Origin of the sequence: Escherichia sp. MOD1-EC7003, assembly GCF_002965065.1 — a bacterium.
Classification (GTDB): domain Bacteria; phylum Pseudomonadota; class Gammaproteobacteria; order Enterobacterales; family Enterobacteriaceae; genus Escherichia.
Genome location: NZ_PTRE01000013.1, coordinates 1 through 57208, shown reverse-complemented (window position 1 = coordinate 57208; position 57208 = coordinate 1). Strand labels below are relative to the sequence as shown.

59 protein-coding genes and 5 pseudogenes are annotated in these 57208 nt (G+C 50.0%); 37 read left to right on the top strand and 27 right to left on the bottom strand.

Going from position 1 to position 57208, the window contains the following annotated elements; all coding sequences use genetic code 11:
- Positions 1–147 precede the first annotated feature (147 nt).
- Entirely contained in the window at positions 148–978 is an 831-nt protein-coding gene (locus A7090_RS02000; RefSeq protein WP_105272823.1) for a hypothetical protein, read from the top strand.
- 80 nt (positions 979–1058) lie between these two features.
- Here A7090_RS02000 and A7090_RS01995 read toward each other — a convergent pair whose 3' ends face one another.
- From A7090_RS01995 to ftsY, 5 genes are all read right to left on the bottom strand, one after another.
- A complete protein-coding gene (locus A7090_RS01995) occupies positions 1059–1553 on the bottom strand; it encodes a hypothetical protein (protein WP_105272822.1) in 495 nt (164 codons plus the stop codon).
- Between the two features lie 193 nt (positions 1554–1746).
- Positions 1747–2601, bottom strand: a complete 855-nt coding sequence (gene rpoH, locus A7090_RS01990) for an RNA polymerase sigma factor RpoH (RefSeq protein ID WP_105272821.1) — start codon at positions 2599–2601, stop codon at positions 1747–1749.
- Between the two features lie 244 nt (positions 2602–2845).
- Positions 2846–3904, bottom strand: coding sequence for a permease-like cell division protein FtsX (gene ftsX / locus A7090_RS01985; RefSeq protein WP_105272820.1), 1059 nt, complete (start codon positions 3902–3904; stop codon positions 2846–2848).
- Positions 3897–4565, bottom strand: coding sequence for a cell division ATP-binding protein FtsE (gene ftsE, locus A7090_RS01980; protein WP_000617723.1), 669 nt, complete (start codon positions 4563–4565; stop codon positions 3897–3899). The genes ftsX and ftsE overlap by 8 nt, the downstream gene beginning before the upstream one ends.
- Positions 4566–4567: 2 nt before the next feature.
- Complete coding sequence (ftsY, locus tag A7090_RS01975; protein ID WP_105272819.1) at positions 4568–6028, bottom strand: signal recognition particle-docking protein FtsY; 1461 nt, start codon at positions 6026–6028, stop codon at positions 4568–4570.
- A gap of 149 nt (positions 6029–6177) precedes the next feature.
- On the opposite strand from ftsY, the gene rsmD reads away from it, so the two are divergent.
- Positions 6178–6774 (top strand): 16S rRNA (guanine(966)-N(2))-methyltransferase, encoded by a 597-nt coding sequence (gene rsmD, locus A7090_RS01970; protein WP_105272818.1) that lies wholly within the window; start codon positions 6178–6180, stop codon positions 6772–6774.
- A complete protein-coding gene (locus tag A7090_RS01965; RefSeq protein ID WP_105272817.1) occupies positions 6764–7033 on the top strand; it encodes a DUF1145 family protein in 270 nt (89 codons plus the stop codon). Before rsmD ends, A7090_RS01965 begins: the two co-directional genes overlap by 11 nt.
- Positions 7034–7035: 2 nt before the next feature.
- Here A7090_RS01965 and A7090_RS01960 read toward each other — a convergent pair whose 3' ends face one another.
- Entirely contained in the window at positions 7036–7395 is a 360-nt protein-coding gene (locus A7090_RS01960; RefSeq protein ID WP_105272816.1) for a DUF2500 domain-containing protein, read from the bottom strand.
- Positions 7396–7535: 140 nt separating this feature from the next.
- On the opposite strand from A7090_RS01960, the gene A7090_RS01955 reads away from it, so the two are divergent.
- The 3 genes from A7090_RS01955 to A7090_RS01945 all read left to right on the top strand — a co-directional run bounded on the left by A7090_RS01955 (position 7536) and on the right by A7090_RS01945 (position 11043).
- Positions 7536–8162 (top strand): lysoplasmalogenase, encoded by a 627-nt coding sequence (locus A7090_RS01955; RefSeq protein WP_105272815.1) that lies wholly within the window; start codon positions 7536–7538, stop codon positions 8160–8162.
- Positions 8163–8235: 73 nt separating this feature from the next.
- A complete protein-coding gene (gene zntA / locus A7090_RS01950; protein WP_105272814.1) occupies positions 8236–10437 on the top strand; it encodes a Zn(II)/Cd(II)/Pb(II) translocating P-type ATPase ZntA in 2202 nt (733 codons plus the stop codon).
- A 111-nt stretch (positions 10438–10548) separates the two neighbouring features.
- Positions 10549–11043 carry a DUF2004 domain-containing protein gene (locus A7090_RS01945; protein WP_240246162.1) on the top strand — a complete coding sequence of 165 codons (495 nt, stop codon included), beginning with the start codon at positions 10549–10551 and terminating at the stop codon, positions 11041–11043.
- A 68-nt stretch (positions 11044–11111) separates the two neighbouring features.
- Here the strand turns inward: A7090_RS01945 and A7090_RS01940 are convergent, their stop codons facing one another.
- Together A7090_RS01940 and tusA are read right to left on the bottom strand one after the other, a co-directional pair.
- A complete protein-coding gene (locus A7090_RS01940; protein ID WP_105272812.1) occupies positions 11112–11420 on the bottom strand; it encodes a hypothetical protein in 309 nt (102 codons plus the stop codon).
- A 146-nt stretch (positions 11421–11566) separates the two neighbouring features.
- A complete protein-coding gene (gene tusA, locus A7090_RS01935; RefSeq protein ID WP_000130621.1) occupies positions 11567–11812 on the bottom strand; it encodes a sulfurtransferase TusA in 246 nt (81 codons plus the stop codon).
- Positions 11813–12032: 220 nt separating this feature from the next.
- Between tusA and A7090_RS01930 the strand changes: the two genes are divergently transcribed.
- Positions 12033–12698 (top strand): 7-cyano-7-deazaguanine/7-aminomethyl-7-deazaguanine transporter, encoded by a 666-nt coding sequence (locus A7090_RS01930; protein WP_105272811.1) that lies wholly within the window; start codon positions 12033–12035, stop codon positions 12696–12698.
- Between the two features lie 72 nt (positions 12699–12770).
- Complete coding sequence (gene dcrB / locus A7090_RS01925) at positions 12771–13328, top strand: phage sensitivity protein DcrB (protein WP_105272810.1); 558 nt, start codon at positions 12771–12773, stop codon at positions 13326–13328.
- A gap of 3 nt (positions 13329–13331) precedes the next feature.
- Here the strand turns inward: dcrB and A7090_RS01920 are convergent.
- Positions 13332–14446: pseudogene (locus A7090_RS01920) on the bottom strand (MFS transporter).
- Between the two features lie 130 nt (positions 14447–14576).
- On the opposite strand from A7090_RS01920, the gene A7090_RS01915 reads away from it, so the two are divergent.
- The 15 genes from A7090_RS01915 (at position 14577) to A7090_RS01845 (ending at position 27611) form a co-directional block, all read left to right on the top strand.
- Positions 14577–15626 (top strand): AI-2E family transporter, encoded by a 1050-nt coding sequence (locus tag A7090_RS01915; protein ID WP_105272809.1) that lies wholly within the window; start codon positions 14577–14579, stop codon positions 15624–15626.
- Between the two features lie 54 nt (positions 15627–15680).
- Positions 15681–16268, top strand: a complete 588-nt coding sequence (gene acpT / locus A7090_RS01910) for a 4'-phosphopantetheinyl transferase AcpT (RefSeq protein ID WP_105272808.1) — start codon at positions 15681–15683, stop codon at positions 16266–16268.
- Between the two features lie 222 nt (positions 16269–16490).
- Positions 16491–18065, top strand: coding sequence for a nickel ABC transporter substrate-binding protein (gene nikA / locus A7090_RS01905; RefSeq protein ID WP_105272807.1), 1575 nt, complete (start codon positions 16491–16493; stop codon positions 18063–18065).
- Positions 18065–19009, top strand: coding sequence for a nickel ABC transporter permease subunit NikB (nikB, locus tag A7090_RS01900; protein ID WP_105272806.1), 945 nt, complete (start codon positions 18065–18067; stop codon positions 19007–19009). The genes nikA and nikB overlap by 1 nt, the downstream gene beginning before the upstream one ends.
- Positions 19006–19839, top strand: a complete 834-nt coding sequence (gene nikC / locus A7090_RS01895) for a nickel ABC transporter permease subunit NikC (protein ID WP_105272805.1) — start codon at positions 19006–19008, stop codon at positions 19837–19839. Before nikB ends, nikC begins: the two co-directional genes overlap by 4 nt.
- Complete coding sequence (gene nikD / locus A7090_RS01890) at positions 19839–20603, top strand: nickel import ATP-binding protein NikD (RefSeq protein ID WP_105272804.1); 765 nt, start codon at positions 19839–19841, stop codon at positions 20601–20603. The genes nikC and nikD overlap by 1 nt, the downstream gene beginning before the upstream one ends.
- Positions 20600–21406 (top strand): nickel import ATP-binding protein NikE, encoded by an 807-nt coding sequence (gene nikE / locus A7090_RS01885; protein WP_105272803.1) that lies wholly within the window; start codon positions 20600–20602, stop codon positions 21404–21406. The genes nikD and nikE overlap by 4 nt, the downstream gene beginning before the upstream one ends.
- Positions 21407–21410: 4 nt before the next feature.
- Positions 21411–21812: a nickel-responsive transcriptional regulator NikR gene (gene nikR / locus A7090_RS01880; RefSeq protein WP_001190055.1), complete on the top strand. Its 402-nt coding sequence runs from the start codon at positions 21411–21413 to the stop codon at positions 21810–21812.
- 198 nt (positions 21813–22010) lie between these two features.
- Positions 22011–22757: a GntR family transcriptional regulator gene (locus tag A7090_RS01875; RefSeq protein ID WP_105272802.1), complete on the top strand. Its 747-nt coding sequence runs from the start codon at positions 22011–22013 to the stop codon at positions 22755–22757.
- A 24-nt stretch (positions 22758–22781) separates the two neighbouring features.
- On the top strand, positions 22782–23255 hold the full coding sequence (locus tag A7090_RS01870) for a PTS sugar transporter subunit IIA (RefSeq protein WP_105272801.1): 474 nt from the start codon (positions 22782–22784) through the stop codon (positions 23253–23255).
- Positions 23252–23533 (top strand): PTS sugar transporter subunit IIB, encoded by a 282-nt coding sequence (locus tag A7090_RS01865; protein WP_105272800.1) that lies wholly within the window; start codon positions 23252–23254, stop codon positions 23531–23533. Before A7090_RS01870 ends, A7090_RS01865 begins: the two co-directional genes overlap by 4 nt.
- A gap of 76 nt (positions 23534–23609) precedes the next feature.
- On the top strand, positions 23610–24968 hold the full coding sequence (locus A7090_RS01860; RefSeq protein WP_105272799.1) for a PTS galactitol transporter subunit IIC: 1359 nt from the start codon (positions 23610–23612) through the stop codon (positions 24966–24968).
- On the top strand, positions 24961–26469 hold the full coding sequence (locus A7090_RS01855; protein WP_105272798.1) for an FGGY-family carbohydrate kinase: 1509 nt from the start codon (positions 24961–24963) through the stop codon (positions 26467–26469). Before A7090_RS01860 ends, A7090_RS01855 begins: the two co-directional genes overlap by 8 nt.
- Positions 26459–26728: an HPr family phosphocarrier protein gene (locus tag A7090_RS01850; protein ID WP_105272797.1), complete on the top strand. Its 270-nt coding sequence runs from the start codon at positions 26459–26461 to the stop codon at positions 26726–26728. The genes A7090_RS01855 and A7090_RS01850 overlap by 11 nt, the downstream gene beginning before the upstream one ends.
- A gap of 31 nt (positions 26729–26759) precedes the next feature.
- Complete coding sequence (locus A7090_RS01845; protein WP_105272796.1) at positions 26760–27611, top strand: class II aldolase; 852 nt, start codon at positions 26760–26762, stop codon at positions 27609–27611.
- 76 nt (positions 27612–27687) lie between these two features.
- On the opposite strand, the pseudogene A7090_RS25670 reads toward A7090_RS01845, so the two are convergent.
- Positions 27688–27837, bottom strand: a pseudogene (locus A7090_RS25670) (DUF4049 domain-containing protein); the annotation flags it as partial.
- 298 nt (positions 27838–28135) lie between these two features.
- On the opposite strand from A7090_RS25670, the gene A7090_RS01840 reads away from it, so the two are divergent.
- Positions 28136–29188 (top strand): DUF2776 domain-containing protein, encoded by a 1053-nt coding sequence (locus tag A7090_RS01840; RefSeq protein ID WP_105272795.1) that lies wholly within the window; start codon positions 28136–28138, stop codon positions 29186–29188.
- Between the two features lie 98 nt (positions 29189–29286).
- On the opposite strand, the gene A7090_RS01835 is transcribed toward A7090_RS01840, so the two are convergent.
- Positions 29287–30480, bottom strand: a complete 1194-nt coding sequence (locus tag A7090_RS01835; protein ID WP_105272835.1) for an NAD(P)/FAD-dependent oxidoreductase — start codon at positions 30478–30480, stop codon at positions 29287–29289.
- Positions 30481–30711: 231 nt separating this feature from the next.
- Between A7090_RS01835 and pitA the strand changes: the two genes are divergently transcribed.
- Positions 30712–32211: an inorganic phosphate transporter PitA gene (pitA, locus tag A7090_RS01830; RefSeq protein ID WP_105272794.1), complete on the top strand. Its 1500-nt coding sequence runs from the start codon at positions 30712–30714 to the stop codon at positions 32209–32211.
- 244 nt (positions 32212–32455) lie between these two features.
- Here pitA and uspB read toward each other — a convergent pair whose 3' ends face one another.
- Entirely contained in the window at positions 32456–32791 is a 336-nt protein-coding gene (gene uspB, locus A7090_RS01825; RefSeq protein ID WP_000626187.1) for a universal stress protein UspB, read from the bottom strand.
- 390 nt (positions 32792–33181) lie between these two features.
- Between uspB and uspA the strand changes: the two genes are divergently transcribed.
- Complete coding sequence (gene uspA, locus A7090_RS01820) at positions 33182–33616, top strand: universal stress protein UspA (RefSeq protein WP_000323571.1); 435 nt, start codon at positions 33182–33184, stop codon at positions 33614–33616.
- A 99-nt stretch (positions 33617–33715) separates the two neighbouring features.
- On the opposite strand, the gene A7090_RS26405 is transcribed toward uspA, so the two are convergent.
- The gene (locus tag A7090_RS26405) at positions 33716–33769 is read right to left on the bottom strand and encodes a hypothetical protein (protein ID WP_240246168.1); all 54 of its coding nucleotides are present in this window, start codon (positions 33767–33769) and stop codon (positions 33716–33718) included.
- A 165-nt stretch (positions 33770–33934) separates the two neighbouring features.
- Between A7090_RS26405 and tppB the strand changes: the two are divergent.
- Positions 33935–34205, top strand: a pseudogene (gene tppB, locus A7090_RS01810) (dipeptide/tripeptide permease); the annotation flags it as partial.
- A gap of 81 nt (positions 34206–34286) precedes the next feature.
- Here the strand turns inward: tppB and A7090_RS01805 are convergent.
- The 4 genes and pseudogenes from A7090_RS01805 to A7090_RS01790 form a co-directional block, all read right to left on the bottom strand.
- A complete protein-coding gene (locus A7090_RS01805) occupies positions 34287–35369 on the bottom strand; it encodes an extracellular solute-binding protein (RefSeq protein WP_105272792.1) in 1083 nt (360 codons plus the stop codon).
- A gap of 18 nt (positions 35370–35387) precedes the next feature.
- On the bottom strand, positions 35388–36224 hold the full coding sequence (locus A7090_RS01800; RefSeq protein WP_105272791.1) for an ABC transporter permease: 837 nt from the start codon (positions 36222–36224) through the stop codon (positions 35388–35390).
- Positions 36221–37073: pseudogene (locus tag A7090_RS01795) on the bottom strand (ABC transporter permease). Before A7090_RS01795 ends, A7090_RS01800 begins: the two are co-directional and overlap by 4 nt.
- Positions 37070–38137, bottom strand: a complete 1068-nt coding sequence (locus A7090_RS01790) for an ABC transporter ATP-binding protein (RefSeq protein WP_105272790.1) — start codon at positions 38135–38137, stop codon at positions 37070–37072. Before A7090_RS01790 ends, A7090_RS01795 begins: the two are co-directional and overlap by 4 nt.
- 215 nt (positions 38138–38352) lie before the next feature.
- On the opposite strand from A7090_RS01790, the gene A7090_RS01785 reads away from it, so the two are divergent.
- Positions 38353–39183, top strand: a complete 831-nt coding sequence (locus tag A7090_RS01785; protein ID WP_105272789.1) for a glycerophosphodiester phosphodiesterase — start codon at positions 38353–38355, stop codon at positions 39181–39183.
- A 14-nt stretch (positions 39184–39197) separates the two neighbouring features.
- Positions 39198–40310, top strand: coding sequence for an ROK family transcriptional regulator (locus A7090_RS01780; RefSeq protein WP_105272788.1), 1113 nt, complete (start codon positions 39198–39200; stop codon positions 40308–40310).
- 157 nt (positions 40311–40467) lie between these two features.
- Here A7090_RS01780 and rsmJ read toward each other — a convergent pair whose 3' ends face one another.
- Both rsmJ and prlC read right to left on the bottom strand, forming a co-directional pair.
- The gene (rsmJ, locus tag A7090_RS01775) at positions 40468–41220 is read right to left on the bottom strand and encodes a 16S rRNA (guanine(1516)-N(2))-methyltransferase RsmJ (RefSeq protein WP_105272787.1); all 753 of its coding nucleotides are present in this window, start codon (positions 41218–41220) and stop codon (positions 40468–40470) included.
- 7 nt (positions 41221–41227) lie between these two features.
- Positions 41228–43270, bottom strand: a complete 2043-nt coding sequence (prlC, locus tag A7090_RS01770; RefSeq protein ID WP_105272786.1) for an oligopeptidase A — start codon at positions 43268–43270, stop codon at positions 41228–41230.
- A 202-nt stretch (positions 43271–43472) separates the two neighbouring features.
- Between prlC and rlmJ the strand changes: the two genes are divergently transcribed.
- Complete coding sequence (gene rlmJ / locus A7090_RS01765) at positions 43473–44315, top strand: 23S rRNA (adenine(2030)-N(6))-methyltransferase (RefSeq protein ID WP_105272785.1); 843 nt, start codon at positions 43473–43475, stop codon at positions 44313–44315.
- Positions 44316–44386: 71 nt separating this feature from the next.
- A complete protein-coding gene (gene gorA, locus A7090_RS01760) occupies positions 44387–45739 on the top strand; it encodes a glutathione-disulfide reductase (RefSeq protein WP_105272784.1) in 1353 nt (450 codons plus the stop codon).
- A gap of 53 nt (positions 45740–45792) precedes the next feature.
- On the opposite strand, the gene dinQ is transcribed toward gorA, so the two are convergent.
- Positions 45793–45933: a damage-inducible type I toxin DinQ gene (gene dinQ, locus A7090_RS27215; protein WP_446718719.1), complete on the bottom strand. Its 141-nt coding sequence runs from the start codon at positions 45931–45933 to the stop codon at positions 45793–45795.
- 376 nt (positions 45934–46309) lie between these two features.
- On the opposite strand from dinQ, the gene slp reads away from it, so the two are divergent.
- Both slp and A7090_RS01740 read left to right on the top strand, forming a co-directional pair.
- Positions 46310–46876, top strand: a complete 567-nt coding sequence (slp, locus tag A7090_RS01750) for an outer membrane lipoprotein Slp (protein ID WP_105272783.1) — start codon at positions 46310–46312, stop codon at positions 46874–46876.
- A 155-nt stretch (positions 46877–47031) separates the two neighbouring features.
- Positions 47032–47562: a helix-turn-helix transcriptional regulator gene (locus A7090_RS01740; RefSeq protein WP_105272781.1), complete on the top strand. Its 531-nt coding sequence runs from the start codon at positions 47032–47034 to the stop codon at positions 47560–47562.
- A gap of 56 nt (positions 47563–47618) precedes the next feature.
- On the opposite strand, the gene chuS is transcribed toward A7090_RS01740, so the two are convergent.
- The 5 genes from chuS to hdeA form a co-directional block, all read right to left on the bottom strand.
- On the bottom strand, positions 47619–48647 hold the full coding sequence (gene chuS, locus A7090_RS01735; protein ID WP_105272780.1) for a hematinate-forming heme oxygenase ChuS: 1029 nt from the start codon (positions 48645–48647) through the stop codon (positions 47619–47621).
- A gap of 48 nt (positions 48648–48695) precedes the next feature.
- The gene (gene chuA / locus A7090_RS01730) at positions 48696–50678 is read right to left on the bottom strand and encodes a TonB-dependent heme/hemoglobin receptor ChuA/ShuA (protein WP_105272779.1); all 1983 of its coding nucleotides are present in this window, start codon (positions 50676–50678) and stop codon (positions 48696–48698) included.
- Between the two features lie 648 nt (positions 50679–51326).
- Positions 51327–51974 (bottom strand): MgtC/SapB family protein, encoded by a 648-nt coding sequence (locus A7090_RS01720; protein ID WP_105272832.1) that lies wholly within the window; start codon positions 51972–51974, stop codon positions 51327–51329.
- Between the two features lie 63 nt (positions 51975–52037).
- The gene (hdeB, locus tag A7090_RS01715; protein WP_105272831.1) at positions 52038–52364 is read right to left on the bottom strand and encodes an acid-activated periplasmic chaperone HdeB; all 327 of its coding nucleotides are present in this window, start codon (positions 52362–52364) and stop codon (positions 52038–52040) included.
- Between the two features lie 115 nt (positions 52365–52479).
- Complete coding sequence (gene hdeA, locus A7090_RS01710; RefSeq protein ID WP_105272778.1) at positions 52480–52812, bottom strand: acid-activated periplasmic chaperone HdeA; 333 nt, start codon at positions 52810–52812, stop codon at positions 52480–52482.
- Between the two features lie 254 nt (positions 52813–53066).
- Between hdeA and hdeD the strand changes: the two genes are divergently transcribed.
- Positions 53067–53639 (top strand): acid-resistance protein HdeD, encoded by a 573-nt coding sequence (hdeD, locus tag A7090_RS01705; RefSeq protein ID WP_000965672.1) that lies wholly within the window; start codon positions 53067–53069, stop codon positions 53637–53639.
- Between the two features lie 181 nt (positions 53640–53820).
- On the opposite strand, the gene A7090_RS25935 is transcribed toward hdeD, so the two are convergent.
- Complete coding sequence (locus tag A7090_RS25935) at positions 53821–53967, bottom strand: hypothetical protein (protein ID WP_157941436.1); 147 nt, start codon at positions 53965–53967, stop codon at positions 53821–53823.
- 459 nt (positions 53968–54426) lie between these two features.
- Between A7090_RS25935 and gadE the strand changes: the two genes are divergently transcribed.
- Positions 54427–54954 carry an acid resistance transcriptional activator GadE gene (gadE, locus tag A7090_RS01700; protein ID WP_105272777.1) on the top strand — a complete coding sequence of 176 codons (528 nt, stop codon included), beginning with the start codon at positions 54427–54429 and terminating at the stop codon, positions 54952–54954.
- Here the strand turns inward: gadE and A7090_RS01695 are convergent, their stop codons facing one another.
- A complete protein-coding gene (locus A7090_RS01695) occupies positions 54955–55233 on the bottom strand; it encodes a hypothetical protein (RefSeq protein ID WP_105272776.1) in 279 nt (92 codons plus the stop codon).
- 107 nt (positions 55234–55340) lie between these two features.
- Between A7090_RS01695 and mdtE the strand changes: the two genes are divergently transcribed.
- Complete coding sequence (gene mdtE, locus A7090_RS01690; protein ID WP_342365286.1) at positions 55341–56450, top strand: multidrug transporter subunit MdtE; 1110 nt, start codon at positions 55341–55343, stop codon at positions 56448–56450.
- A 24-nt stretch (positions 56451–56474) separates the two neighbouring features.
- Positions 56475–57158 (top strand): annotated as a pseudogene (locus A7090_RS01685) (efflux RND transporter permease subunit); the annotation flags it as partial.
- Positions 57159–57208 lie beyond the last annotated feature (50 nt).

Genomic DNA, 57208 nt, shown 5'->3' with positions numbered 1-57208 from the left:
AGCCTTCAACATTAAAGAATTCGAAATACTGGCAAATAGTCTATTTTAATTTCAGCATGCGCCTAAATAAGAACCTCATTAAGCTATTCAACAAAAAAATTCTCGTGTACAATTTTTAAAATTCCCAACCCACGAGGATAATATTAAATGGAATTATCAGATAACCTAAAAAAAGCTATAACTCTGCTTTATAGTTCCGGTAATTATAGTGACAAGGATTATGAGCAGAGATATATAAAGGCTATCAAGATACTTAAGAAGGAATCTCAAAATGGGGATGCTAATGCAATATATTTTCTGTCACGCACATATTTCGGAGAACAATATATTCCCAATGTCAGCGTAGGTAAAAAGTATGAGAATAGTGAACTTGGTTATCAACTTCTCCGGCAGAGTTTTGATCAGCGGAGTCCATTTGCCATTGTTAATGGCGCATTGCGCGTTTCAGGCGGAATATCCGATAAGGTAATAAGCAATCTCATTACTGAAGAGCCGATGGCATTTTCTCAGGCCATAGCACAAATAGAAAAGTGGGCAGACAATGGAAATTATTTTGCTAACTATATTTTAGCAAGTTTTTTCTACTGGGGTGATAATCAATTACTTGGCGATACAAAGCATCGGGATGATTTAGCATTAAAATATTATTCAAAGGCTCAAAAAAATGGGATGATCGTTGACAATTTCTCTTATAACATATTAGATATTGTTGTGAATCTCGAGGATGAAAAAGAACTAACTCGATGGTATAAAATTATCGCGAATTCAGGTTACCCAGATAAAACAATTGTAAGCATGTTGGACATAGCGAATAATCCGTGGGCACATGCGATGGTTTATCTCTATGGTTTTGGCAGGGATATTGATGTCAGCAAAGCATATAAAATATGTAAGCGACACAAAATTAGATTGCTACTAAAAAATTTCAGTAAGACAGGATTTTTTTCTTCTCCAATTTACAATTATCCCCAAACATGATTAACGCAATAACAGAAGATTCCCCCTGGATTCGCGCCCAGGGGTTATCGCATGCGCTTCAAACGTGATGACAGTTTCGCTTATTGAACAAAATGCATCACTATTCCCGCAATCACAAAAGCAAAAAGAGCGGCAAAAATCATAACGGGTAGCTTGCTCGTACTCTGCTTTTGTACCGGAGCCTTCCCTGAATGCATGCGGCAAAGTGCAGCCAGCACATAGACCGTGACATATTCAAGGTAAATCTGTTCTTGGTTGCGACTGTCGACAAGCAGTAATCCAACTTCTGCTGTGGAAGCAATATTTAGCAGCGCATCGCCTGCCGCTTCCCGAAAGGGAACTAATGAGCTTTGCAACGCAGGGGGCTCGCCAATATAAGCCAGAAAAAACGGTGTATCTATCGATTCGGCGGTTGATTTAATCAGACCGAGTTTGCCTGCCTCTAACTCCTCGACTTCCACCCAGAAACTGGCCGCATCCATCGCCTTCCAGAATTCAAATAAGCGTTTTTCTTTTTCCTCATCAGTCTCAGCATGTGCAGGGAATCGCCATTTTTCAATTAATCCATGCGCCACATCATCTCATCCGTAATAGTTACCAGATGGGAAGGGTATCAAACCAAGGCCTGGCAGAGAAGGCAAAGACCTGATTTTAGGAAAAACGAACACAAGTAATGTTCGTCGTATTGCGAAAGACGGGAATACATAAAACAAAAACCCCCGGACTCAAATCCAGGGGTTATCTGTGACAACTTAACGCGTTGCGCGATTACGCTTCAATGGCAGCGCGCAGTTTTTTCATCGCGTTCTTTTCCAGCTGGCGTACACGCTCAGCGGAAACGCCGTAACGATCGGCCAGTTCCTGCAACGTCGACTTGTTGTCTTCGTCCAGCCAGCGCGCGCGGATGATATCCTGGCTACGCTCGTCCAGACCCTGCATCGCGTCGGTCAGGCGGTTTGCTGCCTGCTCTTCCCAGTTATCATCTTCGATACCGTCGGCAAAGTTAGATGATTTATCCTGCAGATAGAGCACCGGAGCCATCGGCTGGCTGTCGGAATCGTCGTCGGAAGACAGGTCAAAGGTCATGTCCTGCGCCGCCATACGCGATTCCATCTCACGTACGTCTTTGCTGGTTACGCCCAGTTCACGGGCCACCATTTCGACCTCATCCTGATTAAACCAGCCCAGACGCTGCTTGGTTTTACGCAGGTTGAAGAACAGTTTGCGCTGCGCTTTGGTGGTCGCAACTTTGACGATACGCCAGTTACGCAGAACGTATTCGTGGATCTCTGCTTTGATCCAGTGAACGGCGAAGGAGACCAGGCGCACCCCCACTTCCGGGTTAAAACGGCGCACGGCTTTCATCAGGCCGATGTTACCTTCCTGAATCAAATCCGCCTGTGGCAGGCCATAGCCCGCATAATTACGAGCAATATGAACAACAAACCGCAGATGAGACAGGATCAGCGTTTTAGCTGATTCCAGGCAGCCATGGTAATGCAGCTTTTCAGCCAGCGCCCGCTCCTCGTCAGCCGATAACATCGGCCACGCGTTAGCGGCCCGGATGTAGGAATCCAGGTTACCAACTGGGGCTAAAGCTAAACTTTGCATTTTGTCAGTCATTCAAATCCTCTCAATCGATATCTTCTGGCGCTTCAGTGGTAGCAACAATTGTGCCAGAGCTTAAGAGCAACGAGGTTATCATTCACTGTTTTATCAGACCGTGATTTTATCCACAAGTTCAATGCAAGCTTGTGAATAAATTACGCACAAAATGTGACATGGAGATGAAATACCGGGAAGAGACAACGGGGTCTCTTTCCCTGCTACGGAACCCATTGCAGGGAAAGAGTATAACACGCTTTTATTATTCAGGCGTAAAATGGCGTAAATGTTGTACCGTGGCAAGCCACGCTGCCACCCAGCCAATCATCGAGCATACCAGCAGCAACAGCAGGCATTCATCGAACGATAAGCCATTGATATCAAACTTCGTTCCGAAAACCTGTGCTACTTCCGCAACCGCCGATGACAAGCGCAGTACCAGAATTTCTGACAAAATTAATGACAGCAATGCGCCAGAAAATCCCAACAGAGCGCCACCGTACAGGAACGGGCGCAGGATGAAACCATCTGTCGCACCAATCAGTTTCTGCACATTAATGGAATCACGGCGAGCAAAGATGCTCAGACGCACACTGTTGCCGATGACGAGGAACACTGCCGCCACCATCAACACGCCGATCATCGCCGAAACGCGCCCGACCAGCCCGGTCAACGCCGCCAGACGGGCAAACCAACTGTCATCCATCCGCACTTCATCAATGCCGTTAATCTGCGTGATTCGATCACGCAGCGTATTCAGCGATTCAGTCCCCTGAAAATCGAGTTTCGGGATCACCACCGCCACTGCCGGAAGCGGGTTTTCCTCCAGCATATCCAGCGCACCGCCAAAACCAGACCAGTTACGGAACTCGCCCAGTGCGTCTTCACGAGAAAGATAATTCACTTTCTCAACACCCTGCTCGGCCTGCAACTGCGCCACCACGCCTGCAGCGGCATCATCATCCAGCGTTTTTTGCAAGTAAACAGTGATTTGCGGTGACGGATAATACTGCGTCGCCGCCTGGTTAACGTTTTTGTACACCATATAACAGACGCTGGGCAGCGTCAGGGAGATGGCGATAACCATCACCGTTAAAAACGTGGCGAACGGTTTGCTTTTCAGATCCTGCAATGCGCCGTGGAAGGCATAGCGCACCTGTTCGTTGAAAACGTTGGTTTTGCGATTTACCGGTTTTGGCGAGGATTTCGCGCGTCTCGGCGCGTTACGACCGCCGTCGCCAGAGCTGCCGACCGATTTACGGAAGCGATCCAGACGACCGCCAAACTGCCGAATATGATTGATTGCATCGCGCTTATTCATGGCCCACGCCTCCATGCAAGTGACCATCGCTCAGGGTGAGCATGCGATAGGAACGCCGCGAAATCAGGTTGATGTCGTGCGTTGCCATCAATACCGTTACCCCAACGCGGTTAAACTCTTCAAACAGACGTAAAATCCCTTCCGACAGCGCGTCGTCCAGGTTACCAGTCGGTTCGTCTGCCAGCAGTACCGCAGGCTTGTTCACCACCGCGCGGGCAATGCCAACGCGCTGCTGTTCACCGCCGGAAAGCTGAATAGGGAAGTTCTTCGCTTTGTCCAGTAGCCCGACTTTATCCAGCGCCGCAGATACCCGGCGACGAATATCGTCACCGCTGGCACCGGCGATAATCAGCGGGATCGCCACGTTATCGTAGACAGTACGGTCCATCAGTAGATGGTGATCCTGGAAAATCATGCCAATCTGGCGGCGCAGAAACGGAACTTCACGGTTTTTCAGACGCGTGATGTCATGGCCGCTAAACCAGATTTTCCCGGCGCTGGGCCGCTCAATCCCACAGATCAGCTTCAGGAGGGTACTTTTCCCTGCGCCGGAATGACCGGTCAGAAATGCCATCTCACCAGGCTGCATATGGAACGTAACGCCCTGCAGCGCCTGTCTCCCACCGAGATAAGCCTTGCTGACATGTTCAAAGCGAATCATTGTTAATCCTCTCGGGCAAAAAGTGCCTCTATAAAGTCGTCTGCCTTAAACGGGCGCAAATCCTCAATACGTTCGCCGACACCAATGTAGCGGATAGGAATACCAAACTGGTCAGCCACCGAGAAAATTACCCCGCCTTTCGCCGTGCCGTCCAGTTTCGTTAGCGTGATGCCGGTTAAGCCAACGGCTTCATGGAACAGTTTGGCCTGGCTTACCGCATTCTGCCCGGTGCTGGCATCGATGGTCAGCATAACTTCATGCGGCGCTTCAACGTCGAGTTTCTTCATCACGCGGACGATTTTCTTCAACTCTTCCATCAGGTGCGATTTGTTCTGCAGGCGTCCGGCGGTATCGGCAATCAGGACGTCGATGTTGCGCGCTTTAGCTGCCTGAATGGCGTCGAAGATAACAGAGGCTGAATCCGCACCGGTATGCTGGGCAATCACCGGAATATTATTACGCTGCCCCCAGACCTGAAGCTGTTCAACCGCTGCCGCACGGAAAGTATCGCCCGCCGCCAGCATCACCGATTTACCCTGCTGCTCAAACTGACGCGCCAGCTTACCAATCGTCGTGGTTTTACCCACACCGTTGACACCCACCATCAGGATCACAAACGGCGTTTTACCTTCAACGTTCAGCGGCTCATCGACTTTCGCCAGAATTTCACCCATCTCTTCTTTCAACAGGCCATAGAGCGCCTCGGCATCACGAAGCTGCTTGCGGGTCGCGCCTTCTGTCAGGTTATTGATGATTTTACGCGTGGTTTCCACGCCCACATCGGCGATCAACAACTGTTCTTCCAGCTCCTCAAACAGATCATCGTCGATTTTTTTACCGCGGAACAGGCTGATAAATCCGGAACCGAGGTTTTCTTTAGTTTTTAACAGGCTGCGTTTCAGGCGTGCGAAGAAACCTTCTTTGGTCGGCTTTTCCTGCTCCTGAGCGATTTCTTCCACCGGCGGCTCTTCTTCTGCCGCCAGCGCCTGTGCTTCCAGCTCTTCGTCGGTGATTTCTTCTTTAGCCGCTTCGACAATCTCTACGGTTTCCGCTTCGGCCTGCCACTCTTCTGGCGAAACCTCTTCAGCGTTGACGTCTTCCGGCAACGGCAGCGCTTCACGCTCAATAGCCACTGGCTCCGGCGTAACTTCAGATTCAACGACTGATTCCGGCTCAGTAATGACTTCCGGTTCAGTAACAGCTTCAGGCTGCGCTTTTTCACTTTCAGCAACCTGTTCAGTGACTTCTACAACGTCGGCAGCAAAAGTTTCCACCTCGGCTTCAGTATGCGCCTGCGGTTGCTCTTCAACGACTTGTTCAGAAGCCTTCGCAGACTCTTGCGCCTGAACGATTTCTTCTACAACCGGTTGTTCGTTCTGGACTTCTGTCTCTTTTTCCGGGGGCTGCTCTTTTTGACCAAAGCCCAGCCAGGAAAAAAAGCCACGTTTTTTTTCTTTCGCCATTTGCGACTACACTCCTCGCTGTTGCTTCATGGCACAGCGTTAACGCTATGTACATAGCAGCTAAAAAAATGATGAAATAGTCTATCACTTAACTTAATTCACATCACCGCCTGCAAGTATGTGTTATCTGGCAGATTGAGCAATTTATCATGAAAAAACCGAATCATTCCGGCAGCGGCCAAATCCGCATTATTGGCGGGCAGTGGCGAGGCCGTAAACTCCCGGTTCCTGATAGCCCAGGTTTGCGCCCCACCACCGACCGCGTACGTGAAACGTTGTTTAACTGGCTGGCGCCGGTCATTGTTGACGCCCAATGTCTGGATTGCTTCGCCGGGAGCGGCGCGCTGGGCCTGGAAGCGTTATCGCGCTACGCTGCGGGAGCCACGTTGATTGAGATGGATCGCGCGGTTTCTCAGCAGTTAATTAAGAATCTGGCGACGCTAAAAGCAGGCAATGCACACGTGGTGAACAGTAATGCGATGTCATTCCTTGCGCAAAAAGGCACACCGCATAATATCGTGTTTGTCGATCCACCGTTCCGTCGTGGCTTGTTAGAAGAGACGATTAATTTACTGGAAGATAACGGCTGGCTGGCTGACGAAGCCCTGATTTATGTCGAAAGCGAAGTCGAAAATGGTCTGCCCACCGTTCCGGCAAACTGGTCATTACATCGGGAAAAAGTGGCGGGTCAGGTGGCTTATCGGCTGTATCAACGCGAAACACAAGGAGAAAGTGATGCTGATTAATATTGGTCGTTTGTTAATGCTCTGTGTTTGGGGATTTTTAATCCTCAACCTGGTACACCCCTTCCCACGCCCGCTGAATATTTTCGTTAACGTGGCGCTGATTTTTACCGTGCTGATGCATGGTATGCAGCTGGCGCTATTGAAATCCACTTTGCCGAAAGATGGCCCGCAGATGACCACCGCCGAAAAGGTGCGGATTTTCCTTTTCGGCGTGTTTGAACTGCTGACCTGGCAGAAGAAATTTAAAGTAAAAAAATAACCTTATTGTTCGCCAACAAAGCTGACAAAGCGCGTTCCTTTATAGCTCAGCGTACCTTTATCGCCCACTGTCAGGGCGTGGTACTGTTGGGCCTCGAGGCGAAACGTCTGCTCCATTCCTCCGCTTTGCGGTTTGAAGCTTGCCTCATAGCGAATACTGGTGCCTGCCGGAGTCATTTCCTGCTGGCGCGAACGGCGATCGTTAATCGGTTTTTCCCGCTTGTTGCTCACCACCACCCGCTTTTGCTGGAGTGGCGCCATATCATTATCAGCTTTTTCCCGTCGCTGCTGCATAAAACGAAACGATGCAGCGACGATGATTAAGCCAATGATAACAATAAAGAAAAGAGGCGGTTTGCTCATCTTTATCCCTCATCGGAAAATGCGGAAATAAGCATACCCTGCCAGTTATGGTGTTGTCATCCGTCCCCCCCCGCCACTAAACTGGAAGCAAGACCGTAGGCATTCCGCCTACGAAAAAATAACGAATTCAAGGAACTAAGATGCTTTGGTCGTTTATCGCAGTCTGTCTTTCCGCATGGTTATCTGTGGATGCATCGTATCGTGGGCCAACCTGGCAACGCTGGGTGTTTAAACCGTTAACCCTTCTTCTCCTGCTGTTACTGGCCTGGCAAGCGCCGATGTTCGACGCCATCAGCTATCTGGTGCTGGCGGGGCTGTGCGCCTCACTGCTGGGCGATGCGCTAACGCTGTTGCCACGTCAACGTCTGATGTACGCCATCGGCGCGTTTTTCCTCTCGCACCTGCTATACACCATCTATTTCGCCAGCCAGATGACACTCTCATTCTTCTGGCCTCTGCCGCTGGTATTGCTGGCTCTGGGCGCGCTGTTACTGGCGATTATCTGGACGCGTCTGGAAGAGTATCGCTGGCCTATCTGCACGTTTATCGGCATGACGCTGGTGATGGTGTGGCTGGCAGGTGAACTGTGGTTCTTCCGTCCAACCGCTCCGGCGCTTTCTGCATTTGTCGGCGCTTCGTTGCTGTTTATCAGTAACTTTGTCTGGCTGGGTAGCCACTATCGCCGACGCTTCCGTGCGGACAACGCGATTGCCGCCGCTTGTTATTTTGCCGGTCACTTCCTCATCGTCCGCTCGCTGTATCTCTGATAAAACTTGACTCTGGAGTCGACTCCAGAGTGTATCCTTCGGTTAATGAGAAAAAACCTAACCGGAGGATGCCATGTCGACTCCTGACAATCACGGCAAGAAAGCCCCTCAATTTGCCGCATTCAAACCGCTAACCACGGTACAAAACGCCAACGACTGTTGCTGCGACGGCGCATGTTCCAGCACGCCCCCCCTTTCTGAAAACGTCTCCGGCACCCGCTATAGCTGGAAAGTCAGCGGCATGGACTGCGCCGCCTGTGCGCGCAAGGTAGAAAATGCCGTGCGCCAGCTTGCAGGCGTGAATCAGGTGCAGGTGTTGTTCGCCACTGAGAAGCTGGTGGTTGATGCCGACAATGACATCCGTACCCAGGTTGAATCTGCGGTGCAAAAAGCGGGTTATTCCCTGCGCGATGAACAGGCCGCCGAAGAGCCGCAAGCATCACGCCTGAAAGAGAATCTGCCGCTGATTACGCTAATCGTGATGATGGCAATCAGCTGGGGTCTGGAGCAGTTCAATCATCCGTTCGGGCAACTGGCGTTTATCGCGACCACGCTGGTTGGGCTGTACCCGATTGCTCGTCAGGCATTACGGCTGATCAAATCTGGCAGCTACTTCGCCATTGAAACGTTAATGAGCGTAGCCGCGCTTGGTGCGCTGTTTATTGGCGCAACGGCAGAAGCTGCGATGGTGTTGCTGCTGTTTTTGATTGGTGAACGCCTGGAGGGCTGGGCCGCCAGCCGTGCACGTCAGGGCGTTAGCGCGTTAATGGCGCTGAAACCAGAAACCGCCACGCGCTTGCGTAACGGTGAGCGTGAAGAGGTGGCGATTAACAGCCTGCGGCCTGGCGATGTGATTGAAGTTGCCGCAGGTGGACGTTTGCCTGCTGACGGTAAACTGCTCTCACCGTTTGCCAGTTTTGATGAAAGCGCCCTGACCGGCGAATCCATTCCGGTGGAGCGCGCGACGGGCGATAAAGTTCCTGCAGGCGCCACCAGCGTAGATCGACTGGTAACACTGGAAGTGCTGTCAGAACCGGGGGCCAGCGCCATTGACCGCATTCTGAAACTGATCGAAGAGGCTGAAGAGCGCCGCGCCCCCATCGAGCGGTTTATCGACCGTTTCAGCCGTATCTATACACCCGCGATTATGGCCGTCGCCCTGCTGGTAACGCTGGTGCCGCCGCTGCTGTTTGCCGCCAGCTGGCAAGAGTGGATTTATAAAGGACTGACGCTGCTACTGATTGGCTGCCCGTGTGCGTTAGTTATCTCCACGCCCGCAGCGATTACCTCCGGATTGGCGGCAGCGGCACGTCGTGGAGCATTGATTAAAGGTGGTGCGGCGCTGGAGCAGTTAGGTCGTGTTACCCAGGTGGCATTTGATAAAACCGGAACGCTGACCATCGGCAAGCCGCGCGTAACCGCCATCCATTCTGCAACAGGCGTTAGCGAATCTGACCTGCTGGCACTGGCGGCAGCGGTCGAGCAAGGCGCGACGCATCCGCTGGCACAAGCCATTGTGCGCGAAGCACAGATTGCTGCACTCACCATTCCCGCCGCCCAGTCACAGCGGGCGCTGGTCGGCTCTGGCATTGAAGCGCTGGTTAACGGTGAGCGTGTGTTGATTTGCGCTGCCGGGAAATATCCTGCCGATGCATTCGCCGGACTGATTAGCGAACTGGAAATCGCCGGGCAAACGGTAGTGCTGGTGGTGCGTAACGATGATGTGCTGGGTGTGATTGCGTTGCAGGATACCCTGCGCGCCGACGCTGCAACTGCCATCAGAGAACTGAACGCGCTGGGCGTCAAAGGGGTGATCCTCACTGGCGATAATCCACGCGCAGCGGCGGCAATCGCCGGGGAACTGGGGCTGGAGTTTAAAGCGGGCCTCTTGCCGGAAGATAAAGTCAAAGCGGTGACAGAGCTGAATCAACATGCGCCGCTGGCGATGGTCGGTGACGGTATTAACGACGCTCCAGCGATGAAAGCTGCCGCTATCGGGATTGCAATGGGTAGCGGCACAGACGTCGCACTGGAAACCGCCGATGCAGCATTAACCCATAACCACCTGCGTGGTCTGGTGCAAATGATCGAACTGGCGCGCGCCACTCACGCTAATATCCGCCAGAACATCACCATTGCGCTGGGGCTGAAAGGGATCTTCCTCGTCACCACGCTTTTAGGGATGACCGGTCTGTGGCTGGCAGTGCTGGCAGATACGGGTGCGACAGTGCTGGTAACGGCGAATGCGTTAAGGTTGTTGCGCAGGAAAGGTTAATTTTTTCGGATTGCAGCCATCCTGACCATAATATACGGTGAGTCCTGCGAAGTTATCGAAACAGACTGCGCAGGATCTCATCGAATAACATATACATGGAATCAATGGATAATGATTACGCTAAATTCAAATTACTGGGGAACACTCGCTGTTAATGAGTCAGAGGGATTCGCGGAATATGTAACCGTTACGCTTAACAATGAGAAACGAACTGTCTGGCTAAATATTTTTGGAGATGTCCTGCCAAATACCTCAACCGATAAAATAGTTACTCTCCTGGATAGCCTCCCGACATGTACTGAAATTATCCGCAACGTACTATCCCAAAAGAAAGGAACAAATGCGTTTATTGATGCATTTATTGAATTTCATTTAGATGAACTGGATGCTGAAACACTGCAATCGCTTGATATCACTCCACCGACACACGAGACCTGTGCTAACCAACTCATTTTACGTGGCGTTCATATGTGGATGGCTGCTCCTGCCCCTGGCACGTTAAAAATGACACTGGATTATGGGGTATCAGAGGATATCTCGGATGAGTTACTGGTATTTAATTTCAACGAGTATAGTGAGTTGTTAAATATTACCTGGGAAAGTTAAGCCTTTTCGCTGGGAAACGCAATTTATATAAGGCTGTCTTCCTGGAAATATCACTGACTATTCAAGTCTTAATGCTGGGCCGGGAACAGAGGCAAGTTCAGGAAAGCATAATATAACGCTAACATCAGAATGACGGAGATAACACTGAATGCAGCAACCAGGCGAGATGCTAATGATGGCCTTTTGAACATCAACCACAGGGCATAAACAAGCCCGACACCGCTAAGTAAAGGTAAAAAAATCATTAGCCAGAGCCAACCACAGGCAAGTACCCCCAGCCATCCCCCAATGATGATAAAAACAGGCATCAGCCAATTGGGGACGAACATCGCCAGCAATCCCAGCAGTGCCAGACAAACGGGAATCGAATAATCCATTTCTGCATTCCATAACGTTGGCAATCATTGCTCTTTGCGTGCCCCATGCCGGATGCGGCGTGAACGCCTTATCCGGCCTACAAATCGATCACAACATTGAGCGCGTTCGATGCAAAGAAGATTACAGACCGCATCAGGCAGTGCCCTCAACCGCCTTTACGAATCAAATAACGATAAGGCAGTCCGTCCGTCTCTTTGGCAACCAGTTCGTGTTCCATAAAGGTACAAAACCCAGGAATATCACGGGTCGTCGCCGGATCGTCAGCAATAATCAGCAACGTTTCACCAGGCTGCATATTGCGCACGGTTTTGCGCACCATCATTACTGGTTCCGGGCAGCGCAGGCCAAGTGCGTCAAGTGTGTGGTCAGGGCTTGAAAAGAGATCGGTCATTTTCTTCTCATCATATGAAAAAACGGCGCTAGTTTACGCCCTGTGAGTCCGTAAGCAAACCAGGTTAACGATTGCGTGAAAATTAACCATTGCATTGTCAACGTAAAGCAGTATCATGCGGCGGCTCGAAAAAAGGGTAAGCACGTTATTATGTTAAGGTAACAGACGTGTCGTACGTATTGGGTTCCCTCACCCCAATGGTTAATCAAAAAGGTACAATATGAACGCTTTCTCACAAAACCAACGCTATAAGGCGTTGTTCTGGTTATCGTTATTTCATCTTCTGGTGATCACCTCCAGTAACTATCTGGTTCAGCTTCCCGTTTCCATTTTTGGTTTCCATACCACCTGGGGCGCGTTTAGCTTTCCGTTTATCTTTCTCGCGACCGACCTGACTGTGCGTATTTTTGGCGCACCGCTGGCCCGTCGTATCATCTTTGCGGTGATGATCCCGGCGTTATTGATCTCCTATGTCATCTCGTCACTGTTCTATATGGGTTCCTGGCAAGGGTTTGACGCGCTCGCCCACTTCAACCTGTTTGTCGCCCGTATTGCCACCGCCAGTTTCATGGCCTACGCGCTGGGGCAGATCCTCGACGTGCACGTTTTTAACCGACTGCGTCAGAGCCGTCGCTGGTGGCTGGCACCAACGGCTTCCACACTGTTTGGTAACGTCAGCGACACGCTGGCCTTCTTCTTCATTGCCTTCTGGCGCAGCCCGGATGCCTTTATGGCTGAACACTGGATAGAAATCGCGCTGGTCGATTACTGTTTCAAAGTGTTAATCAGTATCGTTTTCTTCCTGCCAATGTATGGCGTATTACTCAATATGCTGTTGAAAAGACTCGCAGATAAATCCGAAATCAACGCTTTGCAGGCGAGTTAAAGGTTCGTTATCAGAGTTGTGATAAGATGGTTGAATGAGCCGTTATGGCCGTTTATCGAAAGGAAGAAGTCAATGCGCAATCTGGTTAAATATGTCGGAATTGGCCTGCTGGTTATGGGGCTTGCGGCCTGTGATGATAAAGACACTAACGCTACGGCGCAGGGGGCGGTCGCGGAAAGTAACGCGACCGGGAATCCCGTCAACCTGCTTGATGGCAAGTTAAGTTTCTCGCTGCCAGCGGATATGACTGACCAGAGCGGGAAGCTGGGAACGCAGGCCAATAACATGCATGTCTGGTCCGACGCTACCGGGCAGAAAGCAGTCATCGTCATCATGGGCGATGATCCGAAAGAAGATCTGGCAGTGCTGGCGAAGCGTCTGGAAGATCAGCAACGTAGCCGCGACCCGCAGCTGCAAGTAGTAACCAATAAAGCCATTGAGCTGAAAGGTCACAAAATGCAGCAGTTAGACAGCATTATTTCCGCGAAAGGCCAGACGGCGTACTCTTCCGTTATTCTGGGTAATGTGGGTAATCAACTGCTGACCATGCAAATCACGCTGCCAGCTGACGATCAGCAAAAAGCGCAGGCCACCGCAGAAAACATCATTAATACGCTGGTTATTCAGTAAGTTTTAAGATGATGAGACGGCCTCAGGGATGTGTTCCGGAGGCCGTTTTTTTAATCGCCACGTCAGCAATAACGCGATTGCGACTAGCCCCGCCGCCGCCAGATAAATCACCGGTACGCCTGCCCAACTCATCACCAGCCCAGCCAACGGTCCGGTCACGCCAAGCGATAAATCCATAAATACGGTGTAGGTTGCCAGTGCAGCCCCCTGATTCTGCTGTGGAACAGCTTTTACCGCCACTACGCCCAATGCCGGGAACACCAGCGAAAACCCAGCCCCCGCCAGTAAGACGCCGATTTTCGCCATCCACGGCATGGTCGCCACGCCAACCAGCAGCAGGCCGATTATCTCAACGCTAAAGCAAATCATCGCTACGTTTAAGCCACCGATACGGTTAATACCGTTAGGGAATAACAAACGCGTACCGACAAACGCACAGCTAAACAGCGTCAACGCAAAAGCAGCACCGTCCCAACCTTTAGCGTCATAAAACAGCGTGATAAAGGTAGCGATGACGCCAAATCCGGCAGAAGCCAGTGCCAGCGCCATACCGTACAGCCAGACGCGCCCATAATGATTAACGCTAACGCCTGCAAGCCGCCCCAGTGATAAAAAACGACACCTAACGGCGCCCCCATCGCCATCGCCCCGTAAGTGACAATGCCGTTCCACGAAATCACCCGCCCGATATGCAGCGAACCGACTACGCCCACGCCCCACAGTGTCGATCCCGTTCCGGCAAAACTTTGCCCAATGCCGAGGACCACGCGTCCCAGGCAAAGTAATAACAGGCTGATGATGGGCAGACTGGCGGTTAATCCCGCCGCCAGATACCCCAGACCGCTCAAAAAGCAGCCGCACAAACCGAAAACGACAATCTTTTTTGGCCCCAGCAAATCGGCGTAACGTCCGGCATGAGGACGGCTCAGTAAGGTGGCGAAATATTGTAGGCTGATTACCAATCCTGCCCAGAAAGCGCTAAAGCCCATCACATCATGGACATAGCCCGGTAATACAGCGAGCGGCAACCCGATGGTGAGATAGCTGGCGAAGTTAAACATGACAATGGAGACAATGCGCAAATTCAGGCGCAATCCGTTTAGCACGGGTTCGGGCATGAGGCTCACCACATTTTTACAACAGTGTTTCATTTTTACCACGTGCTGACGTGAAAATCAGCAGTAAGAATCAGAATATTGCTGGCGTGACTCCCGCTACACTTAATACAAAAAGTCACAAGGAAGCCCAATGGAAACCCCTCAACCTGATAAAACGGGCATGCACATTCTGCTTAAACTGGCCTCGCTGGTAGTGATCCTCGCAGGCATTCACGCAGCGGCAGATATCATTGTGCAGCTGTTACTGGCGCTGTTTTTTGCCATCGTCCTCAATCCGCTCGTCACCTGGTTTATTCGTCGGGGCGTAAAGCGTCCCGTTGCAATTACCATCGTGGTTGTGGTGATGTTGATTGCGCTCACCGCGCTGATTGGCGTACTGGCGGCATCGTTTAACGAATTTATCTCTATGCTGCCGAAGTTTAATAAGGAGCTGACACGCAAGCTTTTTAAATTGCAGGAGATGTTGCCTTTTCTTAATTTGCATATGTCGCCGGAGCGAATGCTGCAGCGGATGGACTCAGAAAAAGTGGTTACCTTCACCACGGCGCTAATGACCGGGCTTTCCGGGGCAATGGCGAGCGTACTTTTACTGGTGATGACCGTCGTTTTCATGCTGTTTGAAGTACGCCACGTCCCTTACAAAATGCGTTTTGCGTTGAATAATCCACAGATTCACATCGCCGGGCTACACCGCGCCTTAAAAGGTGTTTCGCACTATCTTGCATTGAAGACGCTGCTAAGTTTATGGACAGGCATAATCATCTGGCTGGGGCTGGCACTAATGGACGTACAGTTTGCGCTGATGTGGGCGGTACTGGCGTTTTTGCTCAACTACGTCCCCAATATCGGCGCGGTAATTTCTGCCGTGCCACCAATGATACAGGTACTGCTGTTTAATGGTGTTTACGAATGTATTCTGGTCGGCGCATTGTTTTTAGTGGTCCATATGGTCATCGGAAATATTTTAGAACCACGGATGATGGGCCATCGCCTGGGGATGTCCACCATGGTGGTATTTCTTTCATTGTTAGTCTGGGGATGGCTGCTCGGCCCGGTAGGGATGCTACTTTCGGTGCCATTAACCAGCGTCTGTAAAATCTGGATGGAAACCACCAAAGGCGGCAGCAAACTGGCGATTTTACTGGGACCGGGCAGACCGAAAAGTCGGTTACCGGGATAAGGCGACAAGTGATACGATACGCACTTTCATTTTCCATTAAACGTTGGCCCTGATATGTATCGGATAGTTCTGGGGAAAGTTTCGACCTTAAGCGCAGCTCCACTGCCACCGGCTTTACGCGAGCAAGCACCGCAAGGTCCACGACGCGAACGCTGGCTGGCGGGGCGTGCATTGCTTTCACACACGCTTTCCCCGCTACCTGAGATCATCTACGGCGAACAAGGCAAACCCGCATTCGCACCGGAAATGCCGCTATGGTTCAACTTAAGCCATAGCGGTGACGATATCGCCCTGCTGTTGAGCGATGAAGGCGAAGTCGGCTGCGATATCGAAGTGATTCGCCCACGTGCCAACTGGCGCTGGCTGGCGAACGCGGTGTTCAGCCTCGGAGAACATGCCGAGATGGACGCCGTGCCTCCAGATCAGCAACTGGCAATGTTCTGGCGCATCTGGACGCGCAAAGAAGCCATCGTTAAACAACGTGGCGGCAGCGCCTGGCAAATCGTCAGCGTAGACAGCACCTATCAGTCCTCGCTGTCAGTCAGCCATTGTCAGCTTGAAAATTTAAGTCTGGCGATCTGCACCCCTACCCCCTTTACGCTCTCTGCTGACAGTGTGCAATGGATCGATTCAGTTAACTGATCTGCCCCCCCGACTGCCCATCTATTGATCCAGAACAGGTAATCAGTATGACGAATACTTAAAATCGTCATACTGATTTCTGCCATTTATACTCTAAATAATTCGAGACAAGCGACTGAATCCCCAGGCGCTTACTAAAGTAAGTGACTGAGGTGCACGAACGTGGTCGCAGCACATGCAACTTGAAGTATGACGAGTATATTTTAATCCATTGGGGTTACCATGCTCTCCACACTCTGCCGCACTCTATTTGCGCTGCTGGCTTGTGCGTCTTTTATCGTCCATGCCGCTGCACCAGATGAAATCACCACCGCCTGGCCGGTGAATGTCGGGCCACTGAACCCGCATCTTTACACACCTAACCAGATGTTCGCCCAGAGCATGGTTTATGAACCGCTGGTGAAATATCAGGCAGACGGTTCGGTGAGCCCGTGGCTGGCGAAAAGCTGGACCCACTCAGAAGATGGCAAAACCTGGGCCTTCACCCTGCGTGATAACGTGAAATTCTCTAACGGCGAACCGTTTGATGCACAGGCGGCGGCAGAAAACTTCCGCGCCGTGCTCGATAACCGTCAACGTCACGCCTGGCTGGAGCTGGCAAACCAGATTGTTGATGTCAAAGCTCTCAGTAAAACCGAGCTGCAAATCACCCTGAAAAGCGCTTACTATCCTTTCCTGCAAGAACTGGCCCTGCCCCGTCCTTTTCGTTTTATTGCACCCTCGCAGTTTAAAAACCATGAAACCATGAACGGGATTAAAGCGCCGATTGGCACCGGGCCGTGGGTTTTGCAGGAATCGAAACTGAATCAGTACGATGTCTTCGTCCGTAACGAAAACTACTGGGGCGAAAAGCCAGCGATTAAAAAGATCACTTTTAACGTGATCCCGGACCCAACCACCCGCGCGGTAGCGTTTGAAACTGGCGATATCGACCTGCTGTACGGAAACGAAGGGTTATTACCACTCGATACCTTCGCCCGCTTTAGCCAGAACCCGGCTTACCACACCCAACTGTCACAACCGATCGAAACCGTGATGCTGGCACTTAATACCGCCAAAGCCCCCACCAACGAGCTGGCCGTACGTGAAGCACTCAATTATGCGGTAAACAAAAAATCGCTGATCGATAACGCGTTGTATGGCACCCAGCAGGTCGCCGACACCCTGTTTGCTCCTTCCGTGCCTTACGCCAATCTCGGCCTGAAACCGCGCCAGTACGATCCACAGAAAGCGAAAGCGTTGCTGGAACAAGCAGGCTGGACGCTGCCTGCGGGCAAAGACATCCGCGAGAAGAATGGTCAGCCGCTGCGCATTGAATTGTCGTTCATCGGCACCGATGCGTTAAGCAAATCAATGGCAGAAATCATTCAGGCTGATATGCGCCAGATTGGCGCGGATGTCACGCTGATCGGCGAAGAAGAGAGCAGTATCTATGCTCGTCAGCGCGACGGTCGTTTTGGCATGATTTTCCACCGTACCTGGGGCGCACCATACGATCCACATGCCTTCCTGAGTTCAATGCGCGTACCGTCGCACGCTGACTTCCAGGCACAGCAAGGTTTAGCCGACAAGCCGCTGATTGATAAAGAGATCGGCGAAGTGCTGGCGACCCATGACGAAACACAACGTCAGGCACTGTATCGCGACATTCTGACCCGTCTGCATGACGAGGCGGTTTATCTGCCCATCAGCTATATCTCAATGATGGTGGTATCAAAACCGGAACTGGGTAACATCCCCTACGCCCCGATCGCCACTGAAATCCCGTTCGAACAGATTAAACCGGTGAAACCTTAATGTTGCGTTACATATTACGCCGCTTTCTGCTGCTGATCCCGATGGTGCTCGCCGCCTCGGTGATCATCTTTTTGATGCTACGCCTCGGCACCGGTGACCCGGCGCTCGATTATCTGCGTCTGTCTAACCTGCCGCCGACGCCGGAAATGCTGGCTTCTACCCGCACAATGCTGGGGCTGGATCAGCCGCTGTATGTGCAGTACGGAACCTGGTTGTGGAAAGCGCTGCATCTTGACTTTGGTATCTCATTCGCCAGCCAACGCCCGGTGCTGGACGATATGCTGACCTTCCTGCCCGCCACGCTGGAGCTGGCAGGTGCCGCGCTGGTATTAATTCTGCTCACGTCCGTACCGCTCGGCATCTGGGCGGCACGCCATCGCGACCGCCTGCCGGATTTCGCCGTGCGCTTTATCGCGTTTCTTGGCGTGTCGATGCCTAACTTCTGGTTGGCGTTTTTACTGGTGATGGCATTTTCAGTGTATCTGCAATGGCTGCCCGCGATGGGTTACGGCGGCTGGCAGCACATCATTTTGCCTGCGGTTTCCATCGCCTTTATGTCGTTGGCGATTAATGCGCGTCTACTGCGCGCCAGTATGCTGGACGTCGCCGGTCAGCGTCACGTCACCTGGGCGCGGCTACGCGGCCTGAACGACAAACAGACCGAACGCCGCCATATCCTGCGCAATGCCTCACTGCCGATGATTACCGCCGTGGGGATGCACATTGGCGAACTGATCGGCGGGACAATGATTATCGAAAACATCTTTGCCTGGCCGGGCGTCGGGCGCTATGCGGTGTCGGCGATTTTTAACCGTGACTATCCGGTGATCCAGTGCTTTACGCTGATGATGGTGGTGGTTTTTGTGGTCTGTAACTTAATTGTCGATTTGCTCAACGCCGCGCTGGACCCGCGCATTCGTCGTCATGAAGGAGCGCACGCGTGAACTTTTTCCTATCTTCCCGCTGGTCGGTACGCCTGGCGCTAATCATTATCGCCCTGCTGGCACTGATTGCGCTCACCAGCCAGTGGTGGCTGCCGTATGACCCACAGGCTATCGATCTGCCATCGCGCCTGCTCTCGCCGGATGCGCAGCACTGGCTGGGCACCGATCACTTAGGACGCGATATTTTCTCACGGCTGATGGCGGCGACCCGCGTGTCGCTTGGTTCCGTAATGATCTGCCTGCTATTGGTGCTGGCGTTAGGGCTGATTATTGGCGGTAGCGCCGGGCTGATTGGCGGGCGCGTTGATCAGGCCACCATGCGCGTCGCCGATATGTTTATGACTTTCCCGACCTCAATTCTGTCGTTCTTTATGGTCGGCGTGCTCGGCACCGGGTTGACCAACGTAATTATCGCCATCGCCCTGTCGCACTGGGCGTGGTATGCACGCATGGTGCGCAGCCTGGTGATTTCACTGCGCCAGCGCGAGTTTGTGCTGGCGTCACGGCTTTCTGGCGCGAGCCATGTGCGGGTGTTTGTCGATCATCTGGCAGGCGCGGTGATCCCTTCGCTGCTGGTGCTGGCAACGCTGGATATCGGCCATATGATGCTGCACGTCGCAGGGATGTCATTCCTTGGCCTCGGCGTGACCGCGCCGACCGCCGAATGGGGCGTGATGATTAACGATGCACGTCAGTATATCTGGACCCAGCCGCTGCAAATGTTCTGGCCGGGGCTGGCGTTGTTTATCAGCGTGATGGCCTTTAACCTGGTGGGTGACGCACTGCGCGATCATCTGGACCCTCATCTGGTGACGGAGCACACACACTAATGCCGCAACAGATTGAACTACGTAATATCGCGCTACAGGCCGCGCAGCCGCTGGTGCACGGTGTATCGTTAACCCTGAAACGCGGGCGCGTGCTGGCGTTAGTTGGCGGTAGCGGCAGCGGGAAATCATTAACCTGCGCCGCAACGCTGGGGATTTTGCCCGCTGGCGTTCGCCAGACGGCGGGAGAAATTTTAGCCGATGGTAAACCGGTTTCTCCCTGCGCACTGCGCGGCATTAAAATTGCCACCATCATGCAGAACCCGCGCAGCGCCTTTAACCCGCTGCACACCATGCACACCCACGCGCGGGAAACCTGTCTGGCGTTAGGGAAGCCCGCCGATGACGCTACGCTTACCGCTGCCATAGAAGCGGTGGGGCTGGAAAACGCCGCGCGTGTGCTAAAGCTGTACCCGTTCGAGATGAGCGGCGGCATGTTGCAGCGCATGATGATTGCGATGGCGGTGCTGTGTGAATCGCCGTTTATCATCGCCGATGAACCGACCACCGATCTTGATGTGGTAGCGCAGGCGCGCATCCTCGATCTGCTGGAAAGCATTATGCAAAAACAAGCGCCGGGGATGCTGCTGGTCACCCATGATATGGGCGTTGTGGCGCGTCTGGCAGATGACGTGGCAGTGATGTCTGACGGTAGGATTGTCGAACAGGGCGATGTCGAAACGCTGTTTAACGCCCCCAAACATACGGTGACGCGCAGCCTGGTTTCTGCGCATCTCGCCCTTTATGGTATGGAGCTGGCATCATGACTTTACTTAACGTCTCCGACCTTTCACATCACTATGCGCACGGTGGATTTAGCGGTAAGCACCAGCATCAGGCGGTACTGAATAACGTTTCTTTGACCCTGAAAAGCGGTGAAACCGTCGCTCTGCTGGGGCGCAGTGGCTGCGGAAAAAGCACCCTCGCGCGGCTGCTGGTAGGCTTAGAGTCGCCCTCACAGGGAAATATTAGCTGGCGCGGCGAACCGTTGGCAAAGCTCAATCGCGCCCAGCGTAAAGCCTTCCGTCGCGATATTCAGATGGTGTTTCAGGATTCCATCAGCGCCGTAAATCCGCGCAAAACCGTGCGCGAGATCCTGCGGGAACCAATGCGCCACCTGTTATCGCTGAAAAAATCGGAGCAACTGGCGCGCGCCAGCGAAATGCTGAAGGCGGTCGATCTCGACGATAGCGTACTTGACAAACGCCCACCGCAATTGAGCGGCGGCCAGCTTCAGCGCGTCTGCCTGGCGCGTGCGCTGGCGGTCGAACCGAAACTGCTGATTCTGGATGAAGCCGTTTCCAACCTTGATCTCGTGTTACAGGCGGGCGTCATTCGCCTGCTGAAAAAGCTGCAACAGCAGTTTGGCACCGCCTGCCTGTTCATCACCCACGACTTACGTCTGGTGGAACGCTTTTGCCAGCGGGTGATGGTGATGGATAACGGGCAAATCGTCGAAACCCAGGTGGTGGGAGATAAATTAACCTTTTCCTCTGACGCCGGACGTGTGCTACAAAACGCGGTATTACCCGCATTTCCCGTACGCCGTCGCGCCACAGAAAAGGTTTAAGTCAATGCAACGAGTCACCATCACCCTTGATGACGATTTACTGGAGACCCTGGACAACCTGAGCCAGCGTCGTGGTTATAACAACCGTTCCGAAGCTATCCGCGATATTCTGCGTAGCGCCCTGGCGCAGGAAGCTACCCAGCAGCACGGCACACAAGGTTTCGCGGTGCTTTCCTATGTGTATGAGCACGAAAAACGCGACTTAGCCAGCCGTATTGTCTCCACACAGCATCATCACCACGATCTTTCCGTCGCTACGCTGCATGTGCACATCAATCACGACGACTGCCTGGAAATCGCCGTGCTGAAAGGTGACATGGGCGACGTACAGCATTTTGCCGACGACGTTATCGCCCAGCGCGGCGTGCGGCACGGGCATTTGCAGTGCTTGCCGAAGGAAGATTAATTCCTACCACCGCGCCGTTATTTCCTGACGGCGCGGTAAATTCCTGCCAAATATCGACTCACATCACATTTTTTTGATCACGATTTGGTCCCCCAAAATGTGAGACGCTTCGATCCTCTTTTTCGCCTGTTCACCTACTATACGCTTGAAGTTGTCCATGATTGTCCATAGACAACTGTAAATGTTCAGGTGCGCGCCATGAAATCATTAAGTAAGTCGTCACAAATACCGCTCTATCAACAAGTGGTAGAGTGGATAAGAGAAAGTATTTATACCGGTGATCTGGTGGAAGACGATCGCATTCCCTCGGAATACCAGATTATGGATATGCTGGAAGTGAGCCGGGGAACGGTTAAAAAAGCGGTCGCTCAACTGGTGAAAGAAGGCGTGTTGATTCAGGTCCAGGGTAAGGGGACGTTTGTCAAAAAAGAGAATGTGGCGTATCCGTTAGGTGAAGGATTATTGTCATTCGCGGAATCGCTGGAAAGCCAGAAAATACATTTCACCACTAAAGTTATTACGTCACGGATTGAACCGGCTAATCGTTATGTGGCAGAAAAATTAAGAATAACGCCCGGTCAGGATATTCTTTACCTTGAACGTTTACGTTCGATTGGTGATGAAAAAGCGATGCTGATAGAGAACCGTATCAATATTGAGCTATGCCCCGGCATCGCGGAAATCGATTTTAATCAACACAATTTATTTCCAACAATAGAAAGTTTGTCGCAAAGAAAAATTCGCTACTCGGAAAGTCGCTATGCCGCGCGATTAATTGGTAATGAACGCGGTCATTTTTTAGATATCAGTGAAGATGCACCTGTTTTGCATCTGGAGCAGTTAGTCTTTTTCTCCCGAGAATTACCCGTTGAGTTTGGCAACGTCTGGCTAAAAGGAAATAAATATTATCTTGGCACCGTGCTGCAACGACGGGAATTGAATTAAATACACTTTTTAATGAGGAATGAAATGCAAGGAATACAGCTTCAGGAAAATTATATTCAACGACTTCCGGCAGGGTTAAGCGTTGAACAGATCATCCGTCAGTTAGCACAACCGCTGGTTGCCGCCGAACTGGTGGTCCCTGATTTTGCCGACCATGTGCTGAAACGTGAGGCAACGTACCCAACGGGGCTACCTACCGAACCACCATGTGTCGCCATTCCACACACGGACCATAAACATGTCAGGCACAATGCAATTGCCGTCGGCATCCTGCCGGAACCGGTAGAGTTTGCCGATATGGGCGGTGATCCTGACCCCGTACCTGTTAGGGTGATTTTTTTGCTCGCCTTAAGCGAAAGTAACAAACAATTAAATGCCCTGGGATGGATAATGGAGATGATTCAGGATACGCCCTTTATGCGCGCCTTGCTTACGATGGAAACAACAGAAATACACACAGTAATCTTAAACAAAATGAAAGAACGAGGTGAAATATGAGTCAAACTATTTTATTTGTCTGCGCCACAGGTATTGCCACATCCACGGCAGTAACAGAAAAAGTCATGGAGTATTGCAAAGAACAAGGTCTTAACGTCAATTATTCCCAAACCAATGTTGCCTCTTTACCAGGAAATACTGACGGCGTAGCACTGGTAGTTTCAACAACGAAAGTGCCTTATGAACTCGACGTCCCGGTGGTTAACGGCTTGCCGATTATTACCGGTATTGGTGAAGAGAAAGTACTGGCGCAAATTGTTTCTATCCTTAAAAATTAATTAATAATAATTAATTTCAACCCACTCCATCAGGCGCTAACGCGAGGCGCGCTCTCGCCTGAAAAAGAGGTTTATTATGAACGATATCGCGCATACCCTCTATAATATTGTGCAATATATATTGGGATTCGGCCCCACGGTAATGTTACCGCTGGTGTTATTTATTCTTGCTCTCTGTTTTAAAGTAAAACCCGCTAAAGCCTTACGCTCGTCATTAACGGTCGGCATTGGTTTTGTCGGTATTTATGCTATTTTCGATATTCTTACCAGTAACGTCGGCCCAGCGGCCCAGGCGATGGTTGAACGTACCGGGATTAATTTACCGGTGGTGGATTTAGGCTGGCCACCACTTTCCGCTATTACATGGGGTTCGCCAATTGCCCCATTTGTTATTCCCCTGACCATTCTTATTAACGTGGCGATGCTGGCGTTAAATAAAACCCGCACTGTTGACGTAGATATGTGGAACTACTGGCATTTTGCCCTTGCTGGTACGCTGGTTTATTACAGCACCGGCAGCCTGTTCTTTGGTTTGCTGGCAGCGGCGATTGCTGCGGTGGTAGTACTTAAACTCGCCGACTGGTCTGCGCCACTGGTACAAAAATACTTTGGCCTGGAAGGGATCTCATTACCGACGCTCTCTTCGGTGGTGTTCTTCCCGGTCGGTCTGCTGGTCGACAAAATCATCGACCATATCCCTGGCCTCAATCGTATTCATATCGATCCGGAAACCGTACAGAAAAAGTTTGGCATCTTCGGCGAACCGATGATGGTCGGCACCATTCTGGGCATTTTGCTTGGCGTGATTGCCGGATACGATTTCAAAAAAGTGTTACTACTCGGCATCAGTATTGGCGGCGTGATGTTCATCCTGCCGCGTATGGTGCGCATCCTGATGGAAGGCTTACTGCCGCTGTCTGAAGCCATCAAAAAGTATCTCAACGCCAAATATCCTGACCGTGACGATCTCTATATCGGCCTGGATATCGCTGTTGCCGTGGGTAACCCGGCGATTATCTCCACCGCCCTGCTGCTGACGCCAATCTCAGTCTTTATCGCTTTTGTGCTGCCGGGTAATGAAGTCCTGCCGCTGGGTGACCTTGCTAATCTGGCGGTGATGGCGTCGATGATTGCCCTGGCCAACCGTGGCAATATTTTCCGCACCGTCCTTGCTGCGATCCCGGTAATTATTGCCGACCTGTGGATTGCGACTAAAATCGCGCCGTTTATTACCGGAATGGCGAAAGACGTTAATTTCAAATTTGCCGAAGGCTCCAGCGGCCAGGTCTCCAGTTTCCTTGATGGCGGTAACCCATTCCGCTTCTGGCTGCTGGAAATCTTCAACGGCAATCTCATCGCCATTGGTCTGGTGCCGATTATCGCCCTGGTACTGTATGGCATTTTCCGAATGACGCGGAGCACGGTTTATGCCTGATAACAGCGCAGCTATCGTTATCGATATTGGCACCACCAATTGCAAAGTCACCTGCTTTTCTTGCCTGGACGCAACGACGTTGGGTGCGCATAAATTCGTGACGGCAAAACAGATCTCCCCACAGGGCGATGTCGATTTCGATATCGACGTCCTCTGGCAGGAGGTCCACCAGGCGATAGCGCAACTGAACGCCGCTTCGCCGCTGCCAGTCAGGCAGATCAGCATTGCCAGTTTTGGCGAGTCAGGGGTATTCCTTGATGAGCAAGGCGAGATCCTGACGCCAATGCTGGCATGGTACGACCGACGCGGTGAAGAGTATCTGGCAACACTTAGCGAGGCAGACAGCGCGGCCCTGTATGACATCAGCGGGCTACCGCTGCACAGCAATTACTCGGCCTTCAAGATGCGTTGGTTGCTGGAGCATTACCCACTGCGTAATCGACGCGGTTTACGCTGGCTACATGCTCCTGAAGTGTTGCTCTGGCGACTGACTGGCGAACAGCGCACGGATATCACCTTAGCCAGCCGCACGCTATGTCTGGACGTGCGCAAAGGCGAATGGTCAGCAAAAGCGGCGGCGTTATTACACGTTCCCCGTTCGGCATTTGCACCGTTAATACGACCGGGCGAACACGCCGGATGGGTCAGCGAGTCGCTCTGCAAAATGCTTGGATTCTCGCAACCGGTCAGCGTAACGCTGGCAGGACATGACCATATGGTAGGCGCACGAGCGTTGCAGATGATGCCTGGCGATATCCTTAACTCGACGGGCACCACGGAAGGTATTCTGCAACTGGATACACAGCCGACGCTGGATGAACAGGCCAAACGAGACAAGCTGGCAAACGGCTGCTATTCGCTGACCAACCAGTTCACCCTGTTTGCGTCTCTGCCCGTGGGCGGTTTCGCTCTGGAGTGGCTGCGCAACACGTTCCGGCTAACCGATGAGGAGATCGCCGCATCACTCACCCGCGGACATGCGGATTACCTGGCGGGGAATTGGTTGCTCGATGACATTCCCGTCTTTATTCCACATCTTCGCGGTTCGGGGTCACCCTATAAAAATCGCCACACCCGAGGATTATTTTATGGGCTTGGCGATACGCTTAATATCGACATGTTAATTGCCAGTGTATCACTGGGATTAACCATGGAATTTGCCAACTGCTTTGCCTGTTTTAATGTGCCTAGCACCAGCGCGTTAAAAGTGATAGGTCCGGCAACCCATAATCCCCTTTGGCTGCAATTAAAGGCAGATATTTTACAGCGTCCGGTTGAAGCAATTGCATTTAACGAGGCAGTCTCTGTCGGAGCCTTATTAACCGCCGCACCGGATATTCCACCGCCGCAAGTCACCATAGCCCAACGTTTGTTACCGAATCGGGCGAGATACCATCAATTACAGCGTTATCAGCACAAGTGGAAAAGCTGGTATCAGTTGAAATTACAGCAAGAAGGCGTGATGCCATTACATCATCGGGAGGAGCACTATGTTGAGTAAAACCGTGGAGGTCAGAAACAGTACTGGCCTGCATGCACGTCCGGCGGCCTGTCTGGCGAAAGCCGCCAAAAAATATAGCTGTAAAGTGACGCTACATTATGAGGGTAATGATATTAATGCCACCAGCATGATGAATATTATGCGCGCCGGAATAAAAGGTGGTAAAACGGTGGAAATACGCTGCGAAGGTGATGATGAACACGAGGCAATACGGACTCTCACCACCTTATTTCTCGACCGCTTCGGTGAAGCTGAATAATTAACTGATATTAAAAGATGAGGTTTTCAATATGCCATTAGTTAATGGACGGATACTGCTCGATCGAATTCAGGAAAAACGGGTATTGGCGGGCGCGTTTAATACCACCAACCTGGAGACGACGATTTCAATTTTAAACGCCATTGAGCGTTCGGGATTACCCAATTTTATTCAAATTGCGCCCACCAATGCACAACTGTCGGGATACGATTACATCTATGAAATCGTGAAACGTCACGCCGATAAAATGGATGTTCCTGTTAGTCTTCATCTTGATCACGGTAAAACTCAGGAGGATGTTAAACAGGCTGTGCGGGCGGGCTTTACCTCGGTCATGATTGACGGTGCCGCATTCTCTTTTGAAGAAAATATCGCTTTCACCCAAGAAGCCGTCGATTTCTGTAAATCCTATGGCGTACCGGTTGAAGCGGAACTGGGGGCGATTCTCGGCAAAGAAGACGATCACGTCAGCGAAGCCGATTGCAAAACGGAACCGGAAAAGGTGAAGGCCTTTGTCGAACGCACCGGTTGCGACATGCTGGCAGTTTCCATTGGCAACGTTCATGGCCTGGACGATATACCGCGTATCGATATCCCTCTACTGAAACGCATTGCCGAAGTCTGCCCGGTGCCGCTGGTTATTCACGGCGGTTCTGGCATCGCTCCAGAGATATTACGCAGCTTTGTTAATTACCGCGTCGCTAAAGTAAATATCGCCAGCGATCTGCGTAAAGCGTTTATCACCGCCGTCGGCAAAGCCTATGTGAATAATCACAACGAGGCGAATCTGGCACGAGTGATGGCATCAGCAAAAAACGCCGTTGAGGAAGATGTGTATGGCAAAATCCTGATGATGAATGAGGGGCATCGGTTGGTGAAGTAAATCCTCGCCGGATGCGGCGTAAACGCCTTATCCGGCCTACCAAATCACTAAAATTCAATAAATTGCACCGACGCGCAGGCCCTGCACCAGGATTAATTTGGCAATTATGCTTGCTGTACATTCTTCCGGCATGTTTACTGCCACAGGCGTTCAGACCTAAAATTGTCCCCGTTTTACCTATGCGTTCTCTTCCACCATTACCGTTATGTGCAACAATGTGAAGTATGACGGGTATATTGGATATTTCATATTTAGATGACCGTTATCGGTCCTATAATGTAATGTTCACGTTGCCAATCCAGCTGAAAGATAATTTAAAAAAATAACAGAATAAGAATTAATATTAGGATAAATATTTGTTTGCCATGGTCTTTTGACCGCTAAAAAGTTGCACTCGGCAAAGTAAACCCCGCTATAGTTATGCTATGCATTTGTCTTTAACGATCTCTCGTCATTTTATTAACAGACAGAAATTATCATTAATGCACATTTCAATATTAGCAGGGATACCTGAGGAGTTTAAAGTGAACATATATATCGGGTGGCTTTTCAAATTAATCCCTTTGATTATGGGCTTAATTTGTATCGCGTTAGGTGGCTTTGTACTGGAAAGTTCAGGGCAAAGCGCGTATTTCGTTGCAGGTCATGTGCTGATTTCTCTGGCAGCCATATGCCTGGCATTATTCACAACCGCATTTATTATCATTTCGCAGCTCACGCGCGGCGTTAATACGTTTTACAATACATTGTTCCCCATTATTGGCTATGCGGGCTCAATTATCACCATGATATGGGGTTGGGCACTGTTAGCGGGCCATGATGTGATGGCAGACGAGTTTGTCGCTGGCCATGTTATTTTCGGCGTTGGTATGATTGCCGCCTGTGTATCGACGGTAGCAGCATCATCCGGTCACTTTCTGCTCATACCCAAAAACGCAGCGGGGTGCAAGAGCGACGGAACACCGGTACAGGCGTATTCTTCATCAATCGGTAATTGCCTCATTGCCGTTCCCGTTTTACTCACCCTGCTCGGTTTCATTTGGTCGATTACACTGTTACGCAGTGCCGACATAACCCCGCATTATGTCGCCGGTCACGTTTTGCTTGGATTAACCGCAATCTGTGCCTGTCTTATTGGCCTTGTCGCCACAATCGTCCATCAAACACGTAATACGTTTTCAACTAAAGAGCACTGGCTGTGGTGTTATTGGGTTATATTTCTCGGCTCAATCACGGTGCTGCAAGGCATATACGTGTTAGTCAGCGCCGATGCAAGCGCCCGGCTGGCTCCCGGCATTATTCTCATTTGCCTGGGGATGATCTGCTACAGTATTTTCTCCAAAGTGTGGTTGTTGGCGCTGGTATGGCGACGCACCTGTTCGTTAGCCAACAGAATACCCATGATTCCGGTATTTACCTGTCTGTTTTGCCTGTTCCTCGCAGCGTTCCTTGCTGAAATTGCGCAAACCGATATGGCTTATTTTATTCCTTCGCGAGTTTTGGTTGGCTTAGGTGCTGTGTGTTTTACACTGTTTTCCATCGTTTCTATATTAGAAGCAGGTTCAGCGAAAAAATAATAGAAAAGACTTCAGATAAGGCGTCGAGCGTCTTATCTGGGCTTTGTTCAGGTAATCCCCCTGGTTACGCCGCGAATACGAAGGAGACATTTTGCTTCTTATTCTGCAACCAAATCCTGCGCGCATGCCCACGCACTCGACCACGCCCACTGGAAGTTATAGCCCCCCAGCCAGCCTGTGACGTCCATCACTTCGCCGATGAAGTACAGTCCAGGCACATTGCGCGCTTCCATCGTCCGTGAAGAGAGTTCATTTGTATCCACGCCGCCGAGCGTTACCTCGGCAGTGCGATAACCCTCAGTGCCGTTGGGTTGTACGCGCCAGTCGGTCAACGTGCTAATCAGTGCCTGTTGGTCACGCACGTTGAGCTGTTTTAGCGACAGATCCGGGATTTGCCCGAGTTGTTGTAACCGTTCAACCAACCGCTTCGGTAGATAAACCGCCAGTGTGTTTTTCAGGCTCTGATTCGGATGTGCGTTACGCTGCTCATTCAGGAAGGTTTCGAGGTCCACATCCGGTAGCAGATTGATGCTGACAAATTCACCCGGTTGCCAGTAGCTGGAAATCTGCAACACCGCCGGTCCAGATAAGCCGCGGTGGGTGAAGAGTAAGTTCTCACGGAAAACGGTGCCGTTTTCAGCGGTAATCACAGAAGGCACCGCCACGCCCGCCAGCAGCTGCAACTCTTCCAGCAATGGTTTATGCAGAGTAAATGGCACCAGACCCGCGCGGGTCGGCAGCACGTTGAGGCCAAATTGTTCGGCAATCTTGTAACCAAACGGCGACGCGCCCAGCCCCGGCATTGACAGCCCTCCGGTCGCGATGACCAGCTTTTCGCAACCGACGGTCATGCCATTCAGTTCTAGCGTGAAGCCTGTTTCATCTTTCGCCACACTCAGCACTTCGCTACGCAATCTGAAGGTCACATTGCCCTTATCGCACTCATCCACCAGCATGTCGACAATCTGCTGCGCGGAGTCATCGCAGAAGAGTTGCCCTAACGTTTTCTCGTGCCAGGAGATGCCGTGTTTATTGACCAGATCAATGAAATCCCACTGGGTAAAACGCGCGAGTGCAGACTTACAAAAATGCGGATTCTGGCTCAGATAGGCGCCCGGTTCGACATAAAGGTTGGTAAAGTTGCAGCGCCCACCGCCAGACATGAGGATTTTGCGTCCTGGTTTTTTACCGTTATCGATCAGCAGAATCCGGCGTCCTGCCTGACCTGCCAGCGCAGAACAGAACATACCCGCCGCACCAGCGCCTATAATAATGGCATCAAACCTTTCCACGTTGCGCACCTCTTAGAAAAAACGGGCGTGAATTGTAAAGATTCCTCAGTGGTCGCACCAGCATCAATATTACTAAAAGGAAGTATTTATCTGAATTATATAAGATAATTATTTTTTGAGTGAAATCCATACAGGAGGCAAATCAAAAAAAGTCTATATTTCACTTTGCCCGCGCCGCGAAAGTCACTGATAATGCGCCGCGTTCATGTCCTCAAAATGGCGTAACGTCCTATGCTACATTTGTTTGCTGGCCTGGATTTGCATACTGGGCTGTTATTATTGCTTGCACTGGCTTTTGTGCTGTTCTACGAAGCCATCAATGGTTTCCATGACACAGCCAACGCCGTGGCAACCGTTATCTATACCCGCGCGATGCGTTCTCAGCTCGCCGTGGTTATGGCAGCGGTGTTCAACTTTTTGGGTGTTTTGCTGGGTGGTCTGAGTGTTGCCTATGCCATTGTGCATATGCTGCCGACGGATCTGCTGCTTAATATGGGATCGTCTCATGGCCTTGCCATGGTGTTCTCTATGTTACTGGCGGCGATTATCTGGAACCTGGGTACCTGGTACTTTGGTTTACCTGCATCCAGCTCTCATACGCTGATTGGCGCGATCATCGGGATTGGTTTAACCAATGCGTTGATGACCGGGACGTCAGTGGTGGATGCACTCAATATCCCGAAAGTATTAAGTATTTTCGGTTCTCTGATCGTTTCCCCTATTGTCGGCCTGGTGTTTGCTGGCGGTCTGATTTTCTTGCTGCGTCGCTACTGGAGCGGCACCAAGAAACGCGCCCGTATCCACCTGACCCCAGCGGAGCGTGAAAAGAAAGACGGCAAGAAAAAGCCGCCGTTCTGGACGCGTATCGCGCTGATCCTTTCCGCTATTGGCGTGGCGTTTTCTCACGGCGCGAACGATGGTCAGAAAGGCATTGGCCTGGTTATGTTGGTATTGATTGGCGTCGCGCCAGCAGGCTTCGTGGTGAACATGAATGCTACTGGCTACGAAATCACCCGTACCCGTGATGCCATCAACAACGTCGAAGCTTACTTTGAGCAGCATCCTGCGCTGCTGAAACAGGCAACCGGTGCTGATCAGTTAGTACCGGTTCCGGAAGCTGGCGCAACGCAACCTGCGGAGTTCCATTGCCATCCATCGAATACCATTAACGCGCTCAACCGCCTGAAAGGCATGTTGACCACCGATGTGGAAAGCTACGACCAGCTGTCGCTTGATCAACGTAGCCAGATGCGCCGCATTATGCTGTGTGTTTCTGACACTATCGACAAAGTGGTGAAGATGCCTGGCGTGAGTGCTGACGATCAGCGTCTGTTGAAGAAACTGAAGTCCGATATGCTTAACACCATCGAGTATGCTCCGGTGTGGATCATCATGGCGGTCGCGCTGGCATTAGGTATCGGTACGATGATTGGCTGGCGTCGTGTGGCAACGACTATCGGTGAGAAAATCGGTAAGAAAGGCATGACCTACGCTCAGGGGATGTCTGCCCAGATGACTGCGGCGGTGTCTATCGGCCTGGCGAGTTATACCGGGATGCCGGTTTCTACTACTCACGTACTCTCTTCTTCTGTCGCGGGGACGATGGTGGTAGATGGCGGCGGCTTACAGCGTAAAACCGTAACCAGTATTCTGATGGCCTGGGTGTTTACCCTTCCGGCCGCGGTACTGCTTTCCGGCGGGCTTTACTGGCTCTCCTTGCAGTTCCTGTAATCGTACGCACCAAAATGAGCGGGTCAGCTGGCCCGCTTCAGATTATTGACATAGTGCGCTTTGTTCATGCCGGATGCGGCGTGAACGCCTTATCCGGCCTACAAAAACATGCAAATTCAATAGATTGCAGAGATTATGTAGGCCTGATAAGCGTAGCGCATCAGGCAATTTTGCGTTTGTAATCAGTCTCGAGCGGGTCAGTTTACTGGCCCGCTTTTTTTATGCGTTATTAATGCTGAAGTGCTTAATGCCAAATCATCAATGCAATCAGGCTGACCACCACCAGACCACACAATGCGCTGGTCAGAATAAACTGCCGACGCACCCGCTCACAGCGGCGAATGAACTCATCATCGTGATGATCGCGATAACGTTGGGCATAGATATACCAAACGAGACGCACCTGTTTGTTGGGTTGGCCATGTGAGGTAAAAAAGCCCCCTCCATCAACATATTGATAGAGCAATGGATCGCAGTTACGCAGTACCACTAACAACGCGCGTAGTGATGAGAAATAGCGCGCCATGTTAACAATGCAAACGACACATAAAGCCCAAAATAATGCGACGGTGCTTATCATACCTCCTCCCCGGCGACCTGCCCGCGGAGTTCCCCCCCGGGGCTACCGCTCCCGATACGCTGCCAATCAGTTAACACCAGGTCCTGGAGAAACCGCTTTTGTGGTGACCAACATCCGAGCGGCTCTATAGATAGTGTAGGAGATCAGGTTGTTTTTTTTCCAGAAGGTTAACCACTATCAATATATTCATGTCGAAAATTTGTTTATCTAACGGGTAAGCAAGGCAGATTGACGGATCATCCGGGTCGCTATAAGGTAAGGGTGGTCTTAACATTAAATCTTTACGGCTGGGTTAGCCCCGCGCACGTAGTTCGCAGGACGCGGGTGACGTAACGGCACAATAAACGCTAACTGGCCAGTCATCGATAACTTTATGGAAGGAGTAACACTATGGCTTATAAACACATTCTCATCGCGGTCGATCTCTCCCCGGAAAGCAAAGTTCTGGTCGAGAAAGCAGTCTCTATGGCTCGCCCTTATAATGCGAAAGTTTCTCTGATCCACGTAGATGTAAACTACTCTGACCTATACACCGGACTTATTGATGTGAATCTGGGTGATATGCAAAAACGCATCTCTGAAGAGACACATCATGCGCTGACCGAACTTTCCACCAATGCAGGCTACCCAATCACTGAAACCCTGAGCGGCAGTGGCGATCTGGGCCAGGTTCTGGTCGATGCAATCAAGAAATACGATATGGATCTGGTAGTTTGTGGTCACCACCAGGACTTCTGGAGCAAACTGATGTCTTCCGCACGTCAGCTGATCAACACTGTGCACGTTGATATGCTGATTGTTCCGCTGCGCGACGAAGAAGAATAATCTTTCCCTCCACGACGTGTTCCTGAACGCCCGCATATGCGGGCGCTTCGCTTTTTGGCGTGCCTTGTTCCCTGATGCAGCGTAAACGCCTTATCCGGCCTACGGTCTGCGTACGTAATCAAAATCCCCTGCCAATACAACATTTAACACCATCATATTTTCCATCATTAGTGTGATCAGCTGGTTATTTTCTGTTGTAATAGTGTATTAATCTATTCACCGCATCAATATTAAGAATCTCTGACAGATGTAAACTTTTTCGCGCGTTATCCCTTACGCGTTCATACTTTTCAGGATGGTATTGGAAGGTTGTTAAATATGAATACAACAACACCCATGGGGATGCTGCAGCAACCTCGCCCATTTTTCATGATCTTTTTTGTCGAGTTATGGGAGCGATTCGGCTACTACGGCGTGCAGGGCGTACTGGCGGTTTTCTTCGTTAAGCAGCTTGGATTCTCGCAAGAACAGGCTTTTGTCACTTTTGGTGCTTTTGCTGCGCTGGTCTATGGCCTCATTTCCATTGGCTAACCCAGCCAGCTTGCTTTCGAAGTGCTATCCACCGAAAGATCCGCGGCTTGATGGTGCCGTGGCTGAAACGAATGATTGCGACGGAACAATAAGTGCGATGCCTCAGCCAGCGTTCTGGCTGAAGCCGTATTTTACGGGTTTATTGCATCATCACCTGTCGCACAAACTCTTTTCTCAACTGCATACTGTACGGTTTACCAAAGAACTGTACTTCCGCTTCTGGGCGCTGTACATCTGGCTGAACCTGTTTATTCATCGGCGTGGAACCAAACGCATGGCTGAGTGCTTTCTGCGTATCTGCCTGAATCAACCAGTTCAGAAACACTCTTGATGCCGCCGGATGCGGGCTATTTGCCGCGATCGCTGCGATATTTCCCCCACCAGGCATACCAAACTGCGGGATATAAAACTTCAGACGCGGCGTAATCGCCCCGGTTTTTTGCAGCCCGGAGAGGTGATCTTCCCATGCTGGAGTCAGCATTAACTCCCCATCATTCAGCCGTGTAAGACTGTCTGCTCCCGATGCAGTACGGGTGATTTTGTCATTGTTTGCGCTGAACCATTGCCATCCCTGCCGCCAGTTTTTTACTACTGCGGGATCTACCGTTTCGGCTTCGCTATTAAAATCTCCGCTCTGACTGGTAACAATACGTTGAATAAATGCCTCTCCGGCACCGCCATTGTTCGGGTCGTTGTAACCAAACTTTTTCGGATTCGCATCGATAAAGAGTTGAAGCTCTTCAAAAGTTTGTGGCAACGGTCGGTCGCCCATTTGCTGCGGATCGTAAGCCAGTCCGGTCTGATTGCCCCAAAACGCAACGCCGTAGCCTTGGGTATCGATATTTTGCAGTTGATGGTATGCCTGCGCGTAACCAGGTAAGTCATCTACTTTCGTCAGTGACTTCGCCCCCATAATCATCGGTAACTGCGCAACCGATAGCGCGATAACATCAATCTTGCCTTTCGGCTTGCCTGATTCGGCCATGAGTTTATTCACATTGCCATCCAGACTACCTTCCGGAATACGTACTTTAATACCGTACTCTTTTTCAAACTCCTGCACGAAGCTGCGCCACTGTGGCTGTAGATACCAGACGTTGAAAGTCACGCTGCCTTCTTTTTTTGCCTGGGCAACCACGCTATCCCAGTCACTGGCATCAGCAGCCATAGCTACCGTACTTAAGAGAAGACTACTCACCAGACCAATCATAATTTTTTTCATATAAACCTCCTGTTAATGTCAGGCTTTCCCGGTGGACTGGGAGAGATAATTTCCTTTCAACAGTTTCTCAATGATGATCATCAGAATGACATTAGGGATAACCAGGATCATCGACACCACCGCTGCATCAGGGCGGACAAAGGAATAACCGAGGAAGGAATAGAGAATAGTGGGAACAGTAATAAAGTCTGGGGCCCCCAGCACATAAGCGATGCTGAACTCTTCCAGACTTTTCACCAGGCAGAAGATGAGTGCCGCAAGGAAGCTCGGCTTTAACATCGGCAGATAGGCGTTGCAGAATGTACCCCACGCCCCTGCCCCCAGATCGCGACTGGCATCGACCATATCCTGTGGAACAGATTTGAACCCCGCCGCCATAATGCGTATCGAATATGGCAGGGTTAACACTGTATGCCCCAACACAATGCCAAAGAAGGGATTGCTGATATCCAGACTCATCAGCATTGCGCTGAAAAAGATGCCAATAATCATCCCAGGCATCACCAGTGGAATTAATGTCAGCATTTCTGCGATGGCCTTACCGCGAAAATTCATTCGCCCAAAAGCATACGCGGTAGGCAAAGAGAGTAATAAACTTACCACAGCAACCGCGGGAGCAATGGTGTAGCTGTTAAATAACGCATCTGATAACGACGTTTTATCCCATACCAACAGCCAGCGGTTAAACGACAGAACTTGTGGGAAGAGATCCGGGTAACTCCACGGATGGTCAGGATCAACCAGTGACCAGAGGATCGCCATGCCAAACGGCAATCCAAGCCAGACAAAGTTTGCAATGAGAAAGAATATCAGCGAAATAGTGACCACCCGACGGCCATGAACAGTCTGGCTCATTTGATATCTCCTTTACGGGTGGCAAATGGGGTAATCAATGTGGCAATTAACAGTGTGCAGATCGCCGCCGTAACCATAATGATGACTGCAATAACCGCAGCGTTATTCCATTGCCGTAGCCTGCATCAGTCGCGCCAGCGAATAGGTATTACGCGGGCCGGCGATAGAGTAAAAGGCAAAATCGCCCAGCGCTCCAATAAACACCAGAATCAATGTCACCTGTACGGCAGGCAATGTCAGCGGCACCACAACCCCCGTAAAACGCTGCCAGCGACTGGCTCCCAGATTGCTTGCCGCATCCAGCACATCATCGCGGATTGCGTTTACAGCACCACCAACGAGAATCAGCGCGAAGGGTAAATTTTTCCAGATTTGCAAAATCACCACGCCCCAGCCAAAGTCATCGTTTTGCATCCGTAGCGGTTCATTAATTATCCCCAATGCCAGCAATAACTCATTGATAACACCGTGATAAGCAATGATGTTGACGAAAAGAAACGCGGCGACCAGACCTGGGATAAACATCGGCGCACGCAAGACAGCGATAATGGCTTCTTTACCCACCATTGGCTGCCGCAGCCATAACGCCAGCGGCCAGGCGAAGATAACCGAGCCAAACGCCCCCAGCAGTGAAACTTTGACTGAGTAAAACAGTGCACTGTGCAGTACATCGTCCTGCAACATCGTGCGCCAGTACTCCAGCGAAAACTGGCTATCACCTTCCAGATTAAACCAGCCGAAACTCTGGACAATCACGACATAAAAGGTTGATCCCATCAGGAGTAAAATGGTGCCCAACCCGCTCAACATCAGAAGCCAGGCTCGCAAATCGTTACGCCAGCTATTCATGATGCAGGCTCCAGGAAATGAATAGCGTCTTCTGCCAGACGGAAACAGGCACGTTCACCGGGTGCCACGGGCGGCTTTTTAATTAACTGCAAACGTACCGACAGCCCTGCGTCGTTATGCCCCCACGCCTCAGTGAGATTGCCCATGAATGCCATTTTGTCGATAGTCAACGTAAAGTGGTTATCATTGGTTTGTGGTTGGCAAACATACTGCGCATCTTCTGGTCGCCAGCAGATGAAACAGTGTTCAGCTCGCGGCGGTTGAGGTGAACGCACATAAAACGCGCCTAACCCACAATTTATCCGGTAATAACCCGGTTGTTCGGCTGGCGTGACATGGGCCGTATCGATATTGGCGGCACCAATAAAATCAGCCACAAAGCGATTCGCCGGAGAATAGTAGATCGCTTCCGGGGTGCCGATTTGTTCAACATTTCCCGCGTTCAACACCACGATTTTGTCCGACATCGCCAGCGCCTCAGCCTGATCGTGGGTGACATAAATCGAAGTGAGTTGATATTGTCGCTGCAACTCTTTCATCTCAAAACGCACGCTTTCACGTAACTTGGTATCAAGATTGGAGAGCGGCTCATCAAACAGGATCACATCCGGGCGGGTAATCATCGCACGCGCCAGCGCCACACGTTGTTGCTGACCACCAGAGAGTTGAGCTGGCATTTTCAGTCGTTGGCTTTCCAGGCCTACTTGTGCAAGTGCTTCCGTTAGCCGTGTTTGCTGCTCGTTGACAGACATTTTTTGCTGCTTCAGGCCGAAGCATATGTTATGCGCCACGTTGAGGTGCGGAAACAGAGCGTAAGACTGAAAGCACATTGCTGTATTGCGTTTCTCCGGCGGCAGGCTGTTTACCGATTTACCGCCGATCAATATCTGCCCGCTATCAGGTTGATGAAAACCGCCAATCATCTTCAACAACGTGGTTTTGCCGCAGCCGCTTGGCCCCAGCAACGTGACAAATTCTCCCTCCTCTGCACAAAAGGAGATCTCTTTCGCGGCGTAGTAATCACCAAACGCTTTGGTCACTTGTTCCAGTACAAGTTTTGACATTTCCCTGATTCCATCCCATGCGTGTATGCTTTTTAAATTTACACACTAAACATTAAATTTATGTGACATAGATCCTTAAAGTCGAAAATCTCAGCAAGTAAATATAAAAAGACAATATATTTAATAAGTTACATCCAATAAGATAAAAAGCGCTTCATAGTTTAAATTTATATAGTAAAGTTAATTGCAAACTACCTTTCATAAGGAATTGCAAGATGGCGTTTAATTTTCACCGGGCGGCAGAAGGTATCGTGCTCGCCAACAGTCACCGCGGATACTCAAGCTGTCGGCCAGAGAATACCTTTCCCGCCTTTGAGGCAGCACGAATGGCTGGCACTCACTGCATTGAAATTGATATCCATCTCACCGCCGATAACCACCTGGTGGTCACTCATGATCATCGTGTCGACAGGGTTTCCACCGGACAGGGATTTGTTGAGCAGTTAACGCTGGAACAGTTGTTGGCGTTTGATTTTGGTGTGAAATACCATCCCGATTTCGCTGATACACGCATTCCGCTGTTAGCGGATGTTTTGCGTTGGGCAGTGAAATATGACATGGGGTTAATCATTGAAGCCAAACAGCGTCGTCGTCATGACGCATTCGTCACTGCGTTTGTACAACTACTGCGTGAGCAACCACAGGCGCTTTCCCATATACAACTGTTGGGCTTTAACCATGTGCTTATAAATCGGGTGAAAGCTGAGATACCGGAACTGGCATTACAGGTTGTTACCCTCGAACGCTACAACGATCAGTTGTCTGCCGTTCAACATTCCCATGCCAGTTGCGTCTGTTTTGAATATGAATTTGCCCACGTTGACGACCTTCGCGCTTATAAAAACGCCGGTCTCGGTGTGCGCATGTATTTACATGAAGTCAAAAACGGTATGGACCCGTTGGCGCAATATCATCATAAATTCGGGTATGATAGTCGCCCGGAGATCCTGAGCTGGCTGCGTGAAGGTCTCATCGATATGATCAGTCATGATGATATTCCCTGGATGCAGGCACTGATTGCTGAAGCAGGACTGCGCTGGAATTAAACTTTAAGGACACCATGAATACCCGACATGAATGGCTGGAACTGCGTGGTTCACAACGCTTATTGCTGGACCTGATTCGTCGTCATGCCCCCGTGACACGGGCAGAACTGGCGCGGTTATCTAACCTGACTGCAGGCGCAATTACACAACAATGTCGGGAACTCATTTTCGCTGGATTGATCGTGGAAGGTGAGCGTAATACCGGGCAGCGTGGGCAACCTTCGCTGCCGCTCCGCCTTAATCCTGGCGGCGGTTGCGCCATAGGTTTGTCATTTAGCCCTGGTTTTATCGATATGACGGTAGTCGATCTCAGTGGGCGGCCACTGCTCACCATTACCGAACACCATCAAGAAAACCAACCACTGGATACGACACTACGACAAATCAAAACATTAGTTGAACAAACACTGAAAAAGCGTCAGTTGAAACATGCGCGTATTCTGGGGATTGGTTATGCCGTACCGGGCTTCCTTAAAGCCGATGGTCGTAAACGCCATAGCGTACCGTGGCTGGCAACCTGGCGTGAAATGGATCTACTACAGGCATTTGCCAACAATCTACCCTGGCCCACCTGGGTGGAAAATAACGCTAATGCTTCTGCCATTGGCGAGATGTATAGCGGTGAATGGAACGACTATAGTGACCTGACATTTATCGATCTGGGATATGGTATCGGCGCAGGTATTATTGCCGGACACAAACTGTTGCGTGGTGGGTTCTCGAATGCGGGAGAAGTGGGCATGGCGTTTCCGTCTGGCACGCCACGTCCATCATATAAAGATTTGCTGGCAACGCTGGAACACGCTGGCTTTGCAGAATCTGATCTACCTGAACTTATCAACTCTCACCATGAAGTGCTGGAAACATGGTTTACCCGCTGTTGCAGCCAGGTTGAACAGACCATTTTCGGATGTGTGCAGTGGGTTGATCCACAATTGATTGTGCTTGGTGGCATTATGCCAAAGCCCATTCTCAATCGACTGGTTGAAGAGATTACGCCAAAACTGCAAATCACACTTGATGCCAATCGCCCACATGTATCACTGGGCATCTCATCTCTGGGAGCGCACAGCGCATCTCATGGTGCGGCGATGATCCCTCTGTATCAGTTCATCAATGAAGAGTAGAACTACGCTGGGGTTCCGGCGCGAAACCGATATCAACCATAACATTGCCCGATGAACAGGACTTATCAGGCCGCTCAGATGAATTGTAATTTATTTCTCGCCGCATCCGGCATGCACAAAGCGAACTGGGTAGCAATAACACTACCCAGCTTCACTTTTACACCGGCGTACCTGCATAAATATCAAACCGATGCCCTTTGGTGACCACCGCGTTTGGCGTGGCGACATTCGCCAGCGGCGGCGCGTAGTCCGGGCGCTTTACCACCACACGTTTGGTCGCCAGCAAGCGTGCAGGCTCCAGCAACCCATCGGCGTCGAGATCCGGCCCCACCAGCGACTGAAACACGCGCATCTCTTTTTTCACTAGCGCACTTTTCTGCTTATGCGGGAACATCGGATCGAGATAGACCACCTGCGGGCGTGGGGTAATATCGGTCAGCGCCGTCAGGCTGGAGGCATGAATTAACTGCAAACGCTCCTGCAGCCAGCCGCCGATTTCCGCATCCGCATAACCACGCACCAGGCCATCGTCGAGCAATGCAGCAACCACTGGATTTCGCTCCAGCATCCGCACGCGGCAACCGACCGAGGCCAGCACAAAGGCATCGCGCCCCAGTCCTGCGGTAGCATCGACGACATCCGGCAAATAATCGCCTTTAATGCCTACCGCTTTCGCCACCGCCTCACCGCGACCACCGCCAAATTTGCGACGGTGCGCCATCGCCCCGCCAACAAAATCAACAAAGATGCCGCCAAGTTTTGGCTCATCACGCTTGCGCAGCTCCAGATGCGCCGACGTTAACACCAGCGCCATCAGGTTGTCTTCATCGTGCTCCAGCCCCCAACGGGCAGCAAGAACAGATAAGGCGCCGTCTCCGGCGCCTGTTTCATCAATTAAGCAGATTTTCACTGAATGATCAGCCCTTAATGCCGTAATGCTCCAGCATCGCATCCAGTTGCAGCTCACGACCACGGAAGCGTTTGAACAGATCCATCGGCTCTTCTGAACCACCACGGCTCAGAATGTTGTCGAGGAACGACTGTCCGGTTTCTCGGTTGAAAATGCCCTCTTCCTCAAAACGCGAGAAGGCATCTGCCGCCAACACATCGGCCCACAGGTAGCTGTAGTAACCTGCTGCATAACCACCGGCGAAAATATGGCTGAAGGCATGCGGGAAGCGGCCCCAGGACGGAGACGGTACCACGGCAACCAGTTTCTTGATTTCTGCCAGAGTTTCGAGGATTTTCGCCCCCTGATCCGGGCGAAACTCTGCATGGAGGCGGAAATCGAACAGACCGAACTCCAGCTGACGCAGAATAAACAGCGCCGCCTGGTAGTTCTTCGCCGCCAGCATTTTATCCAGCAACGCTTTCGGCAGCGGTTCGCCGGTTTCATAGTGACCGGAAATAAACGCCAGCGCTTCCGGCTCCCAGCACCAGTTTTCCATAAACTGACTCGGCAGTTCGACCGCATCCCACGGCACCCCGCTGATACCAGACACACCGGCAGTTTCAATGCGGGTCAGCATATGGTGCAGACCATGACCGAACTCGTGGAACAGGGTGATCACTTCGTCGTGAGTGAACAGCGCCGGTTTACCATTTACCGGACGGTTGAAGTTACAGGTCAGGTACGCGACCGGTTTTTGCAAAGCGCCGTCAGCTTTGCGCATCTGGCCTACGCAGTCATCCATCCACGCCCCGCCGCGTTTGTTTTCACGGGCGTACAGGTCAAGGTAGAAGCTGCCGCGCAGTTCGCTGTTTTCGTCATACAGTTCGAAGAAACGGACATCCGGATGCCAGACATCAACATCGTTACGCTCTTTGGCGGTGATGCCGTAAATACGTTTCACCACTTCAAACAGGCCGTTAACGGCTTTGTTTTCCGGGAAGTACGGGCGCAGCTGTTCGTCGCTGATGCTATAAAGATGCTGTTTCTGTTTTTCGCTGTAATACGCGATATCCCACGGCTGCAACTCATCGACGCCAAATTCGGCTTTGGCGAAGGCACGCAGTTGCGCCAGCTCTTTTTCGCCCTGCGGACGCGCACGTTTAGCCAGATCGGTTAAGAAATCAAGCACCTGCTGCGGGTTTTCTGCCATTTTAGTGGCAAGGGATTTAAAGGCGTAGTTTTCAAAGCCCAGCAGTTGCGCCAGTTCGTGACGCAGAGCGAGGATCTCTTCCATCACCTTGCTGTTGTCCCACTTACCGGCGTTCGGGCCTTGATCGGAGGCGCGCGTGCTATAAGCGCGATACATCTCTTCACGCAGAGCCTGGTTGTCGCAGTAGGTCATTACCGGCAGGTAGCTTGGGATATCCAGCGTCAGCAAATAACCTTCCAGCTCTTTCGCTTCAGCCTGGGCTTTTGCCGCAGCCAGCGCGCTTTCTGGCATCCCCGCCAGTTCCGCTTCGTCGGTAACGAGTTTGGTCCAGCCCATCGTCGCATCGAGAACGTTGTTGCTGTACTGGTTGCCCAGTTCAGAAAGACGGGTAGCAATTTCGCCGTAACGCTGCTGTTTCTCTTTCGGCAGACCGATGCCAGAGAGTTCGAAGTCGCGCAGTGCGTTATCAACCGCTTTTTTCTGCGCCGTGTTCAGCGTGGCATAATGATCGCCATCGCGCAGGTCGCGATACGCTTTATACAGCCCTTCATGTTGCCCTACCCAGGTGCTGTATTCCGACAGCAGAGGCAGGGTTTGTTCGTACGCTTCACGCAGTTCCGGGCTATTTTTCACCGAGTTCAGGTGGCTGACCGGGGAGAAGATACGCCCCAGCACATCGTCCACTTCTGCCAGCGGCTGGCAGAGATTTTCCCAGGTGTACGGTGCCCCTTGCGCTACTACGCGCTCCACATTTTCGCGGCAGTCGTTCAGCGCCTTAGTCACGGCAGGAACCACATGTTCCGGGAGAATTTTAGAAAACGGAGGCAATTCAAAGGGAGTCAGTAACGGATTCGTCATTAGCGCAGTCCTGGTTAAAGAGGTTAAGGAAGCGCTCAACAGGCGCTTTACATAATGTTTGTAGCATGGGGTTAAGTGTAGTGAATTTCAATGAGAAACGTTACGCTTTCGCGGCGGCGGCCTCTTTTCGGTATACTGTCCTGATACGCTTTTGTGCGCCCCAAATACGGGCCGATTTTTACTTACCGGAACACCTTTACCCATGCTCAGTTATCGCCACAGCTTTCACGCTGGCAACCACGCCGACGTCCTTAAACATACCGTTCAGAGCCTGATCATCGAGTCGCTGAAAGAGAAAGATAAACCGTTTCTCTATCTCGATACCCACGCAGGGGCCGGGCGTTATCAGTTAGGCAGCGAACATGCCGAGCGTACCGGCGAATATCTCGAAGGTATCGCCCGTATCTGGCAGCAGGACGATTTGCCCGCAGAACTGGAGCCGTACATCAATGTGGTAAAACACTTCAATCGTAGCGGTCAGTTGCGTTACTACCCCGGATCACCGTTGATTGCTCGCCAGCTACTGCGCGAGCAGGACAGTCTGCAAATGACCGAGCTGCACCCGAGCGATTACCCGTTGCTGCGTTCTGAATTTCAGAAAGACAGCCGTGCGCGCGTCGAAAAAGCTGACGGTTTCCAGCAGCTGAAGGCCAGGCTGCCGCCGGTTTCTCGCCGTGGTTTAATCCTTATCGACCCGCCGTATGAAATGAAAACCGACTATCAGGCGGTGGTCAGCGGCATTAACGAGGGATATAAACGTTTTGCCACGGGCGTCTACGCGCTGTGGTATCCAGTCGTGCTACGCCAACAAATCAAACGCATGATCCACGACCTGGAAGCGACTGGCATTCGCAAGATTATGCAAATTGAACTGGCGGTACTGCCAGACAGCGATCGCCGCGGCATGACCGCTTCCGGCATGATTGTGATTAACCCGCCGTGGAAACTGGAGCAGCAGATGAATAACGTGCTGCCGTGGTTGCACAGCAAACTGGTTCCGGCAGGCACCGGGCACGCCACCGTAAGCTGGATCGTGCCGGAATAATTACAGCCATTGCTGGCACCTATTACGTCTCGCGCTACAATCGCGGTAATCAACGATAAGGACAATATGTCATGACTAAACACTATGATTACATCGCCATCGGCGGCGGCAGCGGCGGTATCGCCTCTATCAACCGCGCGGCTATGTACGGCCAGAAATGCGCGCTGATTGAAGCCAAAGAGCTGGGCGGCACCTGCGTGAACGTTGGTTGCGTACCGAAAAAAGTAATGTGGCACGCGGCGCAGATCCGTGAAGCGATCCACATGTACGGCCCGGATTATGGTTTCGATACCACCATCAATAAGTTCAACTGGGAAACGTTGATCGCCAGCCGTACCGCCTATATCGACCGTATTCATACCTCCTATGAAAACGTGCTCGGTAAAAATAACGTTGATGTGATCAAGGGCTTTGCCCGCTTCGTTGATGCCAAAACGCTGGAGGTAAACGGCGAAACCATCACGGCCAATCATATTCTGATCGCCACCGGCGGTCGTCCGAGCCACCCGGATATTCCGGGCGTGGAATACGGCATTGATTCCGATGGTTTCTTTGCCCTGCCTGCTCTGCCAGAACGCGTAGCGGTTGTTGGCGCGGGTTACATCGCCGTAGAACTGGCGGGCGTGATTAACGGTCTCGGCGCGAAAACCCACCTGTTTGTGCGTAAACATGCGCCGCTGCGCAGCTTCGACCCGATGATCTCTGAAACGCTGGTTGAAGTGATGAATGCCGAAGGCCCGCAGTTGCACACCAACGCCATCCCGAAAGCGGTAGTGAAAAATGCCGATGGTAGCCTGACGCTGGAACTGGAAGATGGTCGCCGTGAAACGGTGGATTGCCTGATTTGGGCGATTGGTCGCGAGCCTGCCAATGACAACATCAACCTCGAAGCCGCTGGCGTTAAAACCAACGAAAAAGGCTATATCGTCGTCGATAAATATCAAAATACCAACGTTGAAGGTATCTACGCGGTAGGCGATAACACGGGTGCAGTGGAACTGACGCCGGTGGCAGTTGCCGCGGGTCGCCGTCTCTCTGAACGCCTGTTTAATAACAAGCCGGATGAGCATCTTGATTACAGCAACATTCCCACCGTGGTCTTCAGCCATCCACCGATTGGTACTGTTGGTTTAACGGAACCGCAGGCGCGCGAGCAGTTCGGCGACGATCAGGTGAAAGTGTATAAATCCTCTTTCACCGCCATGTATACCGCTGTCACCACTCACCGCCAGCCGTGCCGCATGAAGCTGGTGTGTGTGGGACCGGAAGAAAAGATTGTCGGTATTCACGGTATTGGTTTTGGTATGGACGAAATGTTGCAGGGCTTCGCGGTGGCGCTGAAGATGGGCGCAACCAAAAAAGACTTCGACAATACCGTCGCCATTCACCCGACGGCGGCAGAAGAGTTCGTTACCATGCGTTAAATGTTAAAGGGCAAAGAGTGGTGTGCTCTTTGCCCTTAATTACGTTTCCGCTATCAGTTTAGAAGCTGAAGCAGAAAGCGGATCAGTTTCAGCAGCACAATTAACACTCCAGGAATGATGATTGCTTTAACAATCCCCCGTTTTCTCCATGCGATGGAGTGAGAATAAGAGTTCAAAAAAATGTTATGAGACACTTCAATCCGAAAAGCGCCCTCCTTTATTTAAAGAGAACTCGGCCTGATGAAAAAATATAACCTATGGGGTCTACCAATTGGCAGAAGAATGCGCTTGTCAAAACATTACCTGAAGATAATATCTTAAGGTTGAACATTATCGCTTAATAACCATTGAATAAAAATATATTTTATGTACTTTTAAAACAAAGCACTAATCTTATGGGGAAGATACATACTCATGTCACGCCCCCCAATTAACTAAATTGCACTGAACAGAAGGGATATAAACATCAGACAGGTTTACGTTACTATCAGGCATATCGCCTCAGAATCAGATGAAAATTATAAAGAAATATCTATTATGGTTTTAATATTTGTTGATAAGGATAGTAACATGAACATGACAAAAGGTGCTCTCATCCTCAGCCTTTCATTTTTACTTGCTGCATGTAGTTCAATCCCACAAAATATCAAAGGCAATAACCAACCTGATATTCAAAAAAGTTTTGTTGCTGTTCATAACCAGCCAGGGTTATATGTTGGTCAACAAGCGCGCTTTGGCGGGAAGGTTATCAACGTTATCAATGGCAAAACAGATACGTTGTTAGAAATCGCTGTATTACCGTTGGATAGCTACGCGAAACCTGATATTGAAGCCAACTATCAGGGCCGACTGCTCGCCAGACAAAGCGGCTTCCTTGATCCAGTGAACTATCGTAATCACTTTGTCACCATCCTCGGCACCATTCAGGGTGAGCAACCCGGCTTTATCAATAAAGTCCCGTATAACTTCCTGGAAGTGAATATGCAGGGCATCCAGGTGTGGCATTTGAAAGAAGTGGTTAATACCACCTATAACCTGTGGGATTACGGCTATGGTGCATTCTGGCCTGAACCTGGCTGGGGCGCGCCTTACTACACCAATGCGGTGAGTCAGGTAACACCTGAGTTAGTCAAATAATGCCACCGAAAGATGCAGATGCTTTCTCAGCATCTGCATCATGTATGACATTCAATTAATACACAGCAAGTTAATTAATATTATTACAAGCCCTGTCCTGTTAATTACCTTTGGCAAACTGATTATAAAGTTTATGTCTGCACCAGGAGTCGGTTATGTTTCTTATAATTACCAGGGATACGATGTTCTTCACCGCGATGAAAAACATTCTGAGTAAAGGTAATGTCGTTCATATACAGAACGAAGAAGAGATCGACGTAATGTTGCATCATAATGCCTTCGTCATTATTGATACATTAATGAATAATATATTTCATACTAATCTGCTCACTCAAATTGAACGATTAAAACCGGTCCATGTGATTATTTTCTCCCCCTTTAATATTAAACGCTGCCTGGAGAAAGTATCGGTGATCTTTGTTCCGCGGACTATCACCATCATCGACTTTGTCGCACTCATCAATGGCAGCTACTGCTCTGTGCCTGAAGCGAATGTGTCACTTTCGCGCAAGCAACATCAGGTTCTGAGCTGCATTGCGAATCAAATGACAACGGAAGATATTCTGGAGAAACTGAAAATATCGCTAAAAACATTCTACTGCCATAAACACAATATCATGATGATCCTCAATCTTAAGCGGATCAACGAACTGGTACGCCATCAGCATATTGACTATCTGGTGTGAACGATTGATCAATATAAAGAGGCCCGGCGACAGCCAGACCTCCCGTTAATTATACGTTATGCAGCAACGCCTTCCGGTATCAGCGAAGTAATCTGCTTACGCCATTGCGCTTGCTCCTGTTCGCCTTCTGTACGTTGACCATAAAGTTGCGCTATCTGCGTACCATCATGGGCAAACAATTCCAGACTGGTCACATAACCGTCACTAGCAGGTTTACGGGTAACCCAGGTTTCAGCAATGCTCTCTTCTAACAAATGAAGGGTAAATGCCAGATTGAAAATATTCAGCCAGCCTTTCATTGGCACAACTTTTTCTACCACACCGGTAAAAATCTGTACGCAGCCACGGTTACCGACAAACACCATGATTTCATTGCCATCCTGCTGTGCAGATTCAAGAATTTGCGCCAACGCACTGTTGGATACTTTGCAGGCCAAATCGTCTGCCACCAGATTGAACGCCTGCTGACGAGTCAGGTTGTGGCGCTTGAGCAACGTAAAAAACTGATGAACGTCGGTCATCGCCCGCCACTCTTGCTCGACCACACTGGCATCGGCTTGCGTTTGAACAACTGGCGCATCAACGGCTTTTAACTCAAGCGGCGTATTTTCCTCGGCGATAAACCGTGCCAGAAGCTCACTCCATGCCGCCATATCGGTATTGTCGGTGGCATAAACTTTTAGTAATGCATCGCCCTGATGATCAAAGAACTGAATACTCTGACGTTCGCCGCGAGCCGTATTTTCTTTGATGTGGAAAACACTGGCCCACTCATTAAGAAACAGTCGCAAATCCAGCGCGCGCGGATTGAGGATCAATCCGGCATGTCCGTTCAAATGCTGGTTAGTGAACACACCAACTTGTTCATGGACTGCATATTCATTACGACAAATACATTTGGTCTCGCCAACGCGTTCAAGCGCCGCCAGAATTTCACGGATATCGCCGCGCATCCTCCACGCATCGTGCGTGACGCGCGCAAATGCCAGTTCTGCTTCGCTGATATTCATTAAACCTGCGATGTCACGCGCGTACTTTTCGGGATTTTGTTCTTTTAACTCAAGCCAGCGTGTGTAGTCGTTCATTGTCTCTCTTCCTTCCAGATAAATGCCCCGAAATATCAGGGCTGATGATTACCATTGATAACTCACGAAAATTTTTCCGTTACGACCGTCCTGTGGGATGCCTTGCGGCGACCAGTACTCTTTGTCGAAAGCGTTACCCAACACCAAAGTAGTAGTCATACCTTTGAGCGCCTGTTGTCCTTGATAACTGACGTAGAAATCATTCACGCCATAGCCCGCTTGTTTGCTGTAACTGCTGCTGATATGTGTTGAGCGATCGGCAAACGTACCGACCCACCCAACAGAGAAGCCGCTGTGAGCGATCGGAATATTCAGGGTGCTGGTAACGATATCCGGGTTAATACTGGAAATATATTCCCCGGTATCGGTGTCTTTGCCGCGGGTACGGTTATAGGCCACATCAAGGCTAAACAGATCAGTGGTATATTTCGTCATCACATCCCAGCCCCAGATTTTGGCGTTCGGGACGTTGTACGACATAGTTGTCGCCGCCGCAAAATCGACGGTTGTGGAGATGTAATCTTTCGCTTTGGTATCAAAGTAGCTGGCTTTAAATTCCAGGGAATCATTGGACAACATCAGGTCATCAAAACGCAGCCCAAAACCGTACTCCTGAGTTTCGTTGGTTTCCGGACGTAAGTTCGGGTTTGGCACCCAATAGTTGGTATAGAAGCGACCAATCGAGAAGTGCTTAGAATCGTTATACATTTCGCCCATCGTCGGGGCGCGGAATGCCTGGGCATACGAGCCAAATAACATCAGCCAGTTGGTCGGGTTAATAGTCATCCCCGCACGAGATGACCATTTGTCGGCATCAACATCTTTGTAACCGTCACTACTACCGTGATAGCTGTCATAGCGGGTTCCTCCGAGCAGAGTAATGGGCAGATCGCGTAAGGTGATCTCATCCTGTAGCCAGCCAGAGCTAAAATCGATTTTTGCTTGCGGGAATCCTGTCGTCGCACCGCCCGGATGCTGTTCCTGACGATAATACTCACCGCCATACGTCAGTAAGTGAGAAGCGAAACTGTCGGCAAACAGAGTGGAGCGGTTCTCCAGTTTGGCACCTTTTGTTGTCTGTTCACGATACTCGCCGGAACTCCCCGTGTTCTGCGCATTAATACGGATTTCCGACCAGTAAATTTTTGCATCAGCATGTAGCCAGTCGTTACCCTGCGGGGAAAGTTTATAAGAAAGCTGCGCATCGCGTTGAATTGTTGAACGATCAACCATCGGGTTGCTGCTATCAGAAGCATCAACGGTCTGCGGATTTTTTGGTTCACGCGCGTCGTTGTTGTAGTAACGCACTAAACCGCTCAGAGACTGGGCTGAATCAATTTGCCAGCTCCCTTTCGCCAGCATGTTATTAATGGACTCGTCATTCGGCGCGGTTTCACCATTGCTCTGGCGTAAATCACCCCGATCGCGACTGGACCAGGCCACAATACCATCCAGACTTTCAGTTCGCCCAAACGCACTGGCGCCTAATCCCAGGCTATGGTCCCCCGTGCCGCCAGTGCCAAAGACACGAAAACCACTGCTATGTCCTTCCTGCAATAAATCTTTTGCATCGACCGTATCGTAGGAGATCACTCCCCCCAGTGCACCACTGCCATACAGTAATGCAGAAGGTCCGCGAACAATCTCAACACGCTTGATCAGCGCCGGATCGAGAAAAGTACCATTCAAGTGTCCGGTATCCGTTCCCTGGCGAACACCATCGACAAGAACCAGCACGCCGCGATGATCATAGCCACGCATATTTACATCCTGACCGTTAGTTCGTCCGGTACCATCAAGAGTAATTCCAGGTACATGACGCAGCAGATCGGTGGCTGAAGTCGCCGTTTGATTTTCAGGAGCAGAAGTGTCGATGACGCTGACCATCATAGGCGCTTCGAAGGAACTACGGGCATTCCCTGTTGCCGTAACGGTCATGGTTTCAGTAGCAAAAGCAAACGTTGGCAAGGTGGCAGAAACAGCCAAAGCCAACAAACTCAAACGCAACGAGGTAAATTGCGGACGTGACATAGCGATTCTCCATGAGGAAAATAAAAAATGCTGGCTGCCTGGGTTAATACCGGGGTGGCTGGCGAAAAATAAATTTATTTACGATTCAGAGTGATAATATTCGCCGGGTGAGTTTATTGGCGTTTATCCCCGTCATACTTCAAGTTGCATGTGCGTTGGCTGCGTTCGTTCACCCGAATCACTTACTTATGTAAGCTCATCGGGATTCTCTCACTTGCCGCCTTCCTGCAACTCGAATTATTTAGGATATATATCCCATGAAATTGTCTGGTATCTCGGCAATTACGCAAAAGCACGCCCTCTTTGTCAGGCAAAACGATATGCCACATCTGGAGTGAAGAGCGCTGTGCATTATCTCTTGCAAATATTATGGTTATGGTTTTGCTATCAATATGGTTATGTTTTGTTAAACGTAAAGTGATAATGAGAATTATTATCGATTATTTTTTTATGATCAAGCTTTTTTTAACCGCTATTAACACAACAAACAGGGGGCTATGAAATCTATCCTGCGCCCAGGAAACCACCTTGTTTTTATGGTTATTCTCCACGACCTCAGAATCCCGAATCACTTACTTATGTAAGTGATTCGGGTGAACGAACGCAGCCAACGCACATGCAACTTGAAGTATGACGGGTATATACAGATTAGCTAATTGAAACGCCTTTCACCCCTGCCATACCTTTTAATAATCGCAACAGGTCTTCTATCGACGCCATAGCATGAAGCTGGATATCAATGGCGACCACTTCATGATCTTCATTTTCCTGCAACGAAACTAAATTAGTTTTTATTTTTTGCTGCTTAAACCAGTCGAGCATTGATACCGTATTACTATTCACTAATGTCAGCTGTAAATGGTAATTTTTGTTCATCAGACGGATGGTTAATTGATGGAAGACTTCCAGTACCAGCAAGGTCATCACTGAACCATAAATACCCAGTTCGTACATACCGCAGCCAATAACCATACCAATGGCGGCGGTCACCCAGATATCCGCGGCTGTCGTCAGACCCACAATATTTTGGTTACGAACGAGAATATTACCTGCACCGATAAAGCCGACGCCCGTCACTACCTGAGCGGCAATACGGCTGGGGTCCAGTCCGACGTGATCTAAAAACAGTACGTCAGCAAAACCATATTTCGAAACAATCATAAACAGGGCGCTTCCCATGCCAATTAATACATGTGTGCGTAACCCTGCTCCTTTGCCACGCATTTGCCTTTCCATGCCAATAGCGCCACAGGCAATTGCCGCAAGTATAAGTCGTATAATAAATTCTACTGTCATATAAAAATGCAAAAAGGAGCAGCAAGATGGCTCAACTTGCTACTCCTTTTTACTTGTACCTCATTAATTCGGCAAGTCATTAGATGCTTGATTTTTGAAGGTATACAAATTTTTCTGTGGATTTTTTTTGCAGTATTCGATCACTTTAGGAATTTGAGTGAGATCGGTTTCATTTAAAGTAACAGTATCGCCACCTTTATATACTGTTTCTTCATGCAGCATCCACCACGCAACCGGCGTCATTGCTTTTGGATTCAGATCAATAAATTCCTGGCAGGTCATATCTTTAGCGGATTCATTGGCTGCCAGCGCAGATTGCGCGTTTACCAATGACAACGCCGCTACAGCGCCCATGAAAATAAACGCTTTACGGAAAGATAGAATATTCATTTTGTAACCCATTTAATATAGATATTATATATGAACAGGAGGAATTGCTGCTTTTAAAGAAGCTATTCCGACCTGTTCAATATGCAAGGAAGTACGATGTAACGCATTCCCGGAATTACATATCTTTCTTAATTTTGTCCCATTCGCCTTTAACTTTATCTTTAAAGTTGGCTTGTTTATCCTGAGTACAAGCCTGAACGATAGCTGGGGTTACGGTTGCAACACCCTGAACATCTAAAACCGCATCTTCTGGTTTATCTTTATTGTTCAGCGCTTCAGCAAAACCAACTGCAGTTGGCTGGAAGGATTCGTCCACAGCCAGGAAATCTTCACAGGTCCAGGAGTTGACCGGTTTTTTGTTATCAGCTGCTTTTTGCGCATCCGCTGCATTGCTCACAACGGGCAGAAGAAGCAGACCACCAAGAATAGCACCTAATACTTTTTTCATCGTAATATCCTCAACTATAAAATGAAAGAGCCGTCACGAATCAATTTCGACACTGAGGTTATAACCTGGTTTTTTGGGTATGTCATGTTGATGGAAAATATCAAAATCAGATATTTTTATTTCAATACAACGAGTTACAGATGCATCAGATACTGTAATTAGGAAATTTTTATTAAATCGACTGCATTCTTAGACGCGTTTTTGGCATAGATTGATAGCAGGGGATTTTCTTCTTAATTTTATAGGGTGGTTCTATGTTATATATAGATAAGGCAACAATTTTGAAGTTTGATCTGGAGATGCTCAAAAAGCATCGCAGAGCAATCCAGTTTATTGCCGTGCTGTTGTTTATCGTCGGGTTGCTGTGTATCAGCTTCCCGTTCGTTTCTGGCGATATTTTAAGCACGGTAGTGGGTGCATTATTAATCTGCTCGGGTATTGCGCTTATTGTTGGATTATTCAGCAACCGCAGTCATAATTTCTGGCCTGTATTATCCGGTTTCCTCGTCGCGGTCGCCTATTTATTGATCGGCTATTTCTTCATCCGCGCACCAGAGCTGGGCATTTTTGCCATTGCGGCATTTATTGCCGGTTTGTTCTGTGTTGCTGGGGTTATTCGCCTGATGAGTTGGTATCGCCAGCGTTCAATGAAAGGCAGCTGGTTACAGCTCGTTATTGGTGTGCTGGATATCGTCATTGCCTGGATATTCCTTGGTGCAACGCCGATGGTGTCTGTAACACTGGTTTCCACACTGGTAGGAATTGAACTGATATTTAGCGCCGCCAGCCTGTTCAGCTTCGCCAGTTTGTTCGTTAAACAGCAATAATTATCCCGGTTGTCATCTGGATCATAGTCACTTAATGTGACTATGATCCCGTTAATACTCTCTCCACTACACAGCATTTTAGAGCAATAGCACACGATCATTGAAGTAATCACCTACTGATGATTATTTCAACCTACTGAATTTCATCTAATTTTTTTCATTGCATGCCAAATTAGCCATTTCAAACATTATCATGGCTGATATTTTCCGTGGTCAGGTTTAATGTTTTAAAAGTGCTGTGACAAAGAGCTCCGTAAGCGTTGATGCCATGGGCAGATAAGTAATCCGGGTTCATTTTTTTTTGCAACTGGCGTTGATTATATTGCATAAATATCCTTGTCTCCAGACGCTATATAAAAACCTGAAGGCATGAATGAGTTATTTACTCAGGTAAATTCAATGCGTTAAAAGAAAGCTGGCAATCCAATTGCCAGCTTAAGTCGAAACAAGGAGACTCGATATTTAAATCGGATTACATTTTAACTTTAGTCATATTCTTCAGGGATCACAAACTGGTTATTGATAACTTATTCTTGGGCAGTAATCCGCAAGCGTTAACTTGTTGTTTGTTGTTTACAGATTGATAACAACCAGGAATTTTACTTAGGATCAATATATGGAGTGCGTGATGGATAATTCTGAAGTATTGATTAGTGTTAATAGACGTATTAGTTCACGAAGGGCAAAGTTCTTATAGGCGTTTACTATATTGAACAGCGATTCAGACAGGGATGTAAATAATGAAAAGGATGACATGTTCGAAACGATAACGGCTAAGGAGCAAGTTATGATTTTTCTCATGACGAAAGATTCTTTTCTTTTACAGGGCTTTTGGCAATTGAAAGATAATCACGAAATGATAAAAATCAATTCCCTGTCAGAGATCAAAAAGGTAGGCAATAAACGCTTCAAGGTTATTATTGATACCTATCATAATCATATCCTTGATGAAGAAGCGATTAAATTTCTGGAGAAACTAGATGCCGAAAGAATTATTGTTTTGGCACCTTATCATATCAGTAAACTAAAAGCTAAAGCGCCTATTTATTTTGTCAGCCGCAAAGAAAGCATCAAAAATCTTCTTGAGATCACTTATGGTAAACACTTGCCCCATAAGAATTCACAATTATGTTTTTCACATAATCAGTTCAAAATTATGCAACTGATTCTGAAAAACAAAAACGAAAGCAATATCACGTCAACGCTCAATATTTCGCAACAAACATTAAAAATTCAGAAATTCAACATTATGTACAAGCTGAAACTAAGACGTATGAGCGACATCGTAACCCTGGGTATCACATCTTACTTTTAGTCAGGACATAAGAAACTGAAATTGATGGCTGGCATGACGAGGGATGCAGATGCTGATTTCATTACCCCCGGTGATTACTGAAGGAGAGACGAAAACGACTTTATTCCCCTGGTATGTGTATCCACCAGTAGAACCTTTCGTTGCCCGAATGCTGGCAGGAACTGTTGGCAGAACGGCAACATTTTTTTTGTCGTTGACCTCACCATGTCGATCACTGTGCCTGTATCCCACCTTACTGGCTGATAACTCTACTATGCCGCAGGTCTGTAAATCCCTCATACCTCTCCTCGCGCACAATTTAAAGAACCTTTATTTTTCAAGAAGTTTCAGGGAATAAAATGAACAGAAGAAGAAAGCTATTAATACCGTTGTTATTCTGCGGCGCGATGCTCACCGCCTGCGATGACAAATCGGTGGAAAACGCCGCCGCCATGACGCCTGAGGTCGGTGTCGTCACGCTCTCCCCCAGTTCGGTCAATGTGCTGAGCGAACTGCCCGGTAGAACCGTTCCTTATGAAGTTGCCGAGATACGCCCACAGGTGAGCGGTATAATCATTAAACGCAACTTTATCGAAGGCGATAAAGTGAACCAGGGCGATTCGCTGTATCAGATTGATCCTGCGCCTTTACAGGCAGAGCTGAACTCTGCCAAAGGTACGCTGGCGAAAGCGCTCTCTACCGCCAGCAATGCCCGCATCACCTTTAACCGCCAGGCATCGTTACTGAAGACCAACTACGTTAGCCGTCAGGATTACGACACCGCGCGCACCCAGCTGAATGAAGCAGAAGCCAATGTCACCGTCGCCAAAGCGGCTGTTGAACAGGCGACGATCAATCTGCAATACGCGAATGTCACCTCGCCGATTACGGGCGTCAGCGGAAAATCGTCGGTGACCGTCGGCGCTCTCGTTACCGCTAATCAGGCAGATTCGCTGGTTACCGTACAACGTCTGGACCCCATTTATGTCGATCTCACACAGTCGGTGCAGGATTTTTTGCGCATGAAAAAAGAGGTTGCCAGTGGGCAAATCAAACAAATTCAGGGCAGTACGCCAGTACAACTGAATCTGGAAAATGGTCAACGTTACAGCCAGACCGGCACGCTGAAATTCACCGACCCGACGGTGGATGAAACCACGGGGTCCGTGACGTTACGGGCGATTTTCCCTAACCCAAATGGTGACTTGCTGCCTGGCATGTACGTCACGGCATTAGTGGATGAAGGGAGCCGCCAGAATGTATTACTGGTGCCGCAGGAAGGCGTCACCCACAACGCCCAGGGTAAAGCAACGGCGCTCATTCTGGATAAAGACGATATCGTGCAGCTACGCGAAATTGAAGCCAGCAAAGCCATCGGCGACCAGTGGGTTGTCACCTCTGGCTTGCAGGCTGGCGATCGGGTGATCGTTTCCGGTTTGCAACGCATTCGTCCGGGTATCAAAGCACGTGCAATTTCCTCCAGCCAGGAAAACGCCAGCACCGAATCGAAACAATAACGTTGCAGGCTTAAGGGGACTTTCATGGCTAACTATTTTATTGATCGCCCGGTTTTTGCCTGGGTACTTGCCATTATTATGATGCTTGCAGGCGGTCTGGCGATCATCAACTTACCGGTTGCACAGTATCCGCAGATTGCGCCACCGACCATTACCGTCAGCGCTACCTATCCGGGTGCCGATGCGCAAACGGTAGAAGACTCGGTAACTCAGGTGATTGAGCAAAATATGAATGGGCTTGATGGCCTGATGTACATGTCTTCAACCAGCGATGCGGCGGGTCATGCCTCTATCACTCTGACCTTCGAGACTGGGACATCGCCTGATATCGCACAGGTTCAGGTGCAAAATAAACTGCAACTCGCTATGCCTTCATTACCTGAAGCGGTGCAGCAGCAGGGGATTAGCGTCGATAAGTCGAGCAGTAATATCCTGATGGTAGCGGCGTTTATTTCTGATAACGGCAGCCTCAACCAGTACGATATCGCGGACTATGTAGCGTCTAATATCAAAGACCCGCTAAGCCGTACCTCGGGCGTTGGTAGCGTACAGCTCTTTGGTTCCGAGTACGCCATGCGTATCTGGCTGGACCCGCAAAAACTCAATAAATACAATCTGGTGCCTTCCGATGTTATTTCCCAAATTAAGGTGCAAAACAATCAGATTTCTGGTGGTCAACTGGGTGGCATGCCACAGTGTCAGCGCCAATGATATAAGACAGTAATTCACCATTTGGATTGTCCGCTCCACCCAACATG

Bases quoted from the DNA above. Each gene is read 5' to 3' on its own strand.
- A7090_RS01965 (WP_105272817.1), top strand. From the start codon at position 6,764: ATGCTGATTAATATTGGTCGTTTGTTAATGCTCTGTGTTTGGGGATTT.
- ftsE (WP_000617723.1), bottom strand. From the start codon at position 4,565: ATGATTCGCTTTGAACATGTCAGCAAGGCTTATCTCGGTGGGAGACAG.
- A7090_RS01855 (WP_105272798.1), top strand. From the start codon at position 24,961: ATGCCTGATAACAGCGCAGCTATCGTTATCGATATTGGCACCACCAAT.
- A7090_RS01805 (WP_105272792.1), bottom strand. From the start codon at position 35,369: ATGAAAAAAATTATGATTGGTCTGGTGAGTAGTCTTCTCTTAAGTACG.
- acpT (WP_105272808.1), top strand. From the start codon at position 15,681: ATGTATCGGATAGTTCTGGGGAAAGTTTCGACCTTAAGCGCAGCTCCA.
- hdeD (WP_000965672.1), top strand. From the start codon at position 53,067: ATGTTATATATAGATAAGGCAACAATTTTGAAGTTTGATCTGGAGATG.
- nikD (WP_105272804.1), top strand. From the start codon at position 19,839: ATGCCGCAACAGATTGAACTACGTAATATCGCGCTACAGGCCGCGCAG.
- gorA (WP_105272784.1), top strand. From the start codon at position 44,387: ATGACTAAACACTATGATTACATCGCCATCGGCGGCGGCAGCGGCGGT.
- A7090_RS01870 (WP_105272801.1), top strand. From the start codon at position 22,782: ATGCAAGGAATACAGCTTCAGGAAAATTATATTCAACGACTTCCGGCA.
- tusA (WP_000130621.1), bottom strand. From the start codon at position 11,812: ATGACCGATCTCTTTTCAAGCCCTGACCACACACTTGACGCACTTGGC.
- A7090_RS01800 (WP_105272791.1), bottom strand. From the start codon at position 36,224: ATGAGCCAGACTGTTCATGGCCGTCGGGTGGTCACTATTTCGCTGATA.
- A7090_RS01875 (WP_105272802.1), top strand. From the start codon at position 22,011: ATGAAATCATTAAGTAAGTCGTCACAAATACCGCTCTATCAACAAGTG.
- nikR (WP_001190055.1), top strand. From the start codon at position 21,411: ATGCAACGAGTCACCATCACCCTTGATGACGATTTACTGGAGACCCTG.
- uspB (WP_000626187.1), bottom strand. From the start codon at position 32,791: ATGATAAGCACCGTCGCATTATTTTGGGCTTTATGTGTCGTTTGCATT.
- mdtE (WP_342365286.1), top strand. From the start codon at position 55,341: ATGCTCACCGCCTGCGATGACAAATCGGTGGAAAACGCCGCCGCCATG.
- dcrB (WP_105272810.1), top strand. From the start codon at position 12,771: ATGCGCAATCTGGTTAAATATGTCGGAATTGGCCTGCTGGTTATGGGG.
- nikB (WP_105272806.1), top strand. From the start codon at position 18,065: ATGTTGCGTTACATATTACGCCGCTTTCTGCTGCTGATCCCGATGGTG.
- nikA (WP_105272807.1), top strand. From the start codon at position 16,491: ATGCTCTCCACACTCTGCCGCACTCTATTTGCGCTGCTGGCTTGTGCG.
- A7090_RS01740 (WP_105272781.1), top strand. From the start codon at position 47,032: ATGTTTCTTATAATTACCAGGGATACGATGTTCTTCACCGCGATGAAA.
- A7090_RS01960 (WP_105272816.1), bottom strand. From the start codon at position 7,395: ATGAGCAAACCGCCTCTTTTCTTTATTGTTATCATTGGCTTAATCATC.
- A7090_RS01945 (WP_240246162.1), top strand. From the start codon at position 10,549: ATGATTACGCTAAATTCAAATTACTGGGGAACACTCGCTGTTAATGAG.
- A7090_RS01930 (WP_105272811.1), top strand. From the start codon at position 12,033: ATGAACGCTTTCTCACAAAACCAACGCTATAAGGCGTTGTTCTGGTTA.
- rpoH (WP_105272821.1), bottom strand. From the start codon at position 2,601: ATGACTGACAAAATGCAAAGTTTAGCTTTAGCCCCAGTTGGTAACCTG.
- A7090_RS01720 (WP_105272832.1), bottom strand. From the start codon at position 51,974: ATGACAGTAGAATTTATTATACGACTTATACTTGCGGCAATTGCCTGT.
- ftsX (WP_105272820.1), bottom strand. From the start codon at position 3,904: ATGAATAAGCGCGATGCAATCAATCATATTCGGCAGTTTGGCGGTCGT.
- prlC (WP_105272786.1), bottom strand. From the start codon at position 43,270: ATGACGAATCCGTTACTGACTCCCTTTGAATTGCCTCCGTTTTCTAAA.
- chuS (WP_105272780.1), bottom strand. From the start codon at position 48,647: ATGAACGACTACACACGCTGGCTTGAGTTAAAAGAACAAAATCCCGAA.
- slp (WP_105272783.1), top strand. From the start codon at position 46,310: ATGAACATGACAAAAGGTGCTCTCATCCTCAGCCTTTCATTTTTACTT.
- rlmJ (WP_105272785.1), top strand. From the start codon at position 43,473: ATGCTCAGTTATCGCCACAGCTTTCACGCTGGCAACCACGCCGACGTC.
- A7090_RS01790 (WP_105272790.1), bottom strand. From the start codon at position 38,137: ATGTCAAAACTTGTACTGGAACAAGTGACCAAAGCGTTTGGTGATTAC.
- hdeA (WP_105272778.1), bottom strand. From the start codon at position 52,812: ATGAAAAAAGTATTAGGTGCTATTCTTGGTGGTCTGCTTCTTCTGCCC.
- A7090_RS01955 (WP_105272815.1), top strand. From the start codon at position 7,536: ATGCTTTGGTCGTTTATCGCAGTCTGTCTTTCCGCATGGTTATCTGTG.
- hdeB (WP_105272831.1), bottom strand. From the start codon at position 52,364: ATGAATATTCTATCTTTCCGTAAAGCGTTTATTTTCATGGGCGCTGTA.
- A7090_RS01850 (WP_105272797.1), top strand. From the start codon at position 26,459: ATGTTGAGTAAAACCGTGGAGGTCAGAAACAGTACTGGCCTGCATGCA.
- A7090_RS01780 (WP_105272788.1), top strand. From the start codon at position 39,198: ATGAATACCCGACATGAATGGCTGGAACTGCGTGGTTCACAACGCTTA.
- A7090_RS01915 (WP_105272809.1), top strand. From the start codon at position 14,577: ATGGAAACCCCTCAACCTGATAAAACGGGCATGCACATTCTGCTTAAA.
- gadE (WP_105272777.1), top strand. From the start codon at position 54,427: ATGATTTTTCTCATGACGAAAGATTCTTTTCTTTTACAGGGCTTTTGG.
- A7090_RS01785 (WP_105272789.1), top strand. From the start codon at position 38,353: ATGGCGTTTAATTTTCACCGGGCGGCAGAAGGTATCGTGCTCGCCAAC.
- A7090_RS02000 (WP_105272823.1), top strand. From the start codon at position 148: ATGGAATTATCAGATAACCTAAAAAAAGCTATAACTCTGCTTTATAGT.
- chuA (WP_105272779.1), bottom strand. From the start codon at position 50,678: ATGTCACGTCCGCAATTTACCTCGTTGCGTTTGAGTTTGTTGGCTTTG.
- nikE (WP_105272803.1), top strand. From the start codon at position 20,600: ATGACTTTACTTAACGTCTCCGACCTTTCACATCACTATGCGCACGGT.
- zntA (WP_105272814.1), top strand. From the start codon at position 8,236: ATGTCGACTCCTGACAATCACGGCAAGAAAGCCCCTCAATTTGCCGCA.
- pitA (WP_105272794.1), top strand. From the start codon at position 30,712: ATGCTACATTTGTTTGCTGGCCTGGATTTGCATACTGGGCTGTTATTA.
- A7090_RS01865 (WP_105272800.1), top strand. From the start codon at position 23,252: ATGAGTCAAACTATTTTATTTGTCTGCGCCACAGGTATTGCCACATCC.
- uspA (WP_000323571.1), top strand. From the start codon at position 33,182: ATGGCTTATAAACACATTCTCATCGCGGTCGATCTCTCCCCGGAAAGC.
- rsmD (WP_105272818.1), top strand. From the start codon at position 6,178: ATGAAAAAACCGAATCATTCCGGCAGCGGCCAAATCCGCATTATTGGC.
- A7090_RS01940 (WP_105272812.1), bottom strand. From the start codon at position 11,420: ATGGATTATTCGATTCCCGTTTGTCTGGCACTGCTGGGATTGCTGGCG.
- A7090_RS01695 (WP_105272776.1), bottom strand. From the start codon at position 55,233: ATGAGGGATTTACAGACCTGCGGCATAGTAGAGTTATCAGCCAGTAAG.
- A7090_RS01845 (WP_105272796.1), top strand. From the start codon at position 26,760: ATGCCATTAGTTAATGGACGGATACTGCTCGATCGAATTCAGGAAAAA.
- A7090_RS25935 (WP_157941436.1), bottom strand. From the start codon at position 53,967: ATGCAATATAATCAACGCCAGTTGCAAAAAAAAATGAACCCGGATTAC.
- ftsY (WP_105272819.1), bottom strand. From the start codon at position 6,028: ATGGCGAAAGAAAAAAAACGTGGCTTTTTTTCCTGGCTGGGCTTTGGT.
- A7090_RS01860 (WP_105272799.1), top strand. From the start codon at position 23,610: ATGAACGATATCGCGCATACCCTCTATAATATTGTGCAATATATATTG.